This window comes from Gordonia oryzae, from assembly GCF_003797185.1.
Classification (GTDB): Bacteria; Actinomycetota; Actinomycetes; order Mycobacteriales; family Mycobacteriaceae; genus Gordonia; species Gordonia oryzae.
This window is the reverse complement of sequence record NZ_RKMH01000021.1, coordinates 1-49,206: the sequence shown is the minus strand read 5'-3', so window position 1 is coordinate 49,206 and position 49,206 is coordinate 1. Positions and strand designations below refer to the sequence as shown.

The 49,206-nt window shown below is 66.7% G+C and carries 47 protein-coding genes and 2 pseudogenes; 31 read left to right on the top strand and 18 right to left on the bottom strand.

From position 1 onward, the window contains the following. The first annotated feature begins 367 nt into the window (after positions 1-367). Positions 368-967, top strand: coding sequence for a DNA-3-methyladenine glycosylase I (locus tag EF294_RS20160; RefSeq protein ID WP_123932826.1), 600 nt, complete (start codon positions 368-370; stop codon positions 965-967). 589 nt (positions 968-1,556) lie between these two features. Here EF294_RS20160 and sigK read toward each other — a convergent pair. Beyond that, the gene (sigK, locus tag EF294_RS20155; RefSeq protein WP_123932824.1) at positions 1,557-2,123 is read right to left on the bottom strand and encodes an ECF RNA polymerase sigma factor SigK; all 567 of its coding nucleotides are present in this window, start codon (positions 2,121-2,123) and stop codon (positions 1,557-1,559) included. A gap of 352 nt (positions 2,124-2,475) precedes the next feature. After that, positions 2,476-2,862 (bottom strand): TraR/DksA family transcriptional regulator, encoded by a 387-nt coding sequence (locus EF294_RS20145; protein WP_123932822.1) that lies wholly within the window; start codon positions 2,860-2,862, stop codon positions 2,476-2,478. 84 nt (positions 2,863-2,946) lie between these two features. Here EF294_RS20145 and EF294_RS20140 point away from each other — a divergent pair, with 84 nt between their 5' ends. Then, a complete protein-coding gene (locus EF294_RS20140) occupies positions 2,947-3,108 on the top strand; it encodes a hypothetical protein (protein ID WP_246007991.1) in 162 nt (53 codons plus the stop codon). Between the two features lie 29 nt (positions 3,109-3,137). Here the strand turns inward: EF294_RS20140 and EF294_RS20135 are convergent, their stop codons facing one another. Continuing rightward, positions 3,138-3,740 (bottom strand): DUF6611 family protein, encoded by a 603-nt coding sequence (locus EF294_RS20135; protein WP_123932820.1) that lies wholly within the window; start codon positions 3,738-3,740, stop codon positions 3,138-3,140. Positions 3,741-4,158: 418 nt separating this feature from the next. Between EF294_RS20135 and EF294_RS20125 the strand changes: the two genes are divergently transcribed. Genes EF294_RS20125 through EF294_RS20100 form a run of 6 tightly spaced genes read left to right on the top strand, consistent with a single transcriptional unit; the run spans position 4,159 to position 12,138 of the window. Beyond that, positions 4,159-4,257, top strand: coding sequence for a potassium-transporting ATPase subunit F (locus tag EF294_RS20125; protein WP_020169933.1), 99 nt, complete (start codon positions 4,159-4,161; stop codon positions 4,255-4,257). 5 nt (positions 4,258-4,262) lie between these two features. Then, positions 4,263-6,101, top strand: coding sequence for a potassium-transporting ATPase subunit KdpA (gene kdpA / locus EF294_RS20120; RefSeq protein ID WP_123932818.1), 1,839 nt, complete (start codon positions 4,263-4,265; stop codon positions 6,099-6,101). Continuing rightward, positions 6,098-8,236 (top strand): potassium-transporting ATPase subunit KdpB, encoded by a 2,139-nt coding sequence (kdpB, locus tag EF294_RS20115; RefSeq protein WP_123932816.1) that lies wholly within the window; start codon positions 6,098-6,100, stop codon positions 8,234-8,236. The genes kdpA and kdpB overlap by 4 nt, the downstream gene beginning before the upstream one ends. A 7-nt stretch (positions 8,237-8,243) precedes the next feature. After that, positions 8,244-8,870, top strand: coding sequence for a potassium-transporting ATPase subunit C (locus EF294_RS20110; RefSeq protein WP_123932814.1), 627 nt, complete (start codon positions 8,244-8,246; stop codon positions 8,868-8,870). Between the two features lie 27 nt (positions 8,871-8,897). Continuing rightward, positions 8,898-11,444: a sensor histidine kinase gene (locus EF294_RS20105; protein ID WP_123932812.1), complete on the top strand. Its 2,547-nt coding sequence runs from the start codon at positions 8,898-8,900 to the stop codon at positions 11,442-11,444. After that, entirely contained in the window at positions 11,437-12,138 is a 702-nt protein-coding gene (locus EF294_RS20100) for a response regulator (RefSeq protein WP_123932810.1), read from the top strand. Before EF294_RS20105 ends, EF294_RS20100 begins: the two co-directional genes overlap by 8 nt. A 115-nt stretch (positions 12,139-12,253) precedes the next feature. Here EF294_RS20100 and EF294_RS20095 read toward each other — a convergent pair whose 3' ends face one another. The 4 genes and pseudogenes from EF294_RS20095 to EF294_RS20080 all read right to left on the bottom strand — a co-directional run bounded on the left by EF294_RS20095 (position 12,254) and on the right by EF294_RS20080 (position 15,330). After that, a complete protein-coding gene (locus EF294_RS20095; RefSeq protein ID WP_123932808.1) occupies positions 12,254-13,450 on the bottom strand; it encodes a M20 family metallopeptidase in 1,197 nt (398 codons plus the stop codon). Further along, positions 13,447-13,674 (bottom strand): annotated as a pseudogene (locus tag EF294_RS22330) (PLP-dependent aminotransferase family protein); the annotation flags it as partial. The gene EF294_RS20095 and the pseudogene EF294_RS22330, both read right to left, overlap by 4 nt. Before the next feature lie 215 nt (positions 13,675-13,889). Then, positions 13,890-14,708, bottom strand: coding sequence for an LLM class F420-dependent oxidoreductase (locus tag EF294_RS20085; RefSeq protein WP_123932806.1), 819 nt, complete (start codon positions 14,706-14,708; stop codon positions 13,890-13,892). A gap of 49 nt (positions 14,709-14,757) precedes the next feature. Further along, entirely contained in the window at positions 14,758-15,330 is a 573-nt protein-coding gene (locus tag EF294_RS20080; RefSeq protein WP_123932804.1) for a GtrA family protein, read from the bottom strand. 404 nt (positions 15,331-15,734) lie between these two features. Between EF294_RS20080 and EF294_RS20070 the strand changes: the two genes are divergently transcribed. The 5 genes from EF294_RS20070 to EF294_RS20050 all read left to right on the top strand — a co-directional run bounded on the left by EF294_RS20070 (position 15,735) and on the right by EF294_RS20050 (position 19,533). After that, complete coding sequence (locus EF294_RS20070; protein ID WP_246007990.1) at positions 15,735-15,926, top strand: hypothetical protein; 192 nt, start codon at positions 15,735-15,737, stop codon at positions 15,924-15,926. Between the two features lie 16 nt (positions 15,927-15,942). Continuing rightward, on the top strand, positions 15,943-16,977 hold the full coding sequence (locus tag EF294_RS20065) for a type III secretion system chaperone family protein (protein WP_123932802.1): 1,035 nt from the start codon (positions 15,943-15,945) through the stop codon (positions 16,975-16,977). Positions 16,978-17,036: 59 nt separating this feature from the next. After that, positions 17,037-17,597: an orotate phosphoribosyltransferase gene (pyrE, locus tag EF294_RS20060; protein WP_123932800.1), complete on the top strand. Its 561-nt coding sequence runs from the start codon at positions 17,037-17,039 to the stop codon at positions 17,595-17,597. 3 nt (positions 17,598-17,600) lie between these two features. Then, positions 17,601-18,293, top strand: coding sequence for a TrmH family RNA methyltransferase (locus EF294_RS20055; RefSeq protein ID WP_123932798.1), 693 nt, complete (start codon positions 17,601-17,603; stop codon positions 18,291-18,293). Positions 18,294-18,390: 97 nt separating this feature from the next. Then, on the top strand, positions 18,391-19,533 hold the full coding sequence (locus EF294_RS20050; protein WP_123932796.1) for a phosphatase PAP2 family protein: 1,143 nt from the start codon (positions 18,391-18,393) through the stop codon (positions 19,531-19,533). 22 nt (positions 19,534-19,555) lie between these two features. Here EF294_RS20050 and EF294_RS20045 read toward each other — a convergent pair whose 3' ends face one another. After that, on the bottom strand, positions 19,556-20,299 hold the full coding sequence (locus EF294_RS20045) for a DedA family protein (protein WP_123932794.1): 744 nt from the start codon (positions 20,297-20,299) through the stop codon (positions 19,556-19,558). Between the two features lie 95 nt (positions 20,300-20,394). After that, positions 20,395-21,111, bottom strand: coding sequence for a VTT domain-containing protein (locus EF294_RS20040; RefSeq protein ID WP_123932792.1), 717 nt, complete (start codon positions 21,109-21,111; stop codon positions 20,395-20,397). Between the two features lie 153 nt (positions 21,112-21,264). On the opposite strand from EF294_RS20040, the gene fbaA reads away from it, so the two are divergent. Genes fbaA through EF294_RS21615 form a run of 3 tightly spaced genes read left to right on the top strand, consistent with a single transcriptional unit; the run spans position 21,265 to position 22,756 of the window. Further along, positions 21,265-22,299 carry a class II fructose-bisphosphate aldolase gene (fbaA, locus tag EF294_RS20035; protein ID WP_020169950.1) on the top strand — a complete coding sequence of 345 codons (1,035 nt, stop codon included), beginning with the start codon at positions 21,265-21,267 and terminating at the stop codon, positions 22,297-22,299. Between the two features lie 35 nt (positions 22,300-22,334). Continuing rightward, entirely contained in the window at positions 22,335-22,529 is a 195-nt protein-coding gene (locus EF294_RS20030; protein WP_123932790.1) for a hypothetical protein, read from the top strand. Between the two features lie 53 nt (positions 22,530-22,582). Then, complete coding sequence (locus EF294_RS21615) at positions 22,583-22,756, top strand: hypothetical protein (protein WP_185091172.1); 174 nt, start codon at positions 22,583-22,585, stop codon at positions 22,754-22,756. A 424-nt stretch (positions 22,757-23,180) separates the two neighbouring features. On the opposite strand, the gene EF294_RS20025 is transcribed toward EF294_RS21615, so the two are convergent. Beyond that, complete coding sequence (locus tag EF294_RS20025; RefSeq protein WP_123932788.1) at positions 23,181-24,833, bottom strand: Rv0361 family membrane protein; 1,653 nt, start codon at positions 24,831-24,833, stop codon at positions 23,181-23,183. 674 nt (positions 24,834-25,507) lie between these two features. On the opposite strand from EF294_RS20025, the gene EF294_RS20020 reads away from it, so the two are divergent. The 3 genes from EF294_RS20020 (at position 25,508) to EF294_RS20010 (ending at position 28,481) form a co-directional block, all read left to right on the top strand. Further along, positions 25,508-25,936, top strand: a complete 429-nt coding sequence (locus tag EF294_RS20020) for a DUF3151 domain-containing protein (RefSeq protein WP_123932786.1) — start codon at positions 25,508-25,510, stop codon at positions 25,934-25,936. Between the two features lie 33 nt (positions 25,937-25,969). Then, positions 25,970-27,073 carry an FUSC family protein gene (locus EF294_RS20015; protein ID WP_123932784.1) on the top strand — a complete coding sequence of 368 codons (1,104 nt, stop codon included), beginning with the start codon at positions 25,970-25,972 and terminating at the stop codon, positions 27,071-27,073. A gap of 466 nt (positions 27,074-27,539) precedes the next feature. Then, a complete protein-coding gene (locus tag EF294_RS20010; protein ID WP_185091174.1) occupies positions 27,540-28,481 on the top strand; it encodes a cation diffusion facilitator family transporter in 942 nt (313 codons plus the stop codon). A 270-nt stretch (positions 28,482-28,751) separates the two neighbouring features. Here EF294_RS20010 and EF294_RS20000 read toward each other — a convergent pair whose 3' ends face one another. Together EF294_RS20000 and EF294_RS19995 are read right to left on the bottom strand one after the other, a co-directional pair. Then, positions 28,752-29,597, bottom strand: a complete 846-nt coding sequence (locus EF294_RS20000; protein WP_123932780.1) for a site-2 protease family protein — start codon at positions 29,595-29,597, stop codon at positions 28,752-28,754. Continuing rightward, positions 29,594-30,280, bottom strand: a complete 687-nt coding sequence (locus tag EF294_RS19995) for a hypothetical protein (RefSeq protein ID WP_123932778.1) — start codon at positions 30,278-30,280, stop codon at positions 29,594-29,596. The genes EF294_RS20000 and EF294_RS19995 overlap by 4 nt, the downstream gene beginning before the upstream one ends. A 78-nt stretch (positions 30,281-30,358) precedes the next feature. On the opposite strand from EF294_RS19995, the gene EF294_RS19990 reads away from it, so the two are divergent. Continuing rightward, positions 30,359-31,645, top strand: coding sequence for an adenylosuccinate synthase (locus EF294_RS19990; RefSeq protein ID WP_123932776.1), 1,287 nt, complete (start codon positions 30,359-30,361; stop codon positions 31,643-31,645). Between the two features lie 190 nt (positions 31,646-31,835). Beyond that, complete coding sequence (locus tag EF294_RS19985) at positions 31,836-33,179, top strand: NAD-dependent succinate-semialdehyde dehydrogenase (RefSeq protein ID WP_123932774.1); 1,344 nt, start codon at positions 31,836-31,838, stop codon at positions 33,177-33,179. Positions 33,180-33,609: 430 nt separating this feature from the next. On the opposite strand, the gene EF294_RS19980 is transcribed toward EF294_RS19985, so the two are convergent. Genes EF294_RS19980 through EF294_RS19970 form a run of 3 tightly spaced genes read right to left on the bottom strand, consistent with a single transcriptional unit; the run spans position 33,610 to position 36,537 of the window. After that, positions 33,610-33,990 (bottom strand): YybH family protein, encoded by a 381-nt coding sequence (locus EF294_RS19980; RefSeq protein WP_123932772.1) that lies wholly within the window; start codon positions 33,988-33,990, stop codon positions 33,610-33,612. Positions 33,991-34,042: 52 nt separating this feature from the next. Continuing rightward, positions 34,043-35,032 carry an agmatinase gene (speB, locus tag EF294_RS19975; RefSeq protein WP_123932770.1) on the bottom strand — a complete coding sequence of 330 codons (990 nt, stop codon included), beginning with the start codon at positions 35,030-35,032 and terminating at the stop codon, positions 34,043-34,045. Then, complete coding sequence (locus EF294_RS19970) at positions 35,029-36,537, bottom strand: purine-cytosine permease family protein (RefSeq protein ID WP_123932768.1); 1,509 nt, start codon at positions 36,535-36,537, stop codon at positions 35,029-35,031. The genes speB and EF294_RS19970 overlap by 4 nt, the downstream gene beginning before the upstream one ends. A 156-nt stretch (positions 36,538-36,693) precedes the next feature. On the opposite strand from EF294_RS19970, the gene EF294_RS19965 reads away from it, so the two are divergent. Together EF294_RS19965 and EF294_RS19960 are read left to right on the top strand one after the other, a co-directional pair. Continuing rightward, complete coding sequence (locus EF294_RS19965; protein ID WP_123932766.1) at positions 36,694-38,178, top strand: PucR family transcriptional regulator; 1,485 nt, start codon at positions 36,694-36,696, stop codon at positions 38,176-38,178. 41 nt (positions 38,179-38,219) lie between these two features. Continuing rightward, complete coding sequence (locus EF294_RS19960; protein ID WP_123932764.1) at positions 38,220-39,791, top strand: adenylate/guanylate cyclase domain-containing protein; 1,572 nt, start codon at positions 38,220-38,222, stop codon at positions 39,789-39,791. Positions 39,792-39,849: 58 nt separating this feature from the next. On the opposite strand, the gene EF294_RS19955 is transcribed toward EF294_RS19960, so the two are convergent. Next, entirely contained in the window at positions 39,850-40,515 is a 666-nt protein-coding gene (locus EF294_RS19955) for a hypothetical protein (protein ID WP_246007989.1), read from the bottom strand. Positions 40,516-40,626: 111 nt separating this feature from the next. Here EF294_RS19955 and EF294_RS22810 point away from each other — a divergent pair, with 111 nt between their 5' ends. From EF294_RS22810 to EF294_RS19930, 4 genes are all read left to right on the top strand, one after another. Next, positions 40,627-40,947: a UBP-type zinc finger domain-containing protein gene (locus EF294_RS22810; protein WP_425459454.1), complete on the top strand. Its 321-nt coding sequence runs from the start codon at positions 40,627-40,629 to the stop codon at positions 40,945-40,947. 107 nt (positions 40,948-41,054) lie between these two features. Then, on the top strand, positions 41,055-42,905 hold the full coding sequence (gene purT / locus EF294_RS19945) for a formate-dependent phosphoribosylglycinamide formyltransferase (protein WP_246007988.1): 1,851 nt from the start codon (positions 41,055-41,057) through the stop codon (positions 42,903-42,905). Between the two features lie 12 nt (positions 42,906-42,917). Beyond that, positions 42,918-43,397, top strand: a complete 480-nt coding sequence (locus EF294_RS19940; RefSeq protein ID WP_123932762.1) for a DUF456 domain-containing protein — start codon at positions 42,918-42,920, stop codon at positions 43,395-43,397. Between the two features lie 513 nt (positions 43,398-43,910). After that, on the top strand, positions 43,911-44,411 hold the full coding sequence (locus tag EF294_RS19930; RefSeq protein WP_123932760.1) for a hypothetical protein: 501 nt from the start codon (positions 43,911-43,913) through the stop codon (positions 44,409-44,411). A gap of 167 nt (positions 44,412-44,578) precedes the next feature. Here EF294_RS19930 and EF294_RS19925 read toward each other — a convergent pair whose 3' ends face one another. Both EF294_RS19925 and EF294_RS19920 read right to left on the bottom strand, forming a co-directional pair. Next, complete coding sequence (locus EF294_RS19925; RefSeq protein ID WP_123932758.1) at positions 44,579-45,970, bottom strand: FAD-dependent oxidoreductase; 1,392 nt, start codon at positions 45,968-45,970, stop codon at positions 44,579-44,581. 156 nt (positions 45,971-46,126) lie between these two features. Then, positions 46,127-46,453, bottom strand: coding sequence for a hypothetical protein (locus tag EF294_RS19920; protein WP_123932756.1), 327 nt, complete (start codon positions 46,451-46,453; stop codon positions 46,127-46,129). A gap of 120 nt (positions 46,454-46,573) precedes the next feature. On the opposite strand from EF294_RS19920, the gene EF294_RS19915 reads away from it, so the two are divergent. From EF294_RS19915 to EF294_RS21610, 4 genes and pseudogenes are all read left to right on the top strand, one after another. Next, entirely contained in the window at positions 46,574-47,068 is a 495-nt protein-coding gene (locus EF294_RS19915) for an Rv0361 family membrane protein (protein ID WP_123932754.1), read from the top strand. Further along, the gene (locus tag EF294_RS19910; protein WP_123932752.1) at positions 47,065-47,478 is read left to right on the top strand and encodes a rhodanese-like domain-containing protein; all 414 of its coding nucleotides are present in this window, start codon (positions 47,065-47,067) and stop codon (positions 47,476-47,478) included. Before EF294_RS19915 ends, EF294_RS19910 begins: the two co-directional genes overlap by 4 nt. Then, positions 47,475-48,674, top strand: coding sequence for an O-succinylhomoserine sulfhydrylase (locus tag EF294_RS19905; RefSeq protein WP_123932750.1), 1,200 nt, complete (start codon positions 47,475-47,477; stop codon positions 48,672-48,674). The genes EF294_RS19910 and EF294_RS19905 overlap by 4 nt, the downstream gene beginning before the upstream one ends. Positions 48,675-48,749: 75 nt before the next feature. Next, positions 48,750-49,076, top strand: a pseudogene (locus tag EF294_RS21610) (IS1380 family transposase); the annotation flags it as partial. Positions 49,077-49,206: the final 130 nt, after the last annotated feature.

The following is a 49,206-nucleotide window of genomic DNA, read 5'->3' as shown; positions in this document are numbered from 1 at the left end:
TTGCGTCGAGTGGGTGGTGGATGTGGTTGCGATGCTTGTCATCTCACCAGGGTCTCGAGGCTCGCCGCACGCGGCTCGCACCTCGACCACCGATAAGAACGACACCTCGACTTTCGGAAAGTGGGACACGTTGACCACCGGGGAGAAACAGTCGAACATCGGGTGGCGGAAGTGCGGGGCAACCGAGAGGAACAGGGCCGTCGCCCTACCGCTTTGACCATCCGTAGGTCGGGTCTCGATCCTCCGTCGGCGTGTTCGAGCTGAGAGTGGTAGTGCCATAGCGAAAAGTCGCAGGCCTCTCGGTGGCTACGATCGATTTGTCGGACCCGACAGGTACGTTCGCCGGGTGGAACGCGAGGAGAGCGCAATGTCGGACGTGATCGTCGGGGACGACGGGATCTCCCGGTGTACCTGGGCGGCCCGGGAGCCCGAGACCACCTACCACGACACCGAATGGGGATTCCCGCTATCGGGGGACGCCGCCTTGTTTGAGCGGGTCTGTCTCGAGGGATTCCAGTCCGGGCTGAGCTGGCGGACCATCCTCACCAAACGGGAGAACTTTCGGAAAGCGTTCAGCAGCTTTGACATTCCGACGGTTGCTCGCTTCGGTGAAGCCGATGTGGCGCGGCTGCTCGGTGACGCGGGCATCATCCGGCACCGCGGCAAGATCGAGGCGTCGATCAACAATGCGCGCCACGCCGAGGACCTCATCGACGCCGAGGGTTCCCTCGAGGCGTTCTTCTGGCGGTACGCACCTGACCGGGACCACGTGCCGGGGTCGATGACGACCTCTCCCGAATCGCTGGCGCTGTCGAAGGACCTCAAGAAGCTCGGGTGGCGGTTCGTCGGGCCGACGACCATGTTCGCGCTGATGCAGGCCGCCGGGTTGGTCAACGACCATGCGTTCGACTGTGCGATCCGGCCTACTGTCGATGCCGCGATCGCTGCGCACCCGCGACCATCGTGAGGTGATCGTTGACCGGCGCAGGCGGGAGACTAGCGCCATATTTGGCAGCGGTCGTCTCCAGATAGTGGCTGGGTCATGCTGACCGCAACGACGGCCCGACCGAATGGCGCCAATCGGGCCGCCGGCATCCGACGACGATGTTCGACATGGTCACCGTCGAGTGTCTCACCGGTGGCGTGGCGAACGTGATCGATGTCGTTGTCGCCGGTCGGCGTGCCGGTGTCAACGGAAGCCGCGTGGTGTCCGGTAGTCAGCGGCGGTATCCGCTCACGCGCATGTGTACCACTGGCAGCACATCGACTTCGCCACGGTCGGCGACACGGCATCTCGCTAGCGATACTCCGCGTAACGCGGATCCCGACCCGTGACGGCGGCAATGTGTGGCTTCCGGCGCGGCGCTGGTGGCGGCAGTCGCGGTAGGGCGGGCTAGCGCGGTTGATCGCGCGCGGAGTCGTGGTTTCCCAAATCGGGTGAAACGGACGCGGAGGTGGTTTCTGCGGGAGGGGTGATGTCCGTGCTGGTCGAGCGGGATCGACGCTGGTAGGTGATAGCCGGCCGGCACCCCGAGTGCTGATGAATGCGCAGACTGCTATGCCGCAACGCCCGACACCTGTGGGGCAAGTCGCTTGAGTCCCTGGCGGATTCGAGACTTCACGGTCGGTACAGCGACGCCGAGACGATCGGCCACCTCGCGATAGGTCAGCCCCTCGAAGTAGGCGAGCTCGATCGACTCGCGCTGTAGTGGCGTGAGGGCCGACAGACTAGACCGGATCTCGCGATCGGTATCGTGACGCTCGGCGAGTTCGCTGACCACGTCGCGCTCGACCCGGGAACCCAGATCGGCTGTGCCGTAATCGATCGTGCGCCGCCGGCTCGCTGCCTCCGACCGCACCCGATCCACCGCGCGACGATGCGCGAGAGTCATCAACCAGCTGATCGCCGATCCGTTGCCGACCACGAACCCATCCGCCGAGCGCCACACCGCGAGATAGACCTCCTGGGTGGCTTCCTCGCTCAATCCGGCGTCGCGCAACACACGTCGGGTCATGCCATACACGCGTGCGCAGGTCAGGTTGTAAAACTGCTCGAAGGCCACCTGATCGCCGCAGCCCACACGCGCCAAGAGCACGTCGAGGTCATCATCGTGTGTGCTCATCGAACTCCTTAGGGGGTTGGATGGTCAGGCATCCGGAGCGGACTCGGTGGCGAATCACCGGAGTCTGCCCGCTGCGTCTCGACGGTATGTACGGATCCGGGTTGCCACCACGGCCAGTGACGAAAAGCGACGCTTTAGTAACGCGGATAACGGTGAGATAACAAAATGCTGGCGACGGCGCTCGTCACGTTGCCGACGGCGCCCTTGGTGGTGGCGAGAGCGCTCGTGATGCGGCTACTGAGCGCTGTCAACGATATTTCGGGCGCTGTCGCGGGTGGGGAGGGCGCTGTCGCGGGTGGGGAGGGCGCTGTCGCGGGTGGGGAGGGCGCTGTCGCGGGTGGGGAGGGCGGGGTCACCACCGGGAGGTCGGGTTGTGCATCGCGCAGGTCACGCACTGTCGCGCGGCCGGTAGTACCTCCAGGCGTTCTGCGCCGATCGGCGAGCCGCAGGTCTCGCACCGTCCGTACTTGCCGTGGCCGAGGCGTTCGAGGGCTGCGTCGATCTCGACCAGGCGCGCCCGCGATCGCTCGACCTGGGCCACCAACTGGCCGCGTTCCACCGCGAGCGTCGAGCCCTCGGGATCGTGCTCGTCGTCGGCGGCCTCGTCGGATGTCGCGTCGATGACCGCCGAGAGTCGTTGTGACAGTGCGTAGATCAACGCCGTGGTGCGTGCCCGCTCGGCGCGCAGCGCCTCCTGTGACGGGTCGCTCCCGCCTCGCCTACCGCCGTCCCGGTGCATCGTTACTTTCTACGCTCACCGCCGGCGCCCGTATGAGGTGCACCTTCTGCGAAGTTCGCGACGAGCGCAGCTTTTCATGGACCGGTGACCAGTGACCCGCGCGGCAACACCGGCATGCCCTCCGAAGCCGCGACCACCGACAAGTTCGTCCTCCCGACTACCTCCCGCAAAGACGGCACTGGGGTGTCCCCACCTCTATGGGACGTCACCGAGGGCAATCTGGCTGGTAGCCGGGCCGAGAGCTGATCTGCGCGGCGGGCACCATGGGATCGCGATCAGGCCTGTCGCCTGAGGGCCGAGCTGTGGCGCCGCTCCGGTGTCTGGGTGCTCGCCTTGCGGAACCGCGGTCGCTCGAACACCGGCTTGTCAGGGGTGGTCAGCCGCAGGATCTGCGCCATGTCGGTGTGACAGCTCGCCCAGATGACCTCGTACTCCACCTCGTCGATCCGACCGTCGCGCAGGTCGGAGTCGGCATCGCGTAGTCGCGCGGAGATGCGCCGGATCAGCGCGATGTTCGACAGCGACGTCAGGTCGGCGTCGGGACCCGTCCAGCCCTCGACGGACACCGATGCCGTACGGATGCTCCGGGTGCGTTCGGCGACCACGATCACCAACCCCACCGACACCGCGATCGCCACCGCAAACGCGACGACGAGCGCGGAATTGACGTATCCGCAGACGAACGCCGTGCCCAGGACAATGGCCGCGACGATCGCCGGAAGCCAGCGCCACGCCCGCATCCAGCGGCGCTGTTCGACCGAGGTCCCCGGCGGGTAGAGCACCATCCGGTCACGGACCCACTGGCGGGCATAACCGATCTGCACGTATCCCCATCGATAGTCGCCGGCGACGATGCGCCGCGGTGCTGCGCTGCTCATGACCTCAGGTCTAATCCGCGGCTCGACGCGCGGTAAGGGGTTCTCACACGTTCTCAACGCCGTGTGCTGGGATTTTGACGCACTCTTGACGCGCACCGCGAGTTGCTTGCAGGCCCTCGAGCGTCGTGGCTTGACGATCGACGAGCCGGCCGTCGCAAACCCCCGGGCGAGAAGGTCGCGTCAACATTGCCATCCCGCGCGTATTGATCGTGTTAAGGCGCTTCGTCGGATCGGCATCGGGAGCGCAGAGTTGTCCTGCGCACCGGCCGCCGGCCGGTGCATCGGCTTGGCCGTCGGGTGACTCGACGGTTGCGGTGTGAGGAGTGAGAGTGGCTGACTTCCTGTACGTTCTCGCCGCACTGGTGGGCTTCGCGTTGTGCGTGCTCGCCGTGCGCGCCGTCGACGTGAGGATCCGGCGATGACCGCCGACGGCGTGATCAACGTCGTCCTGCTGGCCCTCGCGGTGGTGACGGCCGTCTACCTGATGGTCGCGCTGATCTTCCCGGAAAGGTTCTGAGCCCGATGAATCCCGCTCTGGCCGCCACCTTGCAGGTGGCGCTCCTCCTGGTGGTGCTGGGCCTGGCCTATGTGCCGCTGGGTGACTACATGGCCTCGGTTTATCGCAGCGAACGTGACCTCGGTGCCGAGCGAGTGCTGTATCGCCTCGCCCGGATCGACCCGAAGCGTCAGCAGACCTGGGTCGGCTATGCCCTTGCGGTGCTTGCCTTCTCGGCCGTCAGCGTTGTGTTTCTCTACCTGCTGCAGCGAATTCAAGGTGTATTGCCCTGGGCCGACGGCAAACCCGGGATCAACCCGGCGGCCGCGTTCAACACCGCGGTCTCCTTCGTCTCGAACACCAACTGGCAGTCGTACTCACCAGAACAGGTGATGAGCAACCTCACCCAAATGATCGGCCTGGCGGTACAGAACTTCGCGTCGGCGGCGGTGGGCCTCGCGGTGGCCGTCGCGCTCATCCGTGGACTGGTGAACCGGCGCGGCGATGGTCAGATCGGCAACTTCTGGGTCGATCTGATCCGCGGCGTCATCCGAATCCTGTTGCCGCTGAGCATCATTTTGGCCATCATCCTGATCACGCAGGGTGCCGTCCAATCGTTGCGGACCGGCTTTGACTTCACCACGCTCAACGGCGGGTCGGCACATAGCGTCGTCGGACCGTTCGCTTCACAGGAGGCCATCAAGGAACTCGGAACCAACGGCGGCGGAACCCTCTCGGCCAACTCGGCGCACCCGTTCTCCAACCCGACGCCGCTGAGCAACATCGTGGAAATCATTGCACTGCTGATCATCCCGGTGTGCCTCACACGGACCTACGGCACGCTGGTCGGCGACCGGCGTCAGGGATACACCCTGCTCGGTGTGATGGCCTCACTGTGGGGCATCATGCTGGCCGTCTCCTGGTACTTCGAGTCGCGCACCAACGGTGTGGCCGCGCAGGTCGCGGGAGCAATGATGGAGGGCAAGGAACAACGATTCGGCATCCCGGCGTCGGTGTTGTTCGCGGTGTCGACGACGGGGACCTCGACCGGCGCGGTGAACTCCGCCCACGACAGTTTCTCCGCCGGTGGCGGCGGAGTGTTGCTGTGGAACATGCTGCTCGGCGAGGTCGCGCCGGGCGGCGTGGGCTCGGGACTCTACGGCATCCTGGTGATGGCGGTGGTCACCGTATTCGTCGGCGGACTGCTGGTCGGACGGTCGCCGGAGTTCCTCGGAAAGAAGGTCGGGCAGAACGAGATCACCATGGCGGCCCTCTATGTGCTGGTGATGCCGGCACTAGTGCTGATCGGCGCGGGCATCACGGCGGTCCTCTCCTCGACGCTCGATGCGCAGGGCAACGGTGGGTCGCCCGGAACCGCGGGGTCGATCCACGGATTCAGCGAGGTGCTCTACGCGTTCGCGTCGGCGGCCAACAACAACGGCAGCGCATTCGGTGGGCTGACCGTGACCAGCGACTGGTTCCAGAGCTCGTTGGGCTTCGCCATGCTTCTCGGTCGGTTCCTGCCGATCGTGTTCGTACTGGCGCTGGCCGGTCTGCTGGCGCGCCAGCGGCCGCGGGGCGCGAAGGCGGACGGGCGGGATTCAGGACCGGAGCAGGAGGTCTTGAGACTCGGCGCCGGGGCGCCTCGCACCTCGACCAGACGCCAAGGGGCGGCCGATGGTGACGAGGCAGACCTCGACAGCCGTGGCGCGGTCGCGCTCGAGACCCGCATCGACACCGCGTCGACCCTGCCGACGCACGGACTCCTGTTCGGCGCGTTGTTGTTCGGAACCATCCTGCTCGTCGCGGGACTCACCTTCTTCCCGGCCATGGCGCTGGGACCGATCGCGGAGGCAGCTCTGTGAGTGTGGATACGATCGACCGGACCGACGGCGGGCACCAGCCCACCGACGAGTCCGCCGACTCCCCGGAACTGGTGTCGGGCGGCGCTTTCGATGCCCGCAGCCTGATCACCTCGCTGCCGCAGGCGGCGCGCAAACTGAACCCGAAAGACCAAGCCCGCAATCCGGTGATGTTCGTGGTGTTCCTCGGCGCCATCGTCACCACGGTGCTCGCGATCTGGCAGCCGTCGTGGTTCTCCTGGCTGATCGCAGCATGGCTGTGGTTCACGGTGATCTTCGCCAACCTTGCCGAGGCCGTCGCCGAGGGGCGCGGCCGTGCGCAGGCGGACAGTTTGCGAAAGGTCAAGCGAGACACCATGGCCCGACGGATCGGTGCCGACGGTTCGACGGCCTCGGTCTCGGGTAGCGATCTGGTGGTCGGCGACCTGATCATCGTCGAGGCCGGTGAGGTCATCGCCGGTGACGGCGACGTCATCGAAGGCATCGCGACCGTCGACGAGTCGGCGATCACCGGCGAATCCGCGCCGGTGGTCCGCGAATCCGGTGGTGACCGATGCGCGGTCACCGGCGGCACCGTAGTGCTGTCGGACCGGATCATCGTCAAGATCACCACGGCGCCGGGAGAGACCTTCGTCGACCGCATGATCGCGCTCGTCGAGGGCGCCGCCCGCAAGAAGACGCCCAACGAGATCGCGCTGGACATCCTGCTCGCGAGCCTGACGGTGATCTTCCTGCTCGCCGTCGTCGCGGTCGGTCCGATGCAGCAGTACGCCGGGCAGAGCCCCGATCCGATCAAGTTGATCGCCTTGCTGGTCTGCCTCATCCCGACGACGATCGGGGCCCTGCTGTCCTCGATCGGTATCGCCGGAATGGATCGATTGGTCCAACGCAATGTGCTGGCGATGTCGGGCCGGGCGGTCGAGGCCGCCGGTGACATCGATACCCTGCTGATGGACAAGACCGGCACGATCACCTTCGGTAATCGGCGGGCCACCGAGATCTTCCCCGGTCCCGACACCGCCACCGCCGACCTCGCATCCGCGGCGTATCGGTGCAGTCTCGCCGACGACACCCCCGAGGGCCGCAGCATCGTCGAACTGTGTCTGCAGGAGCATCAGGTCACCCCGATGGCCGCCGATAACGCCGACGCGGCGCGCGGTAGTGTTCACCCGAACTACGATGTCGTCGCCTTCACCGCCGAAACCCGTATGAGCGGAATCGATCTGCACGACGGCCCGTCCGCCGTCGAATACCGCAAGGGCGCCGCCGACGCGGTGACCCGCTGGATCGGCCGGCTCGGCGGGTCGGTACCGGAGGTCGTCACCGATCGCGTCGCGGAGATCTCGAAGGGGGGTGGCACGCCGCTGCTGGTGGCCGTCCACGACGACGGTGGCGCACGCATCCTCGGTACCATCCAACTCTCTGATGTGGTCAAGCCCGGCATGCGTTCGCGCTTTGCGCAACTGCGGGCGATGGGCATCCGCACGGTGATGGTCACCGGCGACAATCCGTTGACCGCCAAGGCGATTGCCGACGAAGCGGGCGTCGACGACTTCGTCGCCGAGGCCACCCCGGAAGACAAACTCGCCCTGATCCGGTCCGAACAGGCAGGCGGGCGGCTGGTCGCGATGACCGGCGACGGCACCAACGACGCCCCGGCGCTCGCGCAGGCCGACGTCGGGCTGGCCATGAACACCGGGACCTCGGCGGCCAAGGAAGCCGGCAACATGGTCGACCTCGATTCGGACCCGACCAAGCTGATCGAGGTCGTCGCCATCGGTAAACAACTGCTGATCACCCGCGGCGCGCTGACGACGTTCTCGCTGGCCAACGACCTTGCGAAGTACTTCGCGATCCTGCCGGCGATGTTCGCGGTCATCTACCCGCAACTACACGTGCTCAACATCATGCACCTGCATTCGGCGCAGTCGGCGATCGTCTCGGCGATCGTGTTCAACGCCCTGATCATCGTCGCGCTCATCCCGCTGTCGTTGCGTGGCGTCACATACCGGCCCAGCTCGGCCTCGCGCCTGCTCGGCCGCAATCTACTGATCTACGGCCTCGGCGGCGTCGTGTCACCGTTCGTCGGGATCTGGTTGATCGATCTCGTGGTCCGTTTCCTTCCGGGAATGGGGTGAGGAAATCATGAACACCGTCATCTCCACCTTCGTGCGGCAGTGTGTCGCCGCGATCGGTGTCCTGCTCGCGCTGACCGTCGTCGTCGGCGTCGCCTATCCGGCGGTCGTGTGGGCGGCCTCCCGATTGGACACCCACGCCGCCGAGGGCTCCCAGGTTGTCGACGCCCGTGGCTGCGCCGCCGGCTCCTCGATCATCGGCATCGACCCACAACCCGTTGCCGGACAGCCCGACTCGTTCCTCCACGCCCGTGTGCTCGGATCGGCCGACAATCCGATGGCGCCGGGTGACCCGTCGTCGTCGGCGGCGAGCAACCAGGGACCCAACAGTGCGACACTGGCCACCGAGATCGAGGCGCGCCGAAAGATCATCGCGCAGCGTGAAGGGGTGTCACCGACGGCAGTGCCGGCCGATGCGGTCACCGGCTCCGGGTCGGGTCTGGACCCCGACATCAGTCCGGCCTACGCGGCACTGCAGGTACCCCGCATCGCCGGCAATAGCGGCCGCACCCCCGCACAGGTCCAGGCGATCATCGACGCGCACACCTCTGGCCGGCAGTGGGGCTTTCTGGGTCAGCCGACCGTCGATGTGCTCGAGGTGAATCTCGCCCTGGGACACACCGTGTGCCGGTCATGACGGCGCTTCGCCGATAGACTCGGACGCATGGTTTCCACTGCCGACGCGCGGGGCACCTTGCAGGTTTTCCTCGGCTGCGCCCCGGGCGTGGGTAAGACCTATGAAATGCTCGCGCACGCACACGATCTGATCGGTGAGGGCGCCGACGTAGTGATCGCCGTCGTGGAGTCCCACGGGCGGTCGGCGACCGCCGGTCTGATCGAGGGCATCGAGGTGATTCCGCGACGCCGCATCGTTTACCGGGGTACCGAACTGGAGGAGATGGACCTCGATACGGTGTTGTCCCGCCACCCGCAGGTGGCCCTCGTCGACGAACTCGCCCACTCCAACGTCGCGGGATCGACGAATGCCAAGCGCTGGCAAGACATCGACGTCCTTCGGGATGCCGGGATCGATGTGCTCACCACGGTCAACATCCAGCATCTCGAAAGTCTCAACGATGTGGTCGCCCAGATCACCGGCGTCACCCAGCGGGAGACCGTGCCCGACGCGGTGGTGCGCGCCGCCGACCAGATCGAGCTCGTCGACATCGCCCCGCAGGCACTGCGGCAACGACTCTCGGCGGGCAAGGTCTATCCCAGCGGCCGGATCGACGGCGCGCTCGCCAACTACTTCCGTCAGGGCAATCTGACCGCGCTGCGTGAACTCGCGTTGCTGTGGCTGGCCGATCGCGTCGACGACAATCTGGCCGATTATCGTGCTGCGCATGCGATCACCGACACCTGGGAGGCGCGGGAACGGGTGGTGGTGGCGATCACCGGTGGCGCCGAATCGTCGACGCTGATCCGGCGCGCCAGCCGCATAGCCTCACGGTCGAGTGCCGAGCTGATCGTCGTGCACGTGGTCCGCGGTGACGGGCTGGCCGGACGCTCCGGTGTGGAACTGTCCGAACTGACCGAGCTGGCCGCCGGATTCGGTGCGCGCGTGCACTCCATCGTCGGCGACGACATCCCCACCGCGTTGCTGGAGTTCGCGCGCGGGGTCAACGCGACCCAGCTGGTACTCGGTACGTCTCGGCGGCCGCGGTTCAAGCGCATCTTCGACGAGGGGGTCGGCGCGACGGTCGTCGCGAGCAGTGGACGGATCGACGTCCACATGGTCACCCACGAGGAAACCGCGAAACGCAACCGCCTCGACATCCGCGAGACCCGATTCCACCGGCCGCTGAGCTGGGTTCTGGCTGTGGTGGTACCGCTGGTGATGACGGGTATCCTGGCCGTCCTCGACCGCTGGATCGGATTCGCCAGTGAGACAGCGTTGTTCTTCGTCACCGTACTGGCGATCTCGATGCTCGGCGGTGTTGCACCGGCCGCGCTGTCGGCGGTGGTTTCCGGTGTTCTGCTCAACTACTTCTTTACCGCACCACGGTTCACCCTGACCATCAACGAGCCGGACAATCTCATCACCATCCTGGTGATGCTCGTTATCGCCATAGCGGTTGCCGCACTGGTTGATTCGGCCACGGTCCGTCGGGTGCAGGCACAACGGGCGGCGCGTGAGGCCGAACTGCTCGCGGTGTTCAGCGACGCCGTCCTCGGCGGCGCGGACGTGGCGGGCCTGCTCGAACGCGTTCGAGAGACTTACGATCAGCGTGCGGTGTCGGTGGTGCACCGCCGTGCCGACGGCGCCGTCGAGGTCAGTGCTGCGGTGGGAGAGGGACCACCACAGCGTGATTCGGAGGCCGATACCGTCCTGCCCGCGCGAGGCGACGAATACGAGTTGCTGCTGTGTGGGGCGTCGCCGGCGGCGCAGGATCGTCGGGTGCTCACGGCGGTGGCCACCCAGGCGGCCGCCGCACTCGAACGCGCCGACCTCGAGGCCGGTGCCGCAGCCGCGCGGGCCCTGGCCCAGACCGACGAACTCCGCCGGGCATTGTTGTCGGCGGTGAGCCACGATCTGCGTACCCCCCTGGCCGGTGCCAAGGCGGCCGTGTCGAGTCTGCGCAGCGAGGAGGTGACGTTTTCCCCGGAGGACACCGCCGAATTGTTGGCCACCATTGAGGAATCCGTTGATCAGCTCTCTGCACTGGTCGCCAATTTGCTGGACTCTTCGCGGCTGGAGGCCGGTGCGATCCGCCCGAACCTGGCGCGCACGTACCTCGTCGAGGTGGTGCACCGGGCGGCCAACCGCAGTGGCCCGGCCGCCGCGGGTATCGCCTTCCGGTTCGGTCATGTCTGGGCATGGACCGACGGGGGGTTGCTGGAACGGGTCCTGGCCAATCTCATCGACAACGCGGTGCGCCACGGCGGCGGGCAGGTCGAGGTGGCCACCTCGGTCGACGAGTCGGACCCGCAGTCGCCGCGCACGATCATCGAGGTTGTCGATCACGGGCCGGGGATTCCGGTCGAACGGCGTGAGCAGATCTTCGACGACTTCCGCCAAGGCTCCGACCGAAACGGCTCCGATGGTGGTGTGGGGCTAGGACTTTCGGTGGCGCGCGGTTTCACTTCGACGATGGGTGGCAACCTCGCCATTGTCGACACACCTGGTGGTGGTACGACGATGGTGGTGGATCTGCCCGCCATCGAGCAGTCGGAGCAGTCTCCGCAGGCGAAGGGGGTGGCGCATGGCTGACGGCGCGCGCGTGCTCGTCGTCGACGACGAGCCACAGTTGTTGCGGGCGTTGCGGATCAACCTGAGGGCACGTGGTTTCGACGTGACGACCGCGGCGACCGGCGCAGCCGCACTGGCTGCGGCGGCCAAGACCAACCCACAGGTGGTGGTACTGGACCTGGGACTCCCCGACATGGACGGATTCGAGGTGCTCGCCGGTCTACGTGGGTGGACGAACGTACCGGTGATCGTGTTGTCGGCGCGTGGTGAGGCCGTCGACAAGGTCGCCGCCCTCGATGCCGGTGCCGATGACTACGTGACCAAACCCTTTGGGATGGAGGAGTTCGTCGCACGCCTGCGGGCCGCGATTCGCCGCGGTGCCGGTTTGTCGGGGGAGGCGACCGCCGAGAACCCGGTGGTGTCGGCCGGGTCGTTCACCGTTGACCTCGGAGCCAAACAGGTCACGCGCAACGGCGAACGGATACATCTGACCCCCACCGAGTGGGGAGTGCTGGAGATGCTGGTGCGCAACGAGGGTAAATTGGTGGGGCAGCGCGAGATCCTGACCGGTGTGTGGGGGCCGACCTACACGGGCCAATCGAACTATCTGCGCGTCTACCTTGCGAGCCTGCGCCGCAAACTCGAGGAGGACCCTGCTCACCCCAGGCATCTGCTCACCGAGGCGGGGATGGGCTACCGGTTCGTTCGGGAGTAGTTGTTCGCCCTCTCTGTTCCTCTCTTTACTCGCTGTACGGCCCAAATCCAGTTTTCCGCTGCGTATTTCGGCCTGGCCGCGTCGCAGGTAGCCCGATACCATGAGAAATGCGGGCTCAGGCGCGCGGGCCGAGGAGGGTCAGGGCCATCCGGGTGTATGCCCTTGCCGCCGTGACCAAGTCGGCGACTCGGACGGTCTCGTCGGGCTGGTGAGCCTGGGTGTTGATGTCGCCGGGACCGCAGACGATGGCCGGGATGCCGAGGTCGCGGTTGACGAAGCCGCCGTCACAGGCGGCGCTCCATCCGCCCACGCGGGTGCTGATGCCGAGGCTCTCGAGTGCGCCGACAGCCGTCGCGACGAGGTGGTGATCGGCGGGAGTTTCAAAGCCGGGCATCTCCATAGTGACACGCACATCGACGCCGATGCCGTCGGAATCGATGCCCGCCTTGGTGATGCGGGCGCGCAGCGTGTCGGCTACGCCGTCGGCTGTCTCGTCGGGCATCAGTCTACGGTCGATGCCGAGTGTGGCCATCGGGGCGACGACGGAAATGCCCTGCCCGCCGGAGATGGTGCCGACATTCCATGTCCCAGAACCCAGTAGGCCGTCCGCGCGGGCGGTCATCGCCTCATGGTCGGCGCGAATGAGCTCGACGATGGCGGCGGCGGCGTAGATGGCGCTGCGGCCGTCGTCGGGGCGTCCGGAGTGCGCGGCGCGACCGGTCACGTCGATCTCGAGGTAAGACGCACCGCGGCATCCGCGGACCACAGTGAGATCGGTCGGCTCGGCCACCACACACCCCAAGAAGTCGCCGGGATGAGCGGTGATGAGTTCACGCACGCCGCTGCCGTGTTCCTCCTCATCGACGGTGCACACCAGCTGCACCGGACCGGTGAGCTCGATGCCGGAGGACGACAGGGCCGACATGGCGGTGACGATCGCGGCGAGCCCGCCTTTCATGTCGGTGGTGCCCCGGCCGATGATCGATCCGTCGACGATGCGCGCACGATAGGGGTCGCCGGTCCAGCCGGGGCCCGCGGGCACGACGTCGGAGTGCCCGAGGAACATCAGACCCGGCCCGTTGCCGCCGGCCAGAGTGGCGACGAGATTCGGCCGGCCGGGTGCGACCTCGTGCGTGCCAACCACGAGCCCGGCCTTCTGGCATGCCCGTTCGAGGACGGCGACGGCCTGTGCTTCGGTGCCGCCGGGGTTCTCGCTGGGCGCCTGTACCAGCGCGACCGTCAGATCGGTGATCTCGTCGGCGTCGATGGGTAGTAGGGCGTCGATCGGCAGGGGTCCGGGTGCACCGTTCACCTGGCCATCCTCTCAAGACTGCCGGTGAGGCGTCGGATGCCCTCCTCGTTTCGTTCGGGATAACTCGAGGCGGAACACAAGCGCAAAGCGCGCTGCGATGGCGCCCGCCCCGGTGACGCGGCAGGGCCGGCAATGGCGGCGATGCCGTCGGCCAAGGCCACCTCGAACAGTGCGCGGGTGTCGATCTCGGCGAACTCGTCCTGCCGGGTCAGCCACAGGAAGAAGACGCAGGGGATGGTCGAGGCAGGACTGGCCGTGGGTCCTTGACACCCACGAGCTGTGCGCGCGGTCGACGATCACCGGCGTGGCCTGTGTGAGGATGGGGCGTGGTCGTGGCGTGGACGAGGTATTCGACAGCGGTCATCGGTTTACCGAGTCGGCCAATCGTCGGAGTGTCACCCCTTGCCCGGCGGTGCCAGCGGCGTGGTCGGTGATGGTGTCAGGCCTTCCGCGCGTCGCGCCAGGCGACCAGATCGCGGATCGGTCCGGGATCCCAGTTCGGGGCCTCGAGTCCGACGGTGAAGATCCGCGTACCGACGGCGTACAACTTCTCCGCCGACGCCGGGTAGTCGTCGAGATCCTCCGGGAAGCGTCCCGGCTTCGCGCTCACCCCGGCCGAGCGCACGATCTCGCCGGGATTGCGCCCGATCCGGGTGCACCAGTCGTCGAGTACCTGGTGCTTGTGGGCAATGGTCTCGGCGTCACCGAAGCCGTGCCAGATGTCGGCGTGCCGTGCGGCGATCCGCAGGGTCACCTTCTCGCCGCCACCACCGATGAGGATCGGGATTCTGCGCGTGGGCGCCGGATTCAGCCGGCTCCAGCGCTTCTGGATCATCGGCAGATGATCGTTGAGGGTCCGTAAGCGTTGCGCCACCGTGCCGAATTCGAAGCCATAAGAGGTGTAGTCCCGCTCGAACCAGCCGGCGCCGACGCCGAGGACCACCCGGCCCGTACCGTCGCGCGCACTGATGTGGTCAACGGTGCGTGCCATGTCGGCCAGCAGATTCGGGTTCCGGTAACCCACGGAGGAGACCAGAACGCCCAGCTCGACGCGGTCGGTCGATTCGGCCCAGGCCGCCAGTGTGGTCCATGCCTCGAAGTGGCGGCCGTGGGGATCACCGGACAGCGGAAAGAAGTGATCCCACGTGAGGAGCATGTCGGCGCCGAGTTCCTCGACCAGCGCCGCGGCACGACGCAGATCGGCGAACGAGGCGTGCTGGGGCTTTACCTGAACGGCAATGCGCGCCCGCTGTGTCATCCGGCCAGCCGAGGGACCTTGGCCGATCATGGTGGTCGGACGGCGGCGTTCAGACCGGGGTGCCGGCGTCGACGGGAGCCGGCTCCGCCGGCGAACGCACCGCCCGGAACGTCCACAGCTTGTTGACGATGAAGTTGATCGGCATGGTGATGACGATTGTGAGGATCTGCGCCCAGTACTCGCGGGAGTGTAGCCCGGCTCCCTCATGGAAGAACGACGACGAGAGGTAGAGCGGTGAGGTGGGGTTGGTCAAGCCCACCTTCAGGAACAGCCCGACGATCGCGGCGACGCTGCCCACCGCGAGGAACGGCCAGAATTCCGACCACCACCTCGCATGCCGGGAACTCTTGAAGGTCCACGACCGATTGAGCTGGAAGTTGACGCAATTGGCCACGAGGAACCCGACGATCCACACCAGCACGGTGAAACGTACGTTGTACGCCGAACCCGGAATATGCCAGATCACATTGAACGCGTTGGCGGTACCGCCGTGCGCCTTGTTCATCAGGACAGCGACGATCATATTGACGACGACCCCGGATGCGCCCACGATGCCGAAACGGGCGAATTGCCCGAGATTTCTCACATGGGTGGCATATTTGTCGTCCAGCGTCGCGATCACCTAGGGCAATATACGCCACCCAATTCCCGAGTCCGGAATTGTGATCTGGGGCACAGTGGATACGATAGTGGCGGGTGCTCCTGCAGCGATAGAAGTGACAGTTGTGTCGAACTCGCATTTCGCCGGGTAATTCTCGATCTCGGCCGGTGATGTGCTGAGCAATTCGAGGGCAGTAAGCGCGCGTGCCGTCGATCGAGTCCGAGGTGCGCGGCGATGCGGGCGACCGTGGCGCGGTGCTGAGGGTTGATGTCGTTGATTGCAGCGAGCCCGGCGCTGACCGCGACGACGCGCGACACGAACAAACCCGAGGCGACGCAGACGGCAACATTCGGTGCGGCATCGCTCGAAGCGTTGGTTATCGAACCCCTGTCCGCCGACGACCCCGGGTGGGGGTCGGGTGGGGTATGGACAGTGTCGCGATCCCGGAGCGTCTCAGCGATGACGTCGCCGGAGGACGGGATGTGCTGAGCACGCAGATCCTCGATAACCTGCGGCGATACGTCGGCGTCGATGATGACGACCTCGAAACGCACTTCGACAACGTTGTCGACAGGGCTCAGAGGTACGTCGTGCGGCGCGATCCGCACACACCCTGAAGTAGTCTGTAGCGCGATGACCATCGTCTATTTCGTGATCGCCGCTATTGCCTTGGCCGGGGCGGTGGCCCTGCTGTGGCTCGATCGCCGCCGTTCCTCGGTCACGAGGCACCAGCGCGCGATCTGGGGTGACGAGCACGACTTCAAGTTCCGCGAGACCGACACCAAGCTCCGTACGGTGTTCCGCCGCGCCACCATGAACGTGCCCGATACCGTCACCGTGGAGAACGTGGCCTACGGCCACTACGGGGGGGCTGAGGCCGTCGTCTTCGACCTTTCCGAGACCGCCTCAGTGATCGCGGTGCGCCGGTCGACTCCGTCCGCCGTGGTCGTCGATTTGCGGCACGAGGATGTCCTCGCCCCGGCCGAGGAGGACGTGGAACTACTCGGCGCGATGGGCCCGCGCGTGATGTTCTCCAACAACCTCGACGTCGCCCGCCGCGTGTGCGACCGGCGTATGGTCGCCCTGGCCAACAAGGCACCGGCCTACGTCGAGGTGCTGTGGAACGAGGGCAACTGGGCCCTGGGGTCGTTGCCGTTGACCGACGACGCCGCCGAACTCGACACCGGCCTGGAGGTCGTGCGGCGCTTTGCCGACCTGCTGCGAGTGCTGCCGCCACTGCGTGAGCCGCAGGATGCCCCCGACCCGCGGGATCCGCACGGTCCGACCCGCGCCGAGCTGGCCGACGAGAAGACCGAGAACATGCGCGACAAGAACCGGCGCGCACGCGTGGAGGCCGCCGCTCGCGACAGGGCCGAGCGTGACGATGTGGACTCCGCCGCCGCCGTGCCGACCGCGCTGCACAAGCCTGGCGAGGTGGCACCTCGGCCGCGACGAGCCGCGCCGCCTGCCGAAGGCCACTTGGCTCCGGCCGATCCCCGGCCCGCCGGCCGTCCGATGGCGCAGATGCCAATGCGTGGCAAAGCAACTCGACCGCCGGAGCTTGACGACGACGTCGATTTCGACGACGATTTCGAGCCGCCGACGAGACAGGCGCGGACGGGTCCGGGTGACACGCCTTCCCGGCGGAACCGTCACCGCCGCAACTGATCACACGACCGACCCGTCGGGGCCGGTGTCCGATCCGCGAGAAGAGAGCGAGTTCTGTAGTGTCCGCAGCGATTCCGTCCGTCGATACCGCCGATCGAGAGGTACTCGCCGAACTGGTCAAGGAACTCTCGGTGGTGCACGGCAAGGTGACACTCTCCTCGGGCAAGGAAGCCGACTATTACGTCGATCTGCGTCGGGCGACGCTGCACCATCAGGCCTCGCCGCTGATCGGCACGCTCATGCGTCAACTCACCGCCGACTGGGACTACGATGCCGTCGGCGGACTCACCCTGGGCGCCGACCCGGTGGCGACGTCGATCATGCATGCCGGTGGCCGTGCCATCGATGCCTTCGTGGTGCGCAAGGCCGCCAAAGCCCATGGGATGCAACGTCGTATCGAGGGCCCCGACATCGCCGGGCGCCGCGTGCTGGTGGTCGAGGACACCTCCACCACCGGGGCCTCACCGTCGACCGCGGTGGAGGCGGCACGCGAAGCAGGCGCGACGGTGATCGGTGTGGCGACCGTCGTCGATCGAGACACCGGCGCCGATGAGGTCATCGAGGCGCTCGGCGTGCCCTACCGGTCGCTACTCACGCTGGCCGATCTCGGCCTCGCCTGAGGCGTGGCAGCCGACGACCCGCAGTCGACAGCCGACGAGCCCGGACCGACGGAGTGGCAGATCGGGTCGGCGCCGGCGGTCGGGGTGGGGCCCTGGGCAGCCGAGCACGACGGTCCGCCGCCGGATGACCCGCGCTACGACGCGCACCTGCTCGTAGCCGGCGACACCCGCAATGTCGTTGACGCCTACCGATATTGGACGCGGGAAGCGATCGTCGCCGACATCGACTCCCGGCGGCACCGACTCCATGTGGCCATCGAGAACTTCGCCCACGACGCCAACATCGGCACCGTGGTGCGCACTGCCAACGCCTTTGCGGTGGCCACGGTGCACATCGTCGGACGTCGACGGTGGAATCGGCGCGGCGCGATGGTGACCGACCGGTATCAGCACCTCGAACACCACGACTCCGTCGCCGACCTGATCGCGTGGGCGCGCGAAGAGAATCTAAAGGTCGTCGCCGTCGACAACACTCCCGGCGCGCAGTCGTTGGAGACCGCCGAACTGCCCCGCGAATGCGTGATGCTCTTCGGGCAGGAGGGCCCGGGCGTCAGCGCGGATGCGCAGGAGCAGGCCGATCTGACCGTCTCGATCGCACAGTTCGGCTCCACCCGCAGCATCAACGCCGGGGTGGCCGCCGGAATCGCCATGCACGCGTGGATTCGCCAGCACGCCGACCTCGGACAGGCGTGGTAGCCGCACTCGGCTGAGCAGTCCGGCCCGGATGACGGAGCGGCGAACGAGACATGAACACCCGCCCCCACCTTGCCCGAAGAGTCGGACATCAGTCAGAGTGATGGCCATGTCGTTGCGTATGCGCTCGGTCCTGCTCTCGATGTTCGCTGTGCTTGTGATGGTCGGGGCGCCCGTTGCGCACGCGGCGCCGGCACCGGCCACCGCGCCCGCGGGATTCTCCACCGCGCAGCTCGTCGGTCCGTTCGCCTCCGACGTACCGCCGGGCGGAACGTATCTCCCGGAACTCGACGGCTTCGCGGCGCTGCGCGCCCAGCGGCCCGACCTCATGAAGCAGAATCTCGCAAAGGTGGTGTCGGTCAACAACTCTGCGACACCGGCCCAGCAGGACGACGCCGTCGCGATCAACTACGACGACCGGATCGTCTCCCTGTCACAGGCCTTGGGCACCAAGGTCGGTACCGCGTTCCGGCAGCTGCTGGCCGCGGGCAAACTGCCCAAGGTCGCGCAGTTGGTCAAGGGTGACACCGCGCGCGCCGGAATCCCGTTGCAGACCACGCTGATCGAGAAGCAGTACTACAACAATCCGCGGCCCTTCGTCGTCGCGCCCGCACAGATCACGCGCTACAACCGGCCCGGCTCGGATCTCTACGGCGACCTCGCCGGCAACGGCTCGTACCCGTCCGGCCACTCCAGCCAGGCGTTCTGGCAGGGTGCGCTGCTGGCCTACTGGCTGCCCGAGGCCGGACCGCAGATCCTCGCCCAGTCCGGCCACATCGGACTCAGTCGCATGGTGCTCGGCGTGCACTACCCGCTCGATGTGATGGGCGGCCGGATCATGGGCCTGACCGTCGCCTCCGAGCGGCTCTCCGATCCCGCATTCGCCCGGCTCGTCGACGCCGCCGGTGATCAGCTGCGCGAGCAGCTCCGGACCGCGCTCGGTGAGCCGGTGGCCCGGGCGCTCGCAGACGACCCGACCGTGGCGCCGACGTCGCAGGCGGTGTCGAATGCCCAGGAGCTGATGACATTCGGATTCCCGCGGATCTCCCCGAACCAGGTGAACGCCATCCCGACCCAGGCCGCGGCACTACTGCGCTCGCGATTCCCGCACCTCAGTGACGCTCAACGCCTCGACATCCTGCGACGCACCGCCATCCCCGCCGGCTATCCGCTGGATCAGGCCGGTGCCAACGGGGGATGGGTGCGCATCGACCTGGCCGCGGCGTACGCGGTGAGCGGATAGCGTCCGACCGGCCGGCGCCGACTCAGACGGTGTCGGTCCGCCGGTCGTCGGCGGCCGTGGCATCGGGGGACAGGGCGTCAGCGGCCGGGGCGCGCTTGGCGGCCCGGCGCCGGCGATACCACTCGATGAGCATCGGTGCGATCGACAGGATGACGATCAGGATGAAGATCGGTTCGATGAGCTTCTGGATGACCTCGAACCGTCCGAGCCAGTAGCCGAGCAGCACGATGCCCGCACCCCAGACGATCGCGCCGACCACGTTGAAGACGGCGAACACCGCCCACTTCATCCGGGCGGCGCCGGCGACGATCGGGGCCAGTGTGCGCACGATCGGCACGAAGCGCGCCAAGAAGATGGTGATCGGCCCGTGCTTCTCGAAGAACTCGTTGGCCTCGACGAGGTAACGCTCCTTGAGGAACCGGGCGTCGGGCGTGAACATCTCGGTACCGATGAAGCGGCCGATCCAGTAGCCGATCTGACCGCCGATGATCGCCGCGATCGGAATGAAGACGAGTAGCTGCCACAGCGAGGCGAACTTGTCGATGCCCTCGGTGCCGCCCGCGCCTGCGGCGACGACCATGCCGGCCACGAACAGCAGCGAGTCGCCCGGCAACACCGGGAACAGGACGCCGGATTCGATGAGGATCACCAGGAGCAGACCCCAGAACGCCCAGGCGCCGAACCAGCTGAGCACGTTGATGGGGTCGAGGATGCCCGGCAACGCGACCACAGTGGTGGTGGTATGGGCAAGTGCGGAGTCGATCACGGGTCACCAGGCTACGCGGGCAGCCTGAGGGTTAGCCAGATGGATGCTGGTGGGTCGGTGTGTGGCGTGGGGCCGGACGCGGGACGGTGGTGTGCTCAGGAGTGGTCGGCCGGCGTGGGTGAGGCCACCGGCTCCTCAGTGATCGCCCGACGCGACCGGAGCACCCGCTTGACGACCTCGGAGATGATCGGCAGGACCGAGACCAACACGATCAGCAGGAAGATGTAGTCGACGTTGTCGCGGATGAACGCGATCTGGCCGAGGAAATACCCGAGCAGCGTCACCCCGGCACCCCACAGGATCGCGCCGACGACGTTGTAGGTGAGGAAGATCGAGTACCGCATCTTCGCCGCACCGGCCACGAGCGGGGCATAGGTCCGCACGATCGGGACGAAGCGCGCCAACACGATGGTGACCGGACCGTGCTTCTCGAAGAACTCGTGCGCCTCGACGATGTAGTTCTCCTTCAGCACCTTCGCGTTCGGCCGGAACAGGGAGTATCCGAGGCGATTGCCGAGGAGATAGCCGACCTGGTCGCCGAGGAAGGCGGCGATCGGGATGGTCACCAGCAGCACCCACAGCGGCGCGAACGGCTCGATGTCGGCGGACTTCGCGGCGACGATCAGCCCCGCGGTGAACAACAGTGAGTCGCCGGGTAGCAGCGGGAACAGCAGGCCCGACTCGATGAAGATGACCAGCAGCAAGCCCGCGAGAATCCACGTGCCGAACGAGTTGAGCAGGTTTACCGGATCGAGGAACCCCGGAAGCAGGGCCAGATTTGTCGTATATGCGGCAAATGCGAATTCGATCACGGGTTTCGAGGGTACCCGGCAGAGGCGAGCGTTCGCAGAACCTGCCGGTCGGCGACCTCGGACGCCGCTGCGCGCGGTGTGAGCGACCTTGCCATACTGAACAGGAGTGACCCGACTCGAAGCGTGAAACCTTATCCGGTTGGAGGACGTGAAATGCCCATTGCAACCCCCGAGCAGTACGCCGAGATGTTCCAGAAGGCAAAGGAGGGTGGCTACGCGTTCCCGGCGATCAACTGCACGTCGTCGTCGACGATCAATGCGGCCATCAAGGGCTTCGCGGACGCCGGCAGCGACGGCATCATCCAGTTCTCGACCGGTGGCGCAGAATTCGGTTCGGGTCTCGGCGTCAAGGACATGGTGACCGGCGCCGTCGCGCTGGCCGAGTTCGCCCACGTCGTCGCCGCGAAGTACGACGTCACGATCGCTCTGCACACCGACCACTGCCCCAAGGACAAACTCGACACCTACGTGCGGCCGCTGCTCGCGATCAGTCAGGAGCGCGTCGACGCGGGCAAGGATCCGCTGTTCCAGTCGCATATGTGGGACGGGTCTGCGGTCCCGATCGACGAGAACCTCGAGATCGCGCAGGAGCTGCTGGCCAAGGCCGCCGCAGCCAAGATCATCCTGGAGATCGAGATCGGCGTCGTCGGCGGTGAGGAGGACGGCGTCGAGGCCGCGATCGACGACAAGCTGTTCACCACCCCCGAGGATTTCGAGAAGACCGTCGCCGCACTCGGCGTCGGCGAGAAGGGCAAGTACCTGCTGGCCGCCACGTTCGGCAACGTCCACGGTGTGTACAAGCCCGGCAACGTGAAGCTGCGTCCCGACGTGCTGAACACCGGCCAGGAAGTGGCGACCAAGAAGCTCGGCCTGGCCGACGGATCCAAGCCGTTCGACTTCGTCTTCCACGGTGGCTCCGGCTCGCTGAAGAGCGAGATCGACGAAGCCCTGAGCTACGGCGTCGTCAAGATGAACGTCGACACCGACACCCAGTACGCCTACACGCGTCCGGTGGCCGGCCACATGTTCAGCAACTACGACGGCGTGCTGAAGGTCGACGGCGACGTGGGCAACAAGAAGACCTACGATCCACGCGTGTGGAGCAAGAAGGCCGAGACCTCGATGAGCGAGCGCGTCGTCGAGGCCTGCACCGACCTCAAGTCGGTGGGTAAGTCGATCAGCGCCTGAAGTAATTGAGCGCTCTCCGGTGAGCATCCCCGGGGGTGTCGGCGGCGGCGTCCGGTGAATCCGGGCGCCGCCGTTGTGCTTTCGTACCACCCGACCGTGCCCTGGATTTCGCCGACGTCGTTGGCTGGTTCGTCGTCGAAGTCCGGAAATTCGTCGAGAGCTCCCGGCATCTTGCCGACGGCGCTCAGGAGGGCGCTGTCGGCACGGTCGGACGCGACCTCAAAGAGTGAGGATTCCGACGAGAACACCGACCGCGAGTAGGACCATCACGATCGCCGCAGCGATGACCATCGGGTCCGCGCGACGGTGCCGGTGGGCCCGACTCTGTGCGTCGTGGCCCGACGAGGAACGCGCTGACGTGGACTGTGTCGACGAGGCGCGTGAGGAGTCGGGCCGCGCCGAGCTGGGTCGCGATGTCGCACTCCGGGTTGCGTCGGGTATCGGCGGCTGCGCGTAGGGAAGTGGGCCGGCGTGCGCAGCAGGTGGCTGCGGCGGCACGTGGACCCGCGGCGGAGGGGCCTGCATCCTGCGTGGGTTCGGCTCACCCGGCACCGGTGGCCCGGGAGTGGCGAGGGGCTCGGTGGCGCGGGTGAAGACGCTGTCTGCCTCCGGCGGCGGCGGCGGTGGTCTCCAGTCGGCTGCCGGTGGAGCAGAAAACCCCGAATTCTGTTGTGGTTCAGGTCGATCAGCGTGATGTGCGCCAGGTATGGGCGGTCGGCCGTTCGGGACCGGCGGGCGCACTCCCATCGGCAGCGGCGGGCGGTCGGGAGGCGGCGCCGGACGTTGGTGGCGACCTTGACCGTCGAATGGTCGAGTGGGCACCGCGTCGGCGCCGGCGTGGTCAGCCGGCGGGTCACCCGCGGTGCGCTCGTCGGTCACTGCTAGTCGCAGACCTTCCAGTTGTCGCCCTGCTTCTGCAGGTTGATCGCGACGCGTTGCGGCTGGTTGGGCGTACCTGTGTTGACGGCCGTCACCTCGACCAGCGCAGTGTTGCCGTCGACGCGGACGGCGTTGATGCTCTCCACCTTGACCAGCTCGTTGCGGGCTTTCTGCGACTGGTAGAGCCTGGTCCAGTCGCCGTCCTGCATGCTCTGGTAGTAGGCGAGCTTGTTGCCGCAAGTGATGTCACGCAATGTCTGCAAGTCGCCGTTGTACACCGCGTTTCCATAGGTCTTCGCGGCGTCGGCGGCTGCGTCCTCGGGCGCTTGCGGGCGCAGCTGGAAGTACGCGAAGACACCGATGACGATCGCGGCAACGACGACGACTGCGGCGACCGCCGAAATCAGGATGCCCGTGCGACGGCGGCCGCCGTCGGACTTCGCCGGCTTCTCCTGATCACCGGGGATGACCTGCGGCTGGTGGGCCGTGGTCGACCAGCCCTGGGCGGCAGCGGTTCCGGTCGTGGTGTCTGCGCCCGCGGCGAGGGCACCTGCCTCGGTCGCTGCGGCGGCGGGCTTGGAGAGGATCTGGGTCCTCGAGTCGTCCGCCGGGACCTGATCGGCCCCAGTCTCGCTGGCAGGGGTCTCGCTGGCAGGGTCCGGTGCGGCCGGCAGCTTGGCGGTCTCGGTCTCGCCGGACTCGGCGTCGGCGGGAGTCTCATCCCACTCGTCGTCTGCCTCGGCGGTCTCGGCTTCTTCAGCGTCGACTTTGTCGGAGTCATCCTCGTCGATGAGCGACTCGTCCGCACCGGCCTCGGCGACGTGCTCCTCGGTCTGGTCGGAGTCGGCCCCGGCCTCCTCATCCGATTCCGCAATCTCGCCGGAGGCAGGCTCCACGGCGGCAGGCTCGACGGCGTCGGGGGTCTGGGCGTCGGGGGTCTGGGCGTCGGGGGTCTGGGCGGCCTCGCTCACCTGCCCGTCGGAGTCCGTCGCGACGGGTTCGGCTGCGCCCTGCTCGGCGGCTGGTTCTTCGGTGTCCGCGGCATCCGTCGCCGGCTCATGCGCCGAGTCGGAACCGGTCTGGTCGGTCGCGGTCGTGTCGGCGACCGTATCGGTGTCGGCGGTGTCGGCGTCGTCTTTGTCCGAGGACGTTGCCGCGACCGCTGCGGCGGTACCGGCGGCAGCGGCACCTGCCGTGGCGACGGTGGCCGCGGCCTTGCGGATGCCGTCGGAGTCGGTCTGGTCGGAGTCGGTCTGGTCGGAGTCGGTGTTGTCCGAGCTGTTCTCGTCAGCGGGAGTCTCGTCGGTTTCCCCGGAGTCGACCTTCTTCGCGTCCTCTGCCAAGGATGCTCCGACGGCTGACTCGACGGGTGCTGACGCAGTGTCGGAGTCCTTGTCGGGTCGACTGCCGTCGGTCTGCTCTGCGGTCGCCTCTGCCGGCGCCGCCGAATCGGTGGTGTTCTCCGCGCGTGCCGCGCTTTGTTCGGCCGCGTCTTCCGAGTCGGAGGTCGTAGAGGTCTCCACCCGCGCACCGCCGTAGGGATCGACGTCCTCGAGGTCATCGAGGTCGGCAGCGTCGGGAAGATCAGATCGGCTGATGACCTTGGTCGCCGAGTCGATGCCACGTCCTCCGCGCGGCCTCGGGTGTTCGGTCACCTTGTCTCCTATATCCGTGGTGTCGGCCGAATCCGGCGAGGTGGTGTCTGTAGTACCGTCGCCGCTGCTCTGGTCATCCGGTCGTTGGGATGCTGCACCTCGCGCGGACGGTGCGGCGTTGCGAGCGGGCTCGGCGGGTGGCTGCGTACGGAGCGGCCTTGTCTGGGCATCCGGACCGGTGGGAGGTGTGCCGGGGGATACCGCACGCCCACCGGTCGGTCCTCCCTGGCGCGATCCACCGGGTGCTCCGGTGGGCCCGGACTGTGGTCGGGCCGTCGCATTCGATGTCGGTTGGGACCCGAAAGCCGAGGGCCGGGTGGGACGGCCGCCGTCGGCAGCGTCGGACCCCCGTGATTCCCGCATCTTGCGCAGTTTCGAGAAAGCCCTGGTGACGGCTGACTTCCGGTCGTCAGACTGCGCCATCGGTCATCACCCAACCTTCCTCGAACACCACGCTCGAAGTTTGCCCACGAGAAATCCGTCCATCACCGAAGAACGACATCACACCACGTCACGCCACGAAGTGCGTCATTCACACTAGCGAACGGTCGCGCACCTCATCACCTGGGGAGACTTGGTCATCCGATCGAACGGATGAATCCGACGTACCCGTCTCGGGGTCGGCCTCGCGCGACGTGTCGTGGTCGCGTGCGGCGCGATGCTTGAATGGTGTGGTGACTTCCTTCGGAGACCTCCTGGGTCCGCAACCCGTTCTGCTCACCGGCGACGACGACGCCGAATCGTCGCTGCTCAACGGCGCCGAGCCGGCCGAGGTGGCCGCAGCACACCCGACAGCGTCGATCGCCTGGGCGTACCTGGCCGAACGTGCGTTGAGCGGCTCCCCGGACACCCGCACGGTGATCGAGGCCTACGCCTACGCCCGCACTGGATATCACCGCGGCCTCGATCAGCTGCGTCGGCACGGCTGGAAGGGATTCGGCCCGGTGCCGTGGAGTCACGAGCCCAACCAGGGCTTCCTACGGTGTGTCGGTGCGCTGGCACGTGCCGCCCGGGCGATCGGTGAGGAGGATGAGTACCTGCGGTGCCTCGATCTGCTCAACGACAGTGACCCGAACGCCGCCGGGCAGCTCGGTGTGAACTAACTCGGGCTCCTCAGGCCCGATTTCGTGACGCCGATGACCACTTGGGCTCGCCGCCGCTACGAGGCGTTGCCGCGATTGTTGCGGGTGCGCATCCGCAGACTCTGGCTGTCGGCGGTCCCGATTGCGCAGTGCTCGATCGCCGCCGGCCTCTCATGGTGGTTCGCGCTGGAGGTGCTGGGTCACCAGCAGCCGTTCTTCGCCCCGATCGCTGCGGTCATCTCCCTCGGCCTCTCGCTCGGCCGCCGATGGCGCCGATCGGCCGAACTCGTCGCCGGCGTCACCATCGGCATCCTCGTCGGAGATCTGTTGATCGTAGAAATCGGCAGTGGCGTTTGGCAGATCGTCGTGGTGGTGGCACTGGCGATGGCGGTGGCGGTCTTCCTCGATGATGGCCCGCTCGTCCCGATGCAGGCGGCGTCCTCTGCGGTGCTCGTGGCGACGCTACTACCGCCGGGTGGAATCGGCGGTTTCCATCGCGCGATCGACGCACTGACCGGCGGTGTGATCGGAATCCTGGTTGGTGCGTTGCTGCCCGCGAATCCCGCTGCTCGCGCCCGCCGGGACGCGGCCACCGTCCTCGCGACGGTCCGCGATGCCGCGCGGCAACTGGCCGAGGGTATGCGTGCCGGTGACGAATCCATGGTGTTCGCCTCGCTGGAGAAGGCGCGAGGAACCCAGGGGGCGATCACCACGATGCGACAGGACATGAGCGGCGGACGCGAGATCAGCACGTTGTCCCCGCTGTACTGGGGGTCGCGGCTTCGCCTGCAACGGATTTCGGCGACCGCGGACCCGATCGACAACGGGGTTCGCAACTTTCGGATCATCGCGCGACGCGCCCTGGGCATTACCCAGCGTGGTGAGGAAGTCCGTCCTGAACTCATCGAGATCATCGGCGATCTCGGGGGCGCTTTCGAGATTCTGCGCCAGATGATGCTCGCCGACCCGGGGCACTCGCCGGATCCGGCCGACGCCGCACGTGTCCTGCGCACGATCGCCCGCAAGGCGCGAGCCGAACTCGTCGCCGAACGCGGGATGTCGGAGACCGCCCTGCTCGCCGAGATCCGGTCGTTACTCGTCGATCTGTTGATGGTCGCCGGATTGCGGCGGTCCTCGGCGGTGGCGACCCTGCGCTGAGTGAGCGAGAAGTAATGCTGACGCGGCTGATACACGGGATCAGTCGTGCAACCCCGTGCCGACAGCAAGGACGAGAAGGCCGGGAGGCTCGATGGTGGACCGCGATGACGTCGCGGAGATGAGCGTCGCAGAGATACTCGATCCGCTCGACCCGCAGTCGTGACGAGAGCGATCTGGTGGCCGATCCCGCCGATCGGGCCCGCGCCTGGGCATCCCAGGGGTAGTCCGTGCCGCGGAGCGGCAGTGGCGTGACGGTGTCCGAATAAGGAGAACCACAGTTTCAAGAGCGGTGCTCTCGATTTTGGGTGCCTGTGCTCGAATGGTGAACACCGGCGCCCGGTCGACGAGGTGTGGCGCCGATTCGACGGACATAGGCGCGCGATCTGCGTGGATGGCGTAGGCGGACGGGGTGAGGCATACCTGAGTCTTGCTATATATGCGCACTCGTGCATATATTGACGGGGCTATGGGGCTCTCACATTCACACTCCGCCGCGCTGTCGCATTCCCACAGCCATTCGCATGTGGACGTGACGAATGCGTCGCAACGTCGCATCTGGCCGATGGCGGTGGCCGTCGGGCTGATCGGGTCGTACTTCGTCGTCGAACTCCTGGTCGGCCTCACAGTCAACTCCCTGGCGCTGATCGCCGATGCCGGACACATGCTCACCGACGTCGTTGCCCTGGTCATGGGCCTCGTCGCGTTACTGCTCGCCCGGCACGGTGAGGCCACCGACATCCGGACGTTCGGCTGGCACCGCGCCGAGGTGCTCACCGCGGTCGCCAATGCCGTCCTGTTGGTCGGCGTCGCGGGTTTCGTCCTGTACGAGGCGATCGAGCGTATCGGGTCAGACCCCCAGGTCCCCGGTCTCACCCTGATCATCGTGGCGTTGGTCGGTGTTGGTGTGAACGTGTTGGTGATGTGCTTATTGCGGGCCGATTCGCAGGAGTCCATCGCAGTGCGCGGCGCCTATCTCGAAGTTCTGGCCGACGCGGTCGGCAGTGTGGGGGTACTCGTCGCCGGCATCGTGGCGCTGACCGCCGGATGGGGTTACGCCGACATCATCGTGGCTGTCGGCATTGCGCTGTGGGTCGTCCCGCGTGCGCTGCGGCTGGCTATCGACGCCCTCCGCATCCTCAATCAGCAGGCGCCCACGCATGTTGACGTCGACCAGGTGCGTCGTGAGCTGTCGGAGATCCCGTCGGTCACCGATGTGCACGATCTACATGTCTGGTCGTTGACCACTGGGATGGACGTCGCGACGGTGCATCTCGGCAGTGACCGACCCAATGCCGATGTGCTCCCCGCTGCGCGTGCCGTGCTCTCACGACATGGGCTCGGTCACGCCACCGTCCAGATCGACCCTGTCGACGACCAGCACCGATGCTCCGAAGATCTTCACTGGTGAGAGCGGCGTCGCCGCGGGCTGCCGAATCGACCACTACTGGCAAATCCACAACTATTGGGCCAGGCCATCAGTGAACTGTGCGTTCCGGTGTGAGGAGGTCCTAGAACTCGATTGCCTCGGGGTGGGCCGCACTTCCGGGGAGACTCAGCGCGCGGTCAGGGCAGCCGCATCGCCACGGGGTCAACACCTGCAACTGGGTCCGGGCGAGAGGCGGCTTCTGGGAATGGGTGAGCTGACCGGCGTGGACTCGGAGTCGCAACGCTGCCCTGACTAATGCCGCCAGAACACAAAGGTGTCCCACCCCCACCCCGCCAGGCCGGATGGGACGCCGGACAATTCGAAAAGCCAGAAGATCAGGTCGAAGAACGCCTTGTTGAGCTGCGGGATGAATAGCAGGGCGAAGATGATCAGGAAGCCGTACGGCGCGACGGCGGCAGCGCTACGCCGGGTCTGAGGCGAGAGATAGGGCTCGATCGCGTTGTAGCCGTCGAAGCCGGGCATCGGGATCAGGTTCAGCACGGCGGCGGTGATCTGCAGGAACGCCAGCATCGCCAGTCCGTCCCACAGATTGATGCGCTCGGAGTTGGTGACGAACAGGCCGATAGGGCTGTCGACGAACGGGCCGAAGCCACGGATCACCAGGAGCAGCACGACGGCGAGCAGAATGTTGCACGCCGGACCGGCCAGCGACACGATGGTGCGCTGCGCCTTGGTGAAGCCACGCTCGTTGAGGTATACCGCGCCGCCGGGAAAACCGATGCCGCCCAACAGGATGATGAGCAACGGCAACCCCAGCGACAGGCCAGGATGGGTGTAGCGCAACGGATTCAGCGTCAGATATCCGCGCAACTCGGCGTCGCGGTCACCGAATCGGTAAGCGGTCACCGCGTGACCGAACTCGTGCAGACACAACGAGATCACCCAGCCCGCGAGCACGAGCAGGATCACGCCGAGGGTCGCCTGGCCCGACGAGCGATCGGAGCCGGCGGTCGCCGCGAGCCAGCCGCCGAGCACCGCCACCGCGATCAGGGCGAAGAACACGGCGCCCGGCTGGATCGCGCGGGCCATCTCGGCCATCGTCGGGTTGCGGCGTCTGCCGAAGGCGGGGCCGGTCATCGGGGGCACACCAGTTTGAGATCCACGTGATGACGGTAATAGGTGGACCGTTTGACCACCCGATCGGTGAGCACGGCCTCCCGCTCGACGACGATGTTGGTGCCCCCGGTCTGGATCGCCCGACCGTCGTGCCATCGGCCTCGCCGCGTCCAGCGGCCCAGCGCATTGGTTTCCAGGCGCGCCCGCAGACCCGGCTCGTGCGGGGTGGGCTCGATCCGTATGCCGCGGACCTCGCCGGTGAACAGCCGGACGCTGTCGACATAGCTTTCGCCGTGCAATTGCGCCCCCTCGGCACCGAGGTGTCGGGCCACGCCCACCAGCACGGTCGCCGCGTCGTCGCGGATCAGTGGCAATGACACGGCGTCGCCGTGTTCGGCGAGATCGCGGGCCGCCGACCCGTGCGGCAACCCGTACGCGCTGGTTGCGGCGGTGGGCCGATCGGCCACGTAGGCGACCTCGACGTCGAGGCGTTCGGAGAGCATCAAAGCGGCGATGACCTGCGCGAGGTGGGCGTCGGGGTGGGTCTGCGACCCCTTATCGGCACTCGTGGACCCCGCTGCGGGTTCCACGATCAGCCGGGTGACGGCGGGGTCGGCGATCCGCTGCGCCACCGTGTCCCGGATCGCGCGGCGAGAAAGGGCCGACGCCGACGCCTGCGATGACGTGATGACCGCGAAAGACATGGGAATAGGGTATCGAGCTGCCCGAACCAGTAGGGTTGTCCCGGTTGCGAAGGCAAGTGAGAAGGGCGGAAAGAGAACATGGCCGCGATCGTGCTGATCGGCGCCCAGTGGGGCGACGAGGGCAAGGGAAAGGCCACCGATCTCCTCGGCGGCAAGCTGCAGTGGGTGGTTCGCTACCAAGGCGGCAACAACGCCGGACACACGGTGGTGTTGCCGAACGGCGAAACCTTCGCGCTCCACCTCATCCCGTCGGGCATCCTCACCCCCGGCGTCAACAACGTCATCGGCAACGGTGTCGTCGTCGACCCCGGCGTCCTGCTGACCGAACTCGGCGGACTCGAGGACCGCGACGTCGACACCACCGGGCTGCTGCTCTCCGCCGACGCCCACCTGCTGATGCCCTACCATGTGGCCATCGACAAGGTCACCGAACGCTTCCTGGGCAACAAGAAGATCGGTACCACCGGCCGCGGGATCGGCCCCTGCTATCAGGACAAGATCGCCCGTGTCGGAGTACGTGTGGCCGACGTGCTCGACGAGAAGATCCTGACCCAAAAGGTCGAGGCCGCACTCGAACTCAAGAACCAGATTCTGGTCAAGATCTACAATCGGCGTGCTCTCGAGCCCGAGCAGGTCGTCGACGAGGTACTCGCTCAGGCTGAGGGTTTCACACACCGCATCGCCGACACCCGGCTGCTGCTCAACCAGGCCCTCGAACGCGGCGAGACCGTGTTGCTCGAAGGCTCGCAGGGCACTCTGCTCGACGTCGACCACGGCACGTATCCCTATGTGACGTCCTCGAATCCGACCGCAGGCGGCGCAGCGGTCGGCGCCGGGATCGGGCCCAACCGCATCACCACGGTGCTCGGCATCCTCAAGGCCTACACCACTCGCGTCGGGTCTGGGCCGTTCCCGACCGAACTCTTCGACGAGTGGGGCGCCTACCTCGCCAAGACCGGCGGCGAGGTAGGTGTCACCACCGGGCGCGCCCGCCGCTGCGGATGGTTCGATGCGGTGATCGCTCGCTATGCGACACGCGTCAACGGCATCACCGACTACTTCCTGACCAAACTCGACGTCCTCTCCAGTCTGGAAACCGTGCCCATCTGCGTCGCCTACGAGGTCGATGGTGAGCGCGTGGAGGACATGCCGATGACCCAGACCGGTTTCCACCACGCCAAGCCGATCTACGAGGAGATGCCGGGCTGGTGGGAGGACATCAGCAACTGCAAGAGCTTCGACGAACTGCCGCGCAACGCCCAGGACTACATTCTGCGGCTTGAGGAACTCTCCGGGGCATTCATCTCCTGCATCGGCGTCGGCCCGGGCCGCGACCAGACGATTGTGCGCCGGGCGATTGTCTGAGCGCCGTGCGGTCGCGGCGGCGTCATGTGGCCTTCTAACGGATTCCGTCGCGTAAGTGGAGATCTGCTGCGAATAGCTTTGCAAGTAGTCTAAGATTCTACGGTTTCCCGAGCACGGTGGTGAGTCGGAGGCTACCCTCATGAGCAGTGGGTGCCATCCGGGCTGCCCTGCGAACGAGGAGAGTGTTCCGATGGCCCTGTACGCCGTCACCGATCCCGCGACCGGTGAGGTCGTCAAGGAATATCCGACTGCCACCGACGAGCAGACGGGCGCCGCGATCGACGCCGCCGCCGATGCCTTCGCCACATGGTCGAAGAACTCGACGGTCGCTGAGCGCGCCGACCTCATCGGTAAAGTTGCGCAGTTGCACATCGAGCGCAAGGACGAACTGGCCTCGATCATCCAGCGCGAGATGGGCAAGCCGCTCGATCAGTCGGTCGGCGAGGTCGAGTTCAGTGCCGCGATCTACGAGTACTACGCCGACAACGCCGAGAAGTTCCTCGCCGACGAGCCGATCACATTGCTCGAGGGTGAGGGCTCGGCGTTCATCCGCCGCAGCGCCGTCGGCGTGCTGCTCGGCATCATGCCGTGGAACTACCCCTACTATCAGGTCGCTCGCTTCGCCGGCCCGAACCTGGTGTTGGGCAACACGATTGTGCTCAAGCACGCCCCGCAGTGCCCCGAGTCGGCTGCGGCGTTGCAACAGATCTTCCTTGACGCCGGATATCCGGCCGGGGCGTATGTGAACGTCTACGCCACCAACGAGCAGATCGCGGACGCCATCGCCGACCCGCGCGTGCAGGGTGTCTCGCTGACCGGGTCGGAGCGCGCCGGTGCCGCCGTCGCCGAGATCGCCGGCCGGAACCTGAAAAAAGTGGTCCTCGAACTCGGCGGGTCTGATCCCTTCATCCTGCTCTCCACCGACGATCTCGACGCGACCGTCTCTGCAGCCGTCGCCGGACGCTTCGAGAACACCGGGCAGGCGTGCAACGCCGCCAAACGGTTCATCGTCGACGAGAGCATCTATGACGAGTTCCTCGGAAAGTTCACCGAGAAGGTCAAGGCAGCCGCGCAAGGTCTTGCGCCGCTATCGTCGCTGGCTGCCGCCGAACGTCTGGAACAGCAGGTCGACAACGCTGTGAAGGCCGGTGCGACACTGGATTCTGCGGGCGAGCGCTCCGGTGCGCACTTCCCGCCGGCGGTCCTCACCGGTATCGATCCGGAGTCGCCGGTAGCCAAGGAAGAATTGTTCGGTCCGGTTGCCACGGTTTACAAGGTCGCCGGTGAGGACGAGGCCGTCGCGGTCGCCAACGACATTCCCTTCGGCCTGGGCTCGTATGTGTTCACCACCGACTCCGAGCAGGCGCTTCGTGTGGCCGACAAGATCGAGGCCGGCATGGTGTTCATCAACGCCGTGGGTGCCGAGGGCGCCGAGTTGCCGTTCGGCGGTGTGAAGCGCTCGGGCTTCGGACGCGAACTCGGCCGATTCGGGATCGACGAGTTCGTGAACAAGAAGATGATCCGCGTGAGCTGACGCACGCTCACCGCAGCGTGTGGTGGTCGGTAGGCCCGCGCGGTCGAGGCAGGATCGGTCGTGGTCGGGTCATCGTAGGTGGGGTTGTCGATCGTCGGATTGTCGCTCGTGGGGGCCTCCGGCGTGGTGCTGCTCGCCGACGAGGTTGCGCCCTCCGATGCTGACTATCCGGCACTCGGCGACATCGCACTGGGCGACATCGCACTGGGCGACGCCGCACTCGGCGACGCCGCAGACTACTCGCCACCACGGCCGGCAATACCACCGTGGTGTCCACCGCCTTCCAGATGGAGGCCGCGACCGCGGTGACACCGTCGGTGGTGGTGGCTCCGGTGGCACTGAGGACCTGTGCCCGGTCGGGTTGCCGGCGGCATCTGGGGCAAGGCGTTCAGCAGGTTGTCCTGGCCGTCGGTGTAACCCGGCGCGCCCCTCACGCCGACAGGTGTTCGTGAACGACCAGCGGGCCGGGGTCGGCGTCGAGGTCGAAGGCCACCGTCTCGCGTTCGTTCAGCGTGGTGCCGTCGGCCAGCGTGGTTGACACCCGATGGGTCACGATCGCGACGGCGCCGACGACGAGTACGCGCCGATCGCTGCTCGCACACGTGGCTACGCCCCAGCCCTCGGCACGCCAGGAACGCCACAGTGCCCGGTAGTCGGCGACGCCGATCGCGGTCCGGTCCTGATCGGGGAAGACCAGCTGCGCGCCGGGGGCAAACGCACCGAAGTAGGCGTCTTCGTCATTCGCCGCAAACGCAACGACCAGGGCGTCGAGGGCATCGAGTGCGCGTGCGGTGAGAGTATCGGTTGTCATGGCGGGTCCGTTCAGATGGGAAGGGGAAGGGAATGGCGGTGGACCGGCCGGGTCACCGGCGTGGCCCGAGGATCGACAGCATCTCGTAGGCGACATGTGCGGCGGCGATACCGGTGATCTCGGCGTGGTCGTAAGCGGGGGAGACCTCGACAATGTCGGTGCCGACGATGTCGAGGCCGCGTAGGCCGCGCAGGGTGTTCAACAGCTCGCGAGAGGTCAGGCCGCCGGCCTCGGGGGTTCCGGTGCCCGGTGCGTGGGCCGGATCAAGGACGTCGATGTCGATGGAGACGTAGACCGGACCGCCGGCCAAGCGCGTGCGTACCCGTTCGACAATGCTTGTCACACCGTCGAATTCGTAGTCATCGGCGCGCACCACGGCGAATCCGAGCGCCGAGTCGTCGTCGAGGTCTGCGGCACTGTAGAGCGGGCCGCGGATGCCGACGTGCATCGAGCGTTCCATATCGATCAGTCCTTCCTCGCTGGCCCGGCGAAATGGTGTGCCGTGGGTATAGGGCGCACCGAAGTAGGAGTTCCAGGTATCGAGGTGGGCGTCAAAGTGCAGTACCGCAACAGGTTTCGCGTGCAGGTCGCGCAGCGCGCGCAGCATGGGCAGCGCGACGGTGTGGTCGCCCCCGAGGATCAGCGGGGTGGCGCCGTCGGCGCCGAGAGTTCTCGCCGCGGAGCTGATGGTGTCGATGGCCTCGGTGATGGCGAACGGATTGACCGACAGGTCACCGCAATCGACGACCTGTCGCTGCGCGAACGGTGCCACGCCGAGGGCTGGATTGAAGGGCCGTAACAACTTCGACGACGCACGAATGTGCCCGGGGCCGAACCGTGCGCCCGGCCGATAGCTGACCCCGGTGTCGAACGGGATGCCGAGAATGTGCACGTCGGCATCGGCGACCTGGTCCCGGCGCGGTAGGCGGGCGAACGTGGCCGGCGCGCCGTAACGGGGGAAGCGTGCTGCATCGACCTGTCCCACCACCCCGTCGATGACCGGGAACTCGGTGTCGAGTCCGGCAATCACGTTGTCACTCATGAGTTCTCCTCCAGACTGTGTTCTTCTGCGGCGATCTCGATGCGGATCTCACCGGTGCTCGGCGGGTCGGATAGTTCGGGGTGGCTGGTCAGGAGTTGGCGTTCAGTGGAGAGATCCTGGGTGCGGGTGAACAGCACGTAGGCGCCGCCCGAGACCACCAGCCCCACGAGGAAGGCGATGTCTACCTCGCCCATCGCCGACGCGGCGGGCCCGACGAAGAACGGTAGGACCATGAACGGGATTTCGGCGGCGATGCCGATCAGGAATGCGCTGATTCCCCGCCAGGGCCACCGGCCGTATACGCCTGTGGGCGTGAACAGGTCGGCGATGACGTAGTGGCCACGTCGGACGAAGAAGTAATCACTGAGGTTCACCGCCGTCCACGGCACCAGCAGGTAGAGCATGATCAGCAGGGCGGTGTTCAGTGATTCGGTGGCATCGGTCAACGTCAGTGACAGCGACAGCCACACTACGGTCAGGACCAGGATCGTGATCACGCGGAGCCGGCGCGTCGGCGAGACCTGGCGGACCGAGTCGATCGCGGTGACCACGGTCAGCATGCCGCTGTAGGCGTTGAGGCCCATCGTTGCCACCAGCACCAGGGCTGCGACCACCGCCAGGACGCTGCCCAGGCCGGAGATGACCTGATTTCCGCCGTCATTGATGCCGCTCAACGCGTCCGACGCGCCGAGGTAGGTTGCCAGGAACGCACCCACCGGGATCAGCCACGCGGGCGAGGCGAAAGCGCCGAGGAACACCGAGGCGATGATCGAGGACGGGCGCGTGTCCCGGGGCAGGTACCGCGAGTAGTCCGACACGTAGGGTGCGTAGGTGATGTTGTAGGACGCCGCGACCGAGAACTGCACCAGGAACGCCACGAGGGTGAAGCCGCCGGGACCCGCCGGTCCGAGGGACCCGTGCACCGAGCCGGCCAGGATGCCGATGGTGAGAATCAGCCACAGCGGCAACGAGATCCAGAAGAGGACCTTGAACGCCCGGTGTAGCAGATCGTGGCCGAAGATGGCCAGCGCGGCGCCGATCACCGACATCGCGACGGCGACCACCACCGGATTCCAGCCGAAGATCGACTGCAGACCGGACTTGATGATCACGATGTCGACGACGTTGAAACCTACGAAGGTGAACAGCGTGCCGATCAGCGGCAACAGCACCCCTCGATAACCGAATTGGGCTCGGGACTGGATCATCTGCGGCAGCCCGAGGACCGGGCCCTGCGTGGCGTGGAATGCCATGAACAATGTGCCGAAGGCGATACCGGCGAGACCGGCGATGATGCTCCAGACCATCGACAACCCCATTGCCGGACCGGCGAAGCCCACCGCGAGGGTGAACGGCTGGAAGTTGCCGACGAACCAGAATGGCCCCTGTGCGGAGACCTTGCCGTGTCGTTCTTCGTCGGGCACATAGTCGATGGAGCGGGTCTCGATGGCAGGACGTGTGGTGGCGCGGGCGGTCTGGCCGTCGGCGGGAGGATCCAGGTTCATGACGGGCTTTCGGGTCGATCGGAACTACTCGGAGGGCGGCGTCATCGCCGGTGCATCTCAGAGTGCGGCGCACTGACCTGCGCCGACAGTGAAAAATTGTCCAATTCGGTGATTACCATTGGGTGATATGTACAACAGTGGGCCCAGAGGTCTCCGGTGATCACGGTCGGCGACGTCGCAGCAGCGGACGAACTCCACCTGCAGGTGGCGGCCGGAGGTGAGGCGCTCGACGCCGAGGTCACGATGGTGCATGTCTCCGAGCTGGCCGACCCGCACGAATGGCTGCGCGGTGGGGAGCTGCTCATGACCGTCGGATTGCTGGTGGAGATGACCGAGCAGGGTTGTCGCGAGTATGTGCGCAACTGCCGGGCCGGTGGTATCGCGGGCCTGGTGTTGGGTCTGGGCCCGCGCTACGCGGCCTGCCCTGAGCCGCTGCGTGCGGCGGCCGCCGAGATCGGTGTTCCGCTCCTCGTGGTCCCCGTCGAGGTGCCGTTCATCGCGATCACCAAGTGGGTGTTCGAGAAACGGGCCGCCCAGCAGCGACGCGATCTCGAGGAGGCGATGGAGCTCAATCGCCGACTGACCGCGGTGGCCACGTCGAGCGCACCGTTGCCGGCACTGCTGGAGACCTGGGCCGAGGCGTCGAGCGCGCACTGTGTGGTCTGCGACGGTGTGGGCCGGCTGATCGCGGCCACCCCCAGGGCCTCGGAACAGGTGCGTGCGGAGGCCGTGGAATTGGCGGTGGCCGCCTCGCGCGAACCGCTCGGACAGTCGTGGGTGTTGCGTGGCGGGCGAGAGATCCACGCCGTCGGCTCCGGTGTCGCGGTGGCATTCATCGTGTTGGACGCCCAACTGAATCCGGTGGCGCGGCATTCGTCGACGGTGCTCGTCTCGCTGCTCGCGTTGGAGGTGCAACGTCGCCATGTAGCCGGCCAGCCCGAACGTCAGCGTCGAGGTGTGGTGTTCGCCCAACTGGTTCGTCCGAGACTGAAACCGGCACGTGCGCAACAGCTTGCGGACTCCTTGGGCTGGCGATCGACGCTCGTTGTCGCGGCGGTGATCGCGCCCGCACCCCACGATGCGGACGCGTTGCTGTTCCGCGTGCAGTCCTCGTTGACGGCCGGACTCGTCCGGTCGCACGGGGGTCTCGTGGAGATCGCCCACCCCGAATCCGACGGGCTGCTCGCGATGCTCACCGCGATCGCTCCCGGCACACCGATCGGGTTGGGCGCTCCGGTTGAGGTGGCGTCGTTGCCGGTGTCGCTGACCCAGGCGCGTTCGCTGGTGGGCGCCAGCGAACGCCTTGGTCGGCCGGTCGATGCGCGCGAGGGCCGCACCGTCGAGCTGCTCATCGGACTCGGCGAACCACGGCTCCTCCGCGGATTCGCCGACGCCGTGCTCGCCCCGATCGATCAACTCGATGAGCGCGAGCGCGTCGAACTGATGCGGACCCTCGAGGAGTGGCTGCGCGTCAACGGCGCGTGGGACCCGGCGGCAGCCCGGTTGTCGGTGCACCGCAACACCGTTCGCAATCGGATCGATCGCATCGCGGCGCTGTCGGGCCGTCGGCTCGACGACGGCGAGGACCGTATGGAGCTTTGGCTGGCGCTCAAGGCGCGCTCGGCGCTGCCCCGCGTGTGACAAGCGCCCGGCGACGGACTCGGGTATGGCAGGGTAACCACATGGCACCGAAGCGGGGGAGGCGCGACTACGGCTCGATTCTGCTCGGGTCGGCCAGCGAGAGCGGTTCGATACAGCGGCTGCGCATCCAGACACTGCTGACCGCGTCGATCGTCGTCGCCAACCTCGTGGGTGCGATCATCGTCGTTGCGCTATCGGCGGTGGGCATTCCGGAGCCGTCGGTGTTCCGGTCGGATCTGTGGTGGGTGAACTTCCTCGCCGTACCGCTCTACGTCGTCGGAGCATTCTTTATCGGAATCGTTTGGGGCACAATCGTTGTTGTCCGCGATCTTCGCTGGGCGATCCGAGATCGGCCGCCGACCGACGCCGACGCGCGGCGTGCCCGCCGCGCGCCGTGGCGCCTGGTGAGCATCCAGGCGGTCCTCTGGATCGGTGCGGTCGTCCTTTTCGCTCTTTGCTACGGCATCGCCCATCCCGAACTCATCCCGAAGACGATCTTCGTCGTCGGTCTCAGTGGGGTGGTGGTCGTCGCGATCTCCTATCTGCTGATCGAGTTCTCACTGCGGCCGGTGGCCGCCGAACTCATCAGCGCCGGGTACCGCAGACGTAAGCGCAGCGGGGTGCGCAGCCGTGCGATCGTGTCGTGGCTGGTCGGCTCGGCTATCCCGGTGACCGGCATCCTGCTGGTCGTGTTGTTCGGAGCATTCCGGCCCGAGACGTCCAAGGTCGACATGTTCGTCGGTGTCGCGGTGCTGGCAGGGACGGCCCTGGCCACCGGCCTGATCCTGACGGTGCTGTCGTCGCTGAGCATTGTCGGCCCGATCCGCAGCGTGCGTACCGCGCTGCACCGGGTGGAAGCCGGGGAACTCGACGACGTCGGGGTGATCGTCTACGACGGCACCGAACTCGGTGATCTGCAGGCTGGTTTCAACCTGATGGTCGGCGGCCTACGTGAGCGAGAACATATGCGCGACTTGTTCGGTCGGCACGTCGGACGTGAGGTTGCCGAGGCCGCTCTGGCCTCCGACCCCGAACTCGGGGGCACCGAGAAGGTGGTGGCCACGGTCTTCGTCGACGTGATCGGTTCGACGACGCTGGCCGCCGAACGTTCGCCCGGCGAGGTGGTGGAGATCCTGAATCGCTTCTTCGGGGTGATCGTCGCCGCCGTCGAGGAGAACGAGGGGCTGGTCAACAAATTCGAGGGCGACGCGGTACTTGCGATCTTCGGTGCGCCGATCGCGTTGTCGGACTGCGCCGGTGCGGCCCTGGCGGCGGCCCGAACGATCGCCACACGGCTTGGCGAGGAGGTGCCGGAACTGTCGGCGGGCATCGGTGTCAGCCATGGGCCGGTTGTGGCGGGCAATGTCGGTGCGATCCAGCGTTTCGAATACACGGTGATCGGCGACCCGGTCAACGAGAGTGCACGACTGTCCGAACTCGCCAAACGAAATCCGCGGCACCCGTTGGCATCCGGGCGTGCCCTGGAGGCCGCGCGGCCTCCCGAGCGCGAGAAGTGGCGCGAGGCCGAACATGTCACACTCCGCGGGAGAACCGAGGAGACCGTCGTCTACGAGGCGGTCGGGGTGGGCGATCCGGTGTCCGAACCATCCTGACCCGGCCGACACGATCCGGCGCTGCGGGCGCGCCCGAATACTCCGGCGCGCCGTGTGCTCAGTGCGTCACACCAGGCAGCGCAGGGGCGTTTCCGCAATTCGCGGTGCCCGATTGGGTGCACACCCACAACCACGTCATCCAGCTGCTCGCCGAGTTCAGGATGTCGTCGGTGTCGGTGTGGCCCGCGGTCGATGGTGTCGGGGCGGTGGGAGCGGCGGACGCCGAGGCGGAGACCGGGAAGGCAGTGTAGTCCTCATCGCTGGATTGTCCGGCGGTGGAGCTGCACACGACGTATCCGGCGTACTGGGCGGCGGTGCCCTGGTAGGTGAGCAGGGTGGTGGGGGCGGAGCCGACGGCGACCGTGTCGGCGACGGCCAGTGGGGTGCCCACCCCCGACATGTCCTGGTCGTACTGGTTGTTGAGTGAATCGACTTGCGGCCCTTGGTTTTGCACGCGTGCCGCTGCCCGTTGCGTGCCGACCTGGGCGGCTTGTTCGAGTGCTCCGAGGGCGGAGAACGGATACACCAAGGCGCTGCACTGTCCCTGACCGCCGGCCAGTGGTGAGTTGTTGACGCCGAAGAGCGTGACCGTGTTGCCGCTCATCGTCCCGGACCCGCCATGGGCGGTGCCGGTGGTCCACGCATGGGCCGGCGCTACCAGGCCCAACCAGGCTGCGCCCGCACAGGTGATTACTGCCGCCCCCGCGGCCATCCGGCGTCTCATATCGGCAAGCTACAGCCGGTCGGCCCGTGATTCGGTTGTGGTCCCATTACGGTTCGGCACAACTTCAGTCACAGGTGCCCCATGTGAACCCATTGTCCCACTTGGGTCCTCGTGATCACCGAGACCAAGCGAACCAACCGGTCAAACCGGCCCCTCGGGCGAGCAGTTGTCGTCGCGGTCGGTCAGGCCCTCGGCAAAGTCGAGCCGGCGCAACGCCTTGCGCAACACCAACAGGATCTCCGCGGGGCCATCGGGGAGAATCACTGGTCGCATCTGAGCAAGTGCGTGGAGTGCGGGCACGTTGGGTGTTGTGACTCCTCGCCGCGCCGACACGCGAGGGCGCGCTTCTACTCGTCGGGGCATCCTGTCATGCGTTCGGCGGAACCCGGTGAACTCTGGCGGTGGTGCTACATCCATCAGGTGGTCGGCTGAACCGCGAGTCGGTGGGTGTCGGCGCAGGTCACAGCCGTGCATCGAGTGGTGCCGGCTGTGCGCGGTGTGGATGACCCACCGATCGGGTGCCACGTAGAATCCACAGAATGACCTCGAACATCGACAGCGGCGCCGCCTCTGAGGAGCCTTCGCGTCCGGACGCGCCGCCCCCGCAGGCGTCGGAATCGTCTGGGCTGTCGTCGTCTGGGCAGGCCCCGGTGGTTCCGGTGCCGGCGCCGGGGGGCGAGCCTGCCGGTGAGCCCGCCGTCGGATTGCAGAAGCCGGACGCGGTCGCCCCGGCGCCCGCGCAGGTGCAGGTGGTCCGTCGTCCCGCGTCTGTACCCATCGGTCCGCCCGATCTGCTCGGGACGCCGTTGTCGCCGACCGCCACCCGAGTGATGGTGCTCGGTGCCGGCGAACTCGGCAAAGAACTCGTGATCGCCTTCCAGCGACTCGGCGTCGAGGTGGTCGCCGTGGATCGCTACGAAAACGCTCCCGGTCACCAGGTGGCCCATCACGCCGAGGTCATCGACATGACCGACGGCGACGCGGTGCTCGCGCTGGTGGAGAAGTATCGCCCCCACTATGTGGTGCCCGAGATCGAGGCCATTGCGACCGAGGCCCTCGGAACCGTCGAGAAGCAGGGGCTGGCCGAGGTCATCCCGACCGCGTCAGCGGTGATCGCAACGATGAACCGCGAGGGCATCCGCCGTCTGGCCGACGAGGACCTCGGATTGCCGACGTCGCCGTACCTGTTCGCCGGTTCACTCGACGAGATGACTGTGGCGGTCACCCAGATCGGCTACCCGTGCGTGGTGAAGCCGGTCATGTCGTCGTCGGGTAAGGGGCAGACCGTTCTCAAGAGCGCCGCCGACATCGAGTCCGCCTGGCAGCGTGCGACCACGGGTGGGCGCGTCGCCGGCGAACGCGTGATCGTCGAGGGCTGGGTCGATTTCGACTTCGAGATCACTCTGCTCACGGTGCGTGCTATCGACCCGACAACCGGACGACTGACCTCCCACTTCTGTGCGCCGATCGGGCACAAGCAGGTCAACGGCGACTACGTCGAGAGCTGGCAGCCGCACGAGATGACCACCGATGCGTTGGGTGCCGCCACCTCGATCGCCGCCCGGATCGCGACCGCGCTCGGGGACGGAAAGATCGGTGGCCGTGGCATTTTCGGCGTCGAACTGTTCGTCAAGGGCGATGACGTCTATTTTTCCGAGGTCAGTCCGCGGCCGCACGACACCGGTCTGGTCACCTTGGCTACCCAGCGTCTCAGTGAGTTCGAGATGCACGCACGTGCCATCCTCGGGCTGCCGGTGGATGTGACGCTGGCCTCGCCGGGCGCGTCGGCGGTGATCTACGGTCAGCTCGACGAGAAGGCGATCGGCTTCGAGAACGTTGCGCGAGCACTCGCTGTACCGGAGACCGATATTCGATTGTTCGGCAAACCCGAGAGCTTCCATCGGCGACGTGTCGGGGTGGTCACCGCAACCGCCGACGATGTCTCGACGGCCCGCGAACGTGCGGTGCAGGCCGCGTCGATCGTCACACCGGTGGCCGGGCGCGAAGCGCGTCGCGGTGCGCCCGCGCCGGTACCGCCCCCGGCCCCGGTGCGTCTGGCCGGACCGCCGCCGCGAGGACCGGTGGGACCTCAGCACGGCGGGCCGCCACCTGGTGGGCCGCCCGTCTGGGGACCCCCGCCGCGCCCGCAGCCGGGTCAGACGCCTCCCGGCGGGCCGGGACGCCCCCCGGGCCGGCCGCCGATGGGACCGCCCCCGGTCGCACCACCACCGGGCGGCCCGCGTCCGCGTGGGCCTCAGGGTGGTCCGGCACCGGGACCGCGTGGGCCCGCGTCCGCGGGAGTGCCCGGCCCGGGACAGCGACCCCCGGCGGGGCCAGGGGCGCCGCGTCCGGAGGCGGCCGGGTCGGATTTCCCGTCCAGGGTCGAGTAAAGCGGTCGATTGATGCCCCTGTATGGCGAGATCATCGTCGGTGTCTGTATTGCCTTGGGGCTGTTGGGAATCGTCGTTCCGGTGCTGCCTGGCGCACTGCTGGTCGTGGTGTCGATCCTGGTGTGGGCGATCATCGTCGGCGGCTGGGCGTGGGCGGTGTTCGCACTCGCTGTGGCGCTGATCGGTGTCGGTGAGATCGTCAAATATGTTGTGGCCGGCCGTGTTCTGCGTCGTCACGAGATCCCCAACCGCACCATCGTGGTTGGCGGGGTGGTGGGGATCGTCGGGTTCTTCATGGTGCCCGTCGTCGGGTTGTTCTTCGGTTTCCTTGCCGGTGCACTGGTTTCCGAGCTCGTGCGTACCCGCACGGTTGGCGCTGCGTGGCGCGGTACGGTGGCGGCGACCAAGGCGGCGGCGGTGACGATCGGTATCGAGTTGTTCGGCGCGTCGCTCGCGTCGGGAACCTGGCTGGCCGGGGCGATTGCCTTGTGAGATCCCAGGACAGCCGTCCGGTGACCGAACGGCCTACCGCTCGCCGAACACCCCACGTGCACCGGATATCCGGCGTGCCGTGTGCGTGCCGATCGGCACGATCATCGGGCCACCGAATACCGGGTCGGTAACCACCTGCGTGCGCAGGCCCGAAGGCGTCGCCGAGGAGTTCGGCGGTGATCACCGCGTCGGATGCGCCATGTCGGAACCAGTTGTCCGTCACTCATGACGAACAGATCAGCACCGACCCGATGCTGGCGACCACGGGCACGGCGAGGATCACCAGTAGTCCGGCGCGGCATGGCGGAAAGGTTAGCCTTACGTCAGTTGTTGGTGGTGGACTCGATGACGATCCGGCTGCCGTGCGGCAACGATTGCGAGACCGACGTAACGGTTGCCTGTGAGAGTGCGATAGAAGGAGACGTAAGCATCTCGGCGCGGGGGCGTCGTAGGAGTTCGCAGCCTCGGAGTCGTCCACGGTTTCGAGGCCCGATCGACGAAGAAGGAGTCGACATGAAGAAGACGATGAAGCGAGCCGTCGCGGCAACGGCGGTCGCCGCCGGTATCGCCGGTGGCACCTTGGCCGCAGCGGGTGAGGCGCAGGCCGCAGGGCCGGGCGATCTGGCCATGCTGGGCGGCGTGAGTTGCGAGTTCAAGCGGTGGGGCCCGAACTGGGATTCCGGACCGCTGTGGCAGATGACCCGGTGGATGGGCGTGAAGAACGTCGGTGGCTCGACCATGACCAACGTCAACGTCACCGAGATCGGCGGGGCCACCAAGCAGGTCCGGATCGCCGGTCAGCCCGCCGGTCTGCTCAAGCCCGGTCAGTTCTACCGCTACGTCGAGACCAAGTGGGCCGGTTGCTGGCCGTCGTCGATCTCCGGCTACACCATCGGCGCGCAGGTAGAGAACCTGGCCAACAACTTCGGCTTCTGGGCCAATGTGCGTCAGATCCCGGCACCGCAGAACGCGCCGGGACCGCAGAACCTGCTACCGGCCATTCAGCAGGGCTGAGCGACAACCACTCTCACAGTCAGCGAGGGGCGAGGCGGATCTCCGTCTCGCCCCTCGCTGTGTGTCCGGCTTCTTCCCAAGGCTTTCGTTCGTCCGCTGGGGATTGCTTGGAAACGAACGTAAGAGTGGGGGAGGACAACACCTCCCCCACTCTCGTCAGCCGCGTGTCAGGCCTTCTGCACCTTGTGCGGCTCGGAGGCGGCGAGCATGTCCTCACGCTCGACCACCTTGACGCGCTCGCGGCCCTGTTCGGCACCCAGGGAACGCTCGTGCTCGTCGAGCCGGTACCAGCCGTCCCAGGTGGTGAACGGGATGTTCTTGGACTCGAGCAACTCGATGACCGCATTCTGCGCGGGATGCGCGGGCTCGAGCAGCGCGCCGTTCGTCATGTCCTCGATGATGCAGTCGACGGTCTCGTTGGCGTCACCCTTGGTGTGGCCGATGAGTCCGACGGGTCCGCGTTTGACCCACCCGGTGGTGTAGAGCCCGGTCAGGTGGGCGCCTTCGTCGAAGACGCGTCCGGCCTCGTTCGGGATGACGCCGGCCTGGCTGTCGAACGGGATCTGCGGCAGGTTGTCCGAGAGGTAGCCGACGGCCCGGTAGACCGCGGTGACGTCCCAGTCGGTGAACCTGCCGGTCGGCTTGACATTGCCGGTGCCGTCGAGCTGGGTGCGCTCGGTGCGCAGCCCGACGACCTTGCCGTCCTCGCCGAGGATTTCGGTGGGGCTCTCGAAGAAGTGCAGGAACAGCTTGTGGATGGCGCCCTGCTTGGGGTCGCGGATGGCGTAGTTCTCGATGATCGTGGCGACCTGGTCGGTGATCTTCGATCCGCGGCGCGCGACGGCGGAGCCCTCGTCGTAGTCGATGTCCTCGGGGTTCACGACGACCTCGATATTCGGCGAGTGGTCGAGCTCCTTGAGCTCGAGCGGGGTGAACTTCGCCTGGGCAGGACCGCGACGACCGAAGACGTGCACCTCCAGGGCCTTGTTGTTCTTGAGGCCTTGGTAGACGTTGTCGGGGATCTCGGTGGGCAGTAGTTCGTCGCCGGTCTTGGCGAGCACGCGTGCGACGTCGAGCGCGACGTTGCCGACGCCGATGACGGCGACCTTCTCCTCCTCGAGCGGCCATTCTCGCGGAAAATCCGGATGACCGTCGTACCAGGCGACGAATTGCGCTGCGCCGTAGGAGCGTTCGAGGTCGACGCCGGGGATCTGCAGAGCGCGGTCGTCGGTGGCGCCGGTGGAGAAGATCACCGCGTCGTAGTGCGACTTGAGCTCGTCGAGGGTGATGTCGGTGCCGTAGTCGATGTTGCCGAGCAGGCGGACCTGCGGCTTGTCGAGGACCTTGTGCAGGGCGGTGATGATGCCCTTGATGCGGGGGTGGTCGGGCGCGACGCCGTACCGGATGAGGCCGAAGGGCGCGGGCATGCGCTCGAAGAGGTCGATCGACACGCCGCGGTCCTTGGCGGTGTCGGACTTCATCAGGGCGTCGGCGGCGTAGATCCCGGCGGGACCCGCGCCGACGATGGCCACGCGCAGCGGGCGAGCTTGATCGGTCATGGAGTGTCAGTACCTCGGTTCTCGACGGAGATCACACGCCCGCGGTACGAGGCGGTGCGTTGATGCTTATCCCTTCTACGGTAGGCCCTGGCAGCCCGTACCCAAAATCTGCGGTTAGGGTGACCTCACACAACCCGCACCCGCGTGGTGTCCACGTCAGGTCGCGTGGCCCGCAGGGTCGGCGATCTGCGCGATGGATTGGGCGGCGATCCATGAGATGGGACAGCACTGTCGGCACGCCCCCCTGGCGATCCCGAACTCCGGGTTGACCAAGGTGCTGCGGCCGCCGATGACAAACGGCTGACCGGTCCAGTTGGTGGTCTCGCGGAGCCGGTCGTTGGCGCTCTGCCGGTCGAGGAGGACGACGTCGGCCTGCCTGCGCATGCTGATGGTGTCTGCCGAGATCGAACGATAGAAACCCACTGGTGGAGCGTCGGCATCGACGTCGGGGGCGAATCGGGCCGGTCGGGTGGGCACCACCATGACTTTTCCTTCGTCGGGTTCTGCATCCGCGGATAGCCTTACCCGAAAACGTGTGACCGGCGGCACGGTCGGCCGAGGGCGCCCACGTTGCATCCAGATTGCGTCGATACACTCTCCGACATGGCAAAACGCGCAGCCAAGCGGGCCGAGCCGGACGTGATCCCCGACGAGCCGGCCACTCCGTCATGGCGCAACGCGTGGCCGTTCTGGGTGGCCCTGGCGGTTGTTGCTCTCGCGGCCGGCGGGATCGCGCTCTCGTACGCGTTCCGTCCGGCGCAGGACCGGGCGAGTGACTCGGCGAAGGTGCAGTACGCGATCAACGATCTGTACACCGCCCGCAACAATGTCGACTACGCGGCTTTCCGTGAGCACACCTGCAGCGCCGACCTTGGTTCGGCGGGATTTCCGTCGAAGCCGGAGTTTGTGACGCAGAACCGGCAATCGTTGGACACCAACGGGCGGATCGTGATTCCGACGATCAGTGACGTGGCGGTGTCCGGTGATCGGGCGACCGCGACGGTACATTGGCATTTCGACAAGAAGTCCGATCAGACGCAGACGACCAAGGTTGCCGCGATTCGGGAAGACGGGAACTGGAAGGTGTGTAAGCCATGACGTATGCCGGAGATCTGACTCCTACGCAGGCGTGGGAGAAGCTCGAGCAGAACCCGAAGGCGAAACTCGTCGACTGTCGCACCCGCGCCGAATGGTCCTTCGTCGGTGTCCCTGACCTCGAAATCCTTGGCAAGAAACCACTTTTCATCGAGTGGAACACTTTTCCCCACGGCACTCCGAATGAAGGATTCATCGCCGAGTTGCGTGATGCCGGTGTGGCCGACGACGACGAGGTGATCTTCATCTGCCGCTCCGGGCATCGCTCGATCGGTGCCGCCGAGGCGGCCACCGCCGACGGTGTCGCCAAGGCGTACAACGTTGTCGACGGCTTCGAGGGGCCGCTGGACGAATTCGATCACCGTGGTTCCAAGGGTTGGCGTGCCCTCGACCTACCGTGGAGGCAGTCGTGAGTCGAGTTCTGCCGGAAGGGGTTTCGGCCGAGACTCTCTCGGTCCGGGGCGGGCTCGATCGGTCGGGTTTCTTCGAGACTTCCGAGGCGCTATATCTGACGAGCGGTTATGTCTACGACTCGGCCGAAGCTGCCGAGCGTGCGTTCACCGGTGAGGACGAGCGTTTCGTCTACTCCCGGTACGGCAACCCGACCGTCGAGATGTTCCAGGAGCGGCTGCGGCTGATCGAGGGTGCCGAGGCATGTTTTGCCACCGCGAGCGGAATGGCCGCTGTCTTCGTGTCGTTGGGTGCGCTGCTGAAGGCCGGTGACCGATTGGTCGCCGCACGCAGTCTGTTCGGTTCGTGCTTCGTCGTCGCCAACGAGATCTTGCCCCGGTGGGGAGTGCACACCGACTTCGTTGACGGCGAAGACCTCGAGCAGTGGGAGCAGGCGTTGTCCACGCCCGCCGATGCGGTGTTCTTCGAGACCCCGTCGAATCCGATGCAGAGCCTTGTCGACGTGGTGAAGGTCTCCGAGTTCGCACACGCTGCGGGAGCAAAGGTGGTGCTGGACAACGTGTTCGCCACCCCGCTGTTGCAGCAGGGGTTGGACCTGGGGGCCGATGTGATCGTCTACTCCGGCACCAAGCACATCGACGGCCAGGGCCGGGTGATGGGCGGTGCGGTGCTCGGGACCAAGGAGTACATCGACGGGCCGGTGCAGACCCTGATGCGTCACACCGGACCTGCGCTCTCGCCGTTCAATGCGTGGACTCTCGTCAAGGGACTCGAGACGCTCAAGCTGCGCGTCGACGCCTCGGTGGCCTCGGCGCTGCGGATCGCGGAGTTTCTGGAGGCCGACCCGCGCGTGCGGTGGACCAGATACCCCTTCCTCACCTCGCACCCGCAGTACGAGCTGGCAACCGCGCAGATGTCCGGCGGCGGCACGGTGGTGACCTTTGAACTCAACGACCGTGACGGCATCGACGGCAAGAAGCGCGCCTTTGAGGTGCTCAACGCTCTGCGCGTCATCGACATCTCGAACAACCTCGGTGACTCCAAGTCGCTGATCACGCATCCGGCGACCACCACACATCGGGCCATGGGCCCAGACGGACGCGCCGCAATCGGGTTGAGCGACTCCGTCGTTCGGCTCTCCGTGGGGCTTGAGGGGATCGACGACCTGCTCGCGGATCTGGATCAGGCGCTGGGGTAGTTCGGCGTGGGGGTGTAGTGGGTCGAACTGGTCGGGCGCGCAATGCGGCGTCCGGTTCGGTGACAGAGTCCGGACTCCTCGGATCCGACGGTGTCGCGGCCAATCTCGACGCTGGCCTCCGACGTACCCGCAGCCTTGTCGGCGATCAACTCCGCTCGCGCGCAGGCGTGGACAGCCGCAGGCACCGCGGCCCCTGACCACGACCGTGATGCGCGGCATCCGTTGATCATCGACCTCGACCACCTTGGTGACCGCGAACTCCGATAAAGAGCACGCAACCCCGAACTGGAAGAAGGGCTACGGATTTCACCGGCTATGCTCCTTCGCCGACACCAAGCCGCCGGCACCGGCGAACCCATGGCCGCTATTGTGCCTGGTGCGGCCGGAGGTCGGCGACCTGCCTGTTCCCCGTCGGTGTGTTAGCTTCGATGACCAGTTTCGAGAAGTGAATTCGGTTGTGGGGGAAGTATGTCCGATTTTTGGATGCGGCCGGAGTTTGGTGGTGCTGCCGATCTTTTCGCCGAGGCCGCGA

Excerpts from the sequence above, each read along its gene's own strand:
- EF294_RS19910 (WP_123932752.1), top strand. The coding sequence starts at position 47,065 with ATGACGTATGCCGGAGATCTGACTCCTACGCAGGCGTGGGAGAAGCTC.
- EF294_RS19970 (WP_123932768.1), bottom strand. The coding sequence starts at position 36,537 with ATGAACCTGGATCCTCCCGCCGACGGCCAGACCGCCCGCGCCACCACA.
- EF294_RS19915 (WP_123932754.1), top strand. The coding sequence starts at position 46,574 with ATGGCAAAACGCGCAGCCAAGCGGGCCGAGCCGGACGTGATCCCCGAC.
- EF294_RS20100 (WP_123932810.1), top strand. The coding sequence starts at position 11,437 with ATGGCTGACGGCGCGCGCGTGCTCGTCGTCGACGACGAGCCACAGTTG.
- purT (WP_246007988.1), top strand. The coding sequence starts at position 41,055 with ATGACCTCGAACATCGACAGCGGCGCCGCCTCTGAGGAGCCTTCGCGT.
- sigK (WP_123932824.1), bottom strand. The coding sequence starts at position 2,123 with ATGAGCACACACGATGATGACCTCGACGTGCTCTTGGCGCGTGTGGGC.
- EF294_RS19960 (WP_123932764.1), top strand. The coding sequence starts at position 38,220 with ATGGCACCGAAGCGGGGGAGGCGCGACTACGGCTCGATTCTGCTCGGG.
- EF294_RS19955 (WP_246007989.1), bottom strand. The coding sequence starts at position 40,515 with ATGAGACGCCGGATGGCCGCGGGGGCGGCAGTAATCACCTGTGCGGGC.
- EF294_RS20145 (WP_123932822.1), bottom strand. The coding sequence starts at position 2,862 with ATGCACCGGGACGGCGGTAGGCGAGGCGGGAGCGACCCGTCACAGGAG.
- EF294_RS20010 (WP_185091174.1), top strand. The coding sequence starts at position 27,540 with ATGGGGCTCTCACATTCACACTCCGCCGCGCTGTCGCATTCCCACAGC.
- EF294_RS19940 (WP_123932762.1), top strand. The coding sequence starts at position 42,918 with ATGCCCCTGTATGGCGAGATCATCGTCGGTGTCTGTATTGCCTTGGGG.
- EF294_RS21615 (WP_185091172.1), top strand. The coding sequence starts at position 22,583 with ATGACCATCGGGTCCGCGCGACGGTGCCGGTGGGCCCGACTCTGTGCG.
- fbaA (WP_020169950.1), top strand. The coding sequence starts at position 21,265 with ATGCCCATTGCAACCCCCGAGCAGTACGCCGAGATGTTCCAGAAGGCA.
- EF294_RS19995 (WP_123932778.1), bottom strand. The coding sequence starts at position 30,280 with ATGTCTTTCGCGGTCATCACGTCATCGCAGGCGTCGGCGTCGGCCCTT.
- kdpA (WP_123932818.1), top strand. The coding sequence starts at position 4,263 with ATGAATCCCGCTCTGGCCGCCACCTTGCAGGTGGCGCTCCTCCTGGTG.
- EF294_RS19930 (WP_123932760.1), top strand. The coding sequence starts at position 43,911 with ATGAAGAAGACGATGAAGCGAGCCGTCGCGGCAACGGCGGTCGCCGCC.
- speB (WP_123932770.1), bottom strand. The coding sequence starts at position 35,032 with ATGAGTGACAACGTGATTGCCGGACTCGACACCGAGTTCCCGGTCATC.
- EF294_RS19920 (WP_123932756.1), bottom strand. The coding sequence starts at position 46,453 with ATGGTGGTGCCCACCCGACCGGCCCGATTCGCCCCCGACGTCGATGCC.
- EF294_RS20105 (WP_123932812.1), top strand. The coding sequence starts at position 8,898 with ATGGTTTCCACTGCCGACGCGCGGGGCACCTTGCAGGTTTTCCTCGGC.
- EF294_RS20015 (WP_123932784.1), top strand. The coding sequence starts at position 25,970 with ATGACCACTTGGGCTCGCCGCCGCTACGAGGCGTTGCCGCGATTGTTG.
- EF294_RS19985 (WP_123932774.1), top strand. The coding sequence starts at position 31,836 with ATGGCCCTGTACGCCGTCACCGATCCCGCGACCGGTGAGGTCGTCAAG.
- EF294_RS20160 (WP_123932826.1), top strand. The coding sequence starts at position 368 with ATGTCGGACGTGATCGTCGGGGACGACGGGATCTCCCGGTGTACCTGG.
- EF294_RS19990 (WP_123932776.1), top strand. The coding sequence starts at position 30,359 with ATGGCCGCGATCGTGCTGATCGGCGCCCAGTGGGGCGACGAGGGCAAG.
- EF294_RS19980 (WP_123932772.1), bottom strand. The coding sequence starts at position 33,990 with ATGACAACCGATACTCTCACCGCACGCGCACTCGATGCCCTCGACGCC.
- EF294_RS20125 (WP_020169933.1), top strand. The coding sequence starts at position 4,159 with ATGACCGCCGACGGCGTGATCAACGTCGTCCTGCTGGCCCTCGCGGTG.
- EF294_RS19925 (WP_123932758.1), bottom strand. The coding sequence starts at position 45,970 with ATGACCGATCAAGCTCGCCCGCTGCGCGTGGCCATCGTCGGCGCGGGT.
- EF294_RS20085 (WP_123932806.1), bottom strand. The coding sequence starts at position 14,708 with ATGACACAGCGGGCGCGCATTGCCGTTCAGGTAAAGCCCCAGCACGCC.
- EF294_RS20070 (WP_246007990.1), top strand. The coding sequence starts at position 15,735 with ATGGACAGTGTCGCGATCCCGGAGCGTCTCAGCGATGACGTCGCCGGA.
- EF294_RS20065 (WP_123932802.1), top strand. The coding sequence starts at position 15,943 with ATGACCATCGTCTATTTCGTGATCGCCGCTATTGCCTTGGCCGGGGCG.
- EF294_RS20110 (WP_123932814.1), top strand. The coding sequence starts at position 8,244 with ATGAACACCGTCATCTCCACCTTCGTGCGGCAGTGTGTCGCCGCGATC.
- EF294_RS20000 (WP_123932780.1), bottom strand. The coding sequence starts at position 29,597 with ATGACCGGCCCCGCCTTCGGCAGACGCCGCAACCCGACGATGGCCGAG.
- EF294_RS20135 (WP_123932820.1), bottom strand. The coding sequence starts at position 3,740 with ATGAGCAGCGCAGCACCGCGGCGCATCGTCGCCGGCGACTATCGATGG.